We start from the raw sequence: 57,671 nt of genomic DNA, 5'->3' as shown, positions 1-57,671 counted from the left end.
CACTGTGGGATAGTCCAGGGTCACGCTGGTGCCGTCCTGCAGCAGGTCCACCAGCTGGAAGTCGGAAACAGCGATGACCTTATCGGCGCTGACGTAGCCCATGTCGTTCAGGTCTCCCACCGTCAGGCGGAAATGGTTTCTGTTGAGAGACACGTTGTTCTTTGAGGGACGTGAAATGGATACCAGCCTGATATTGCCGTCGGAATACACCGGGTAGCCGTCGGACTCCGGGATCCAGCCGCTGCCCAGGTTGTCGGCAGCCCAGCCGGAGCCCTTCATAGTGCTGGTGGTCACGCCGTCGCAGTTTGCCAGATTGCTGTCGTCCCCTCCAGCATAAGCGCCTACCATATCGGTGATGCCCGGGGCTGCATCCGTCTCGTAGAAGCAGTTTGTGAGGGCGGCGCGATAGAAACTTTCGGTGCAGAATGATCCCACCAGGCCTCCCGCAATACCCGTGCCGTTATTTGTGAGGCTTGCGCTGCCGCCGCCAAAGTAGCAGGACGTTATTGAAGTAGCGCCTGCATCATACACGTAGCCGAAAAGGCCGCCCATCATGCCGGAGCCGTTCTGGGCCAGGGCCACGCTGCAGTTCTTGATCCAGCAGTTGGATATGACGGAATCATAGTCCACATAGCTGGTCACGCCGCCTATGTAGCTGTCGTCGCTGGACAGGGAGCAGCCGTCGGCGTTGGCGATATTGATGGTACCGCACTCATTGTATCCGACTATAAAGCCGTATCTGCCGCCGGGGCCGCCGTTGGTGTTCTGTATGGTGACGTTATAAGCGTAGCAGCTCTCGATGGCGCCGTCATAGTCACCGCCGCCGTTGTTGCCGACGATACCGCCCACTTCGCCGACTCCGCTGCACACGAACTGCAGATTCTTCACCATACAGTTGGATATAGTGCCCTTGTTGAGGCCGGCTATGCCGCCGGCTTTGGTGTTGGAGCCGACTGTGATGACCACGGAATTCGGGCTGTCGGCATACACGATGCAGTTGTCGATGGTCCCCGACGCCAGGTTCTCGGCGGCTATGCCGCCCATATTCTGGGGGACGGTCACGTTGGCGGAGGTCCGGATGGACAGGCTCTCTATGGTCCCTCTGTTCTGACCCACAAAGCCGCAGTAATTGGAGCTCACTACTGCGCCCAGGTTCAGGCCCTCGATGACAGCGCCGTTGCCGTTGATGGTGCAGTTCTGAGCCAGGCTCTTGATGGGTTTCCAGCCGCTGAAAGAGGACATATCATAGGTCTTACCCACGATGTTCACGTTCTCTGTGATGTTGGTATTGCCCAGCGCCGCCAATTGAGCCTCGGTGCTGACGGTGATATCCGCCCGGGCCGAGCCTGCAAAGCACGCCAGTACAAGAGCTACCACAGCGATCAGGGAACACTTGATAGCAGTAAATGATTTCATATACCTCTCCTTTGAAAGATGATCTCTTATGCCTATAAAATCCTATAATACTACATGTTAGACGCTGTCACGGTCAAAAGGTTCCCGCGGGGCAGCGTTTTTCACCTGCGCTCCGGCGGCGCGCCGGCATATATCTGCAGCCGCGCCGCTCCTTTGCGCTCAGCCTTTTGTCTGCGCGGGCAAAAGCCTCGTTGCGTTTTGGGCAGACCCATGGGCTGTTTTCAGCGTTGCAGGGTCAGGACGCACAGCTCTCCTATCCTGGTGTATTTGTCCGCCAGACCCGGAGTGATCACCTCTATCTCCAGTCCCTTCAGGGTCTTCCCCACCGGGATGATCAGCACGCAGCGGTCGTTGCCCCTCACCTGATCCAGGAGGACTCTGTTCCCTGCGGCGTCAGAGCCCCACAGGTCCAGATCCCTGGTGTTGAAGACGTGGCCGTCGGGGCCTGTGTTGATCAGCACCACATATTGCACCTGCTCCTCTACGGGAAAAGTCAGGCTTATCCGGGTCCCGTCCTCGGGCTGTGAGGCGAAGATAGAGGCGGCCAGACCGTCGGTCAGCTGTTTTGCCCCCTGTCCGTCGGACACCTGACTGGTCACGGAGACCTCTGCCCTGCGGGCCGCCTCCCCGAGGCGCTTGCCCGTGAGGATGCCGAAGGAGCCGAAAAAGGCTTCCCCGCCCTGCTCCCGGGCCAGGTCCCACAGAGTGCCGCATCGGGAATAGGCCCCGATGATCCGGGTGTTGGGGCCCCTGACGGTCCCCTTGGGCAGAATGGTATTGAGCAGCATCAGGGACAGGCCGCCCTCTCCCTCCGCCAGTATGGTGTCGCCGTAGCCCCACAGGGAGGTGTTGACAAACACGGCGTCTCCTGCGAAGCTCTCTGCCAGGGTGATGCTGCGGGAGTCCTTGTTGACGTAGAGAGGATTGTCCGGGTCCAGAGGCTTGTATTCCGCGTTGCCGTAGAGGTGCATGCTGGGCACCGGAGCCGCCAGAGTGTTGACGAGCACCGCCCGGGCCCGGTCCTCCAGATTGATGCCGAACACGGTGCCGTCGGAGCCGTGGTTGACGAGGGTCCCCCTGAAGTTCTTTTTCAGGGTGAGCCCCTTCTGGCTGGAGTAGCTGAAGGTGGAGAGTATCTCCTCCCCGTCGCAGTCTCCGAACACGTAGCTCTCCGACTCCCGGCGCATGGCGTTGTTCACGTCGGGGGTACGGCCGGTAAGGGCCGGCCCCTCGGACAGGAGGCCGCTGTCATTGCGGTCCCAGTAGTGCACCACCAGCTGGCAGTTTGCCACATAGCCCCCCTTGGGAGCGTGGTCCACGAATATGCCTCTCCGGCGGCAGCAGCCCATGACTCCCGCTATCACGTGGCCGGAGGTGTCCCCGGCGGAAGCGAAGTCCAGCCCCTGCCAGGAGTTGCCCAGGGACACGTCCCGCACCTGACAGTTTTTGCCCAGAGCCCGCACGGTCCAGGGGAAGGGAGTCACCCTGTCATACCGGGCCTGGGGATACCAAAAGCTGACGCCTCTCAGGGAGGAGTCTGCCGACAGTCTCACAAAGGCCCCCTTCTCGGAGCCAAGGCCTGTCCTGACTATGATGCAGCTGCAGGGGACCATGGTGTGGGCCGGGCCCTCGCTGACGCCCCGGAGCTCCGCTCCGGAGGGCACCGTCAGGGGAGCCGTGACCACGTAGCGGCCGGCGGGCACGTAGGCGGTGCCTCCCGCCTTTCCCGCCGCCTTCAGAGCCTCCATAAAGGCCCGGGTGTCGTCGGTCTTCTCGTCCCCCTTGGCTCCGAAGTCCCGCACGCTGAACACCTGCCGCGAACGGGGCCGGAAAAAGGGCTTGGGAGCCGGCGGGAAGAATTCAGGAGGGACAAAGGCCCCGTTCCCCGGACGGGCGCTGCCGTCATAGACCAAGCCCGTCAGGGCGGCTATATTGGAGCCTTTTTCGGAAAAATGCACCCTGGTCCCCGGAATCTGAACGCCTCCTATGACGGCGCAGTCTCCTCCGGCAGAGAGCACGTCCCCGGTGAGCTCGCAGCCCATAAAGGACAGGGCGGCGCCGCTGCCCTCCTCCGTCTCCGTTCTGCCCAGCCGGCAGCCGTAAAACATGAGAGGCCCCTTGGCGGAGGTCACCCTCACTCCGGCTGCTCCCGGCCTGTCAAGGGAGGTGAATTCGCAGCCTGTGATGCACCAGCCGTAGAGAGCCACGTCCTCCGCCAGCAGCCCCACACGGCCTTCCCGGACCACGACTCCGTACAGGTTGCCGTTGGGGCAGCCAAACTCGTTGTTGATGAACCGGAGCCCCACTCCGTAGCCCTCTATGACCGCGTCATACATGGGCATCCAGTCAAAGCGTCCGGCCACCACCGCCTCGGCCTCTGCGTACATATATTCCCGCAGGGCCTCCTGCTGCCGGTCGGAGACCGGGGCGCCGGGCAGGCCGCTGTGTATCCAATAGTCCGGGCCAAAGAATATGTGCTCCAGCCGGGTGATATCCAGCACGTAGTGGAGATAGATGCCCTGCTTCAGGGGACAGCCGAAAAGACCGGAATAAAAGGCCACGTTGTAGCACATATGGTCGTCGGCTCCGTTGGACAGGGCCTTGTAGCTGTTGACAAAGTTCACGTTGCGCACCGTGTAGCCGCAGGAAGAGTTGTCCGTGGTGCTCACGGTCCAGGGATAAGGAGAGATGCTCTCCGGATCCTGCTCCGGATACCAGATATTCAGGTTCACCAGCCCCGTCACCTTTTCCATGGTGATAAAGGCGGGCCCTTCCTCCGAGCCCCGGCCTCCATAGACCGCAAACACGGTGCCCACCGCCTTGCCGCCGGTCTCCCGGGGGCTTTGCCAGTCGCCCCGCAGGGTGACCCCCTTCCTGAGGCGCAGACTGCCGTCAAAGCGGTAGGTGCCCTCGGGGCACCATATGACCCCGCCTCCGGCCTCGGCAGCCCGGTCGATGAGGCCCTGCAGGGCCCCGGTAGCGTCGGTCCTGCCGGAGACGTCCGCCTGCAGGATATACTCGCAGATGGCGTAGTCTTCGGTGTCATAGCGCTGCTCCATGGCCGCGGGCCCCGCCCACAGGCCGCCGGCGCACATCAAAAGTATGATGACTGCCAATAATCTCATGTTGTCTTCCCCCTTGCTTCCGGTGGTCTCTGCGGCCCGGGCTTTGAGCAGCCCCGCAGCCGGCCCGAACGGCGCGGCGCGCGCCGCCGGATAAATAATTATAGCATGTTCACCGGGCCTGCGGCAGGTCCGGCCGCTCCCGGGTAAGGAGATACACGTCTCCGATCCTGGTGTGCCTGTCATAGCTGTTGGGCTCCCGGATCCGCAGGACTATGCTCTGCCACTCTCCCCCGAGAGGCGTCACGGCCACGCAGCGGGTATTGTCCCGCCAGCCCCCTATGGGGACCTCCCGGCCCTCCGGGTCCACTCCATAGAGCTCCGCAGCCCGGGTCAGGTAGCCGTCGCCGTCGGGAGCCGCGTTGATGAGGACGGCGTATTCTATGGCCCGGGGCCTGTCAAAGTCAAACCTTATCCAGGTGCCTTCCTCCTGCTCCGAGGCGTAAAACTTCAGGGGAAAGCCGTCCGTCAGCTCCGCCGTCCCCTGCCCCTCCACGTATCGGGAAGAAGCGGTCACCCGGGCCTCCCGGGCGCAGTCCGTCAGACCCGTCTCCTCCAAAAAGCCCCAGCTGCCGAAAAAGGCGGCGTCACCCTGCCTGCCGGCGGCAGCCCAAAGGGCGCCCGCCTGGGAATAGGCCCCGTACACCCGGGCCTCCCGCAGCAGGGAGAGGCCCAGCAGCGAGTTGAACAGCTCCAGAGTGAGCCTGCCCGGCCCCTCCGCCCGTATTGCGTCGCCGAAGCCCCACACGGCCGTATTGACACAGCGGGCGCTGCCCTCAAAGTCCGGGCCGCAGGCTATGCTGCGGGACTCCCGGTTGACGTAGAGGGGATTGTCCGGGTCCAGGGGCCTGTATTCGGTCTTGCCCTGCACCGTGGGGACCGGGGCGGACAGGGTGTTGATGAGCAGGCTGCGGGAATCCCCCTCCGCATTGATGCCGGACACAGTGCCGTCGGAGCCGTGGTTGATGACCACGCCCCTGAAGCCCTCCTTCAGGGTGAGCCCCCTGCGGCTGAAGACGCTGAAGGTGGAGCGTATATATTCCCGGGAGCATTTGCCGAACACGTAGCTCTCCGACTCCCTGCGCATGGCGTTGTTCACGTCGTGCATATCCCCCAGGAGCCGGGGGCCCTCAAAGGGCAGATCTCCGTCGTTCCTGTCCCAGTAATGGACGGCCAGATGGCAGTTTTCCACCACTCCGCCCCGGGGGGCGTGGTCCACGAATACGCCCCGCCTGCGGCAGCAGCCCACCACTCCGGAGATAAGGTGTCCGGAGACGTCGCCGGCAGAAGCGAAGTCCAGCCCCTGCCAGGAGTTGCCCAGAGACACGTCCCGCACCTGACAGTTCTTGCCCAGAGCCCTCACGGTCCAGGGAAAGGGAGTCGCCCTGTCAAACCGGGCCCGGGGATACCAAAAGCCCACTCCCCTCAGGGAGGAGCCCTCTTCAAGGCTCACCAGAGCCCCCTCTTCGGAGCCCGGGGCTGTGCCGGCCAGGATGCAGCTGGCGGGCACCATGGTGTGGGGAGGCCCTTCGCCTATACCCCTCAGCTCCGCGCCGGAGGGCACGGTCAGGGGAGCGGTGATCAGGTAGCGTCCGGCGGGGACGTAGGCGGTGCCTCCCGCCTTCCCCGCCGCCTCAAGGGCGGCCGCAAAGGCCCGGGTGTCGTCGGTCTTCCCATCCCCCTTAGCTCCGAAGGCCCGGACGCTGAACACCCGGGAGGAACGGGGCCGGAAAAGAGGCGGTCTTTTGTAAGAGGCGGACACCGCGTCGGTCCTGTCCGCCTTTCCTGCGCGGGCTTCGCCGGTGTAACGGAGCCCGGGAGAAGCCGCCAGATTGTCCCGGCCGGGGGCAAAGGCCACACTTCTGCCCGCCTTTTGGGAGCAGTTTATGACCGCCGAGTCCCCCGAAGCGAGGGTCACGTCGCCGGTGAGGGAGCAATTCATCATGGACACGGCGGCCAGACAGCCCTCCTCCGCCTCCACCCTGCCCAGACGGCAGCTGTGGAACATAAAGGGGCCCCGGCCGCAGCCGGCAGAGAGCCTCACCCCGGCAGCGCCGGGCCTGTCAAGAGAGGTGAATTCGCAGTCCGTGATGCACCAGCCGTATATTGCCACGTTGTCCGCCAGCAGGCCCACCCGGCCGCCCCGGACCCGGACCCTGCACAGCTGACCGTTGGGGCACCCGAAGCCGTTCTGCACAAAATGGAGCCCCACTCCGTAACCCTCTATGTCGGCTTCGTATATGGGCAGCCAGTCAAAGAGCCCGGACACGAAGGCCTCGCCGTTGTCGTAGAGATATTGGCGGAGCGCCTTTTTGGCCCTGCCGGTCGCGGGGGCCCCGGGGAGGCCGCTCTGCTCCCAGTATCGGGGGCCGAAGGACAGGTATTCGAAGCGGGTGATGTCCAGACACAGATTGATCCACAGGCCGTATTTCAGGGGACAGCCGCACAGGTCCGAATAAAAGGCCACGTTGTAGCCCTCCCCGTCGTCCGCCCCGTTGGACAGGGCCTTGTAGCTGTTGACAAAGGTCACCCGGCGCACCGTGTAGCCGCAGGAGCCCCTGTCTGTGGCCGCCACGGTCCAGGGATATGGGGTAATATGCTCCGGATCCTGCTCCGGATACCACAGGCTCAGGTCCGTCAGCCCGGACACCTTTTCCATGGTGACAAAGGCGGGGCCCTCCTCCGAGCCCCGGCCGGCGTATATGGCAAACACGGTGCCCTGCACCCTGCCGCCGGTCTTCCGGGGGCTGGGCCGGTCGCCCCGTAGGGTGACCCCCTTCCTGAGCCTCAGGCTGCCCTCAAAGCGGTAGGTGCCCGCCGGGCACCATATGACCCCGCCTCCCGCCTCGGCGGCCCGGTCTATGAGGCCCTGAAGGGCGGCGGTGGCGTCGGTCCGGCCGGAGACGTCCGCCTGCAATACGTATTCGCATATGGCCCTGTCCTCTCCGGGCCAGCGCTGCTTCACTGCCTCAGGCTCCGCCCACAGAGGCGCAGCCCACAGCAATACGCAGAGTAAAAGGAGAGCTCTCACACACTACCTCACAACAGACAGATCCGCTACAAAGCCCTTCGGGCTCTATAGCGGATCCCATTTGCCAATAATTAAAACCTCTTGACAGACACCAGCTTGCTGAAGGTCCTGGGGACGAACAGCTCGTCGCAGCTGACTCCGTGCTTGGAGGCGTTGCAGTGGATATAGTAGCCGTTGCCCACGTATATCCCCGTATGATCTATGTAGGAGTTCTTGTATCTGAAATACAGCCTGTCTCCCACCACCATATGCTCTATGTCCTTGGGCACGTCGGTGCCCACGTTGGCCTGCTCTCTGGCGGTGCGGGGCAGAGTGATGCCCATGCGCTTGAAAATCTCCCGCACAAAGGCGGAGCAGTCCATGCCCGCGTTGATGGAGGTGCCTCCGAACACGTAGGGGGTCTTGCTGAAAGCCATGCTGTGGGTGATGATCTCGGAAAAGGGTATCTTGCCCGAGTCGTAGCCCATGATCTTCGAAGGCAGATAGGTGCGCTTCGCAAACACCTCTATGGGCACTCTCCTCACGGCGGCGTCCAGTATCCAGCCCGTGGTGCCGTCCTCCAGCAGGACTCCGGTGTAGCCGGCCTTCTGCGCCTGTATGATGACGGTCTCGTTGGCAGGCACCACCCCTCTGGAGACGGCCTTTTCGGAAGGGGTCTTGCGGATGGTGGCAAAGTCGGTGATTATCACCCCGTAATCCCCTATCTTTTCTTTTCCGTCGGAGGAATGGGCGCGGGAAGACACGGACGGAGTCTGTCTGGGCGCCTCTTTTTCCTCGCCCAGCAACACCGTGATCTCGGTCACCGGCTCGCAAAGGACCGGCGCCGCCGCCAGACACACAAGTATCAGGTATATGATTTTTCTGATCATCATGACCTCTGTTCTTTGCCCATACGGATGCATGCGCAACTATAGGTTATTTCTATTATAACATATAAAAAGCCCCGGTGCAACAAAAAAACCTGCCGGAGCAGGCTTTTTTCTCGCAAGCGGGTCACATGACCGCGTTCATCTCTTCCGACTGGGCCGCCGAAGCGTTTACCACCTCCGGGTCCTTGAAGGTGGGGACCACCTGTCTCAGGGCCTTTTTGGCCAGACGGTTGTCCTCGCCTGCCACCGCGTCCCGCAGGATCTGCAGCTTCGCCTCGATCTCCGGGTAGGGAAGAGGAGTGTCTCTCTCTATGAATATGAGAGAATTGTCGGTCTTGTCCATATCCTCGTTCTTGATCAGCAGCTCTTCATACAGCTTTTCGCCGGGCCGGAGGCCTGTCTCCACTATGTCCACGTCATAGTAGGGCTCCTTGCCGGAGAGCCTGATCATATTTTCCGCCATATCCAGTATCCTGACCGGCTTGCCCATATCCAGCACGAACAGCTCGCCGTTGTGAGCCATGGGGCCGGACTGCAGCACCAGCTGGCTGGCCTCGGGGATGGTCATAAAATATCTGATGATGCGCTTGTCCGTCAGGGTGATGGGGCCTCCCTTGGCTATCTGCCTCTTGAAGAGAGGTATCACCGAGCCGGCGCTGCCCAGCACGTTGCCGAAGCGGGTGCAGGAAAAGATGGTGCCCGTGTTCTCCAGGCTGCGGCTCTGGACTATCATCTCGCACATGCGCTTGGTGGCTCCCATGACGTTGGTGGGGTTCACCGCCTTGTCCGTGGAGATCATGATGAAGCGCCGGGCGCCGTATTTGACCGCCATATCCACAGTGTTGAGGGTGCCGAACACGTTGTTCTTGACAGCCTCGCAGCAGTTGTGCTCCATCAGGGGCACGTGCTTGTGGGCGGCGGCGTTGAGCACTATGTCGGGCCGGTGGGTCTCGAAGACCTTTTCCAGGCCGCTCCTGTCGCACACGGACAGTATCTCCAGCCGCAGGTCCAGAGCGTCGCCGTAGGCTATCTTCAGCTCCTGCTCTATGTCGTAGGCGCCGTTTTCATAGACGTCCAGTATCACCAGCCGCCTGGGATTCATGCCGGCTATCTGACGGCACAGCTCGCTGCCTATGGAGCCGCCGCCTCCGGTGACCAGTATCACCTTGTCCCTGTAGTAGGCCACCGTCTTTTCGTCGGACAGCTCTATGGGCTTGCGGAACAGCAGCTCCTCTATGTCAAACTCTCTGAGGGTCCTCTTGGTCTCGCCGGCCTGCCGCATGTTGGGATAGTCGTATATCTTCACCTTGCAGCCGGTCTTTTTGTAGTATTCGTAGAGCCTGCGCTTTTCGTCCGCCTCCATGGCGGGCAGGGCAAACACCACTTCCTGTATGTCCGTCTGATTGAGAAAGTCCAGAGTGGCCTCGTTTTCCCCCACGATGGAGATGCCGTAGAGCTGGCGGCCCACCTTCTCGGGGTCCTTGTCTATGAAGAGGCTGGGCTTGTAGTTGGCGTAGGGGTTGTTCAGGAGTTCGTTGGCCAGGCTGGCGCCTGTTCTGCCGGCGCCCACCACCGCTATCTTGATGGTATGTCTGGAGTTCTGCAGGCTGCTCGGCTGATTCACGTTCAGGCGGCCTATGATACGCAGCAGGGTGCGGAAGCGCTCCGCCTTGACGCTGTCGCTGGAGCTGGAATGGTAGGCGTACTGATAGGCCAGACGCATGACTATGCTGAAGATCAGGTTGAGGGAAATGATGGCTATGATGCCCGCGTAGGTGGCAGGCTTCTGATTGAAGTCCTGCAATATGTAGCCGGAGACCGCGTCGGTCATCAGCAGCAGCGCCAGGGCCGTCACGTCGCTGATGATCAGCCTGCCGTAGGACAGAGTGCTGCCGTAGCGCCAGACCTGCCTGTATATCTTCCAGGATATACGGCAGCCGAACACAAACACCGCCCCCGCCGACAAGAGCAGCAGGGTCTCCTTCACGCTGCATTTGTCGTGCCAGTACAAAAAGGTCACGGCAAAAAACAGATAGGCGAGAAAGTCATACACCATCAGCCTCACCACGTTGTTGTGGGAGGTCTTGGTTTTTGATAACGCTTGTGTAATATCCTTGTCTTCCATAGTATCGATCACACGTTCAGTGCTCAAAAAGGCATATCAGATCCCTGACGGAGTCCAGCACGTAGTCCGGCCGCAGGTCCGCATGCTCAATATCTTCGAGGGTGGCCTCGCCGGACAGCACGCACACCGTGTCCACTCCGGCGTTCACGCCGGCGGCTATATCCGTGTACAGCCTGTCCCCCACCACCAGAGTCTCCTCCGGCAGGGCGCCGTATTTTTCCATGGCGATGCGTATCATGTCCGGCCTGGGCTTGCCTATGTAATAAGGCTTGCGCCCGGTGGCGTTTTCCAGACCCACGCACATGCTGCCGCAGTCCGGCACGCTGCCGAATTCCACGGGACACACCAGGTCCGGATTGGTGGCGTAAAAGGGCGTGCCGAGAGCCAGCATCTTCACCGTGTTTACCAGCTTCTCAAAGGTCAGCTCCGTGTCAAAGCCCACCAGCACGGCCTCCGCTTCGGAGCAGGGCTCCGTCACTACCCGGATGCCCGCCTCCCTGAGCTGCCCGATCATGGAACGGGTGCCCTGGGCGTATATGAGGCCCCCGGGGTGCCTGTCCGCAAGGAGCAGCGCCGCCGCGTCCACGGAGGTAAAAAAATCCTCCTTCGAGGCTTCTATCCCCATGGAGGCCAGCCTGGCCACGTAGTCCGCGGGGCTCCGGGACGAATTGTTGGTGATAAATACGTATCTGCCCCGGGCCTTTATCCCCGAGAGGAACCCGCGGGTCCCGTCAAAGACCCTGTCTCCCAGATACAGAGTGCCGTCCATATCCAGCAGATACAGGGTTTTCCCCCGGAGCCGGGCGTAATCCCGGCCAAATACGTCTTTCATATCAGCCTTGTTCGCAGCATATACACTCTAACTATATCATAAGACGGCGATTCTGTCAAAAAAGTTTCCCGGACGCCTGCTCCGGGAGCGGGACCTCATTTGGTCCCGGCCCCGTACTTTTGCCTCACCGGCTCCAGATCCAGCCACCCGCCGATCCTGGCGTCCCATTCAGGAGGATCGAAGGGTTCCGAGCCTCCGGCGGGATAAAAGGTGATCTCTCCGAAATACACCCTGCCGTCCGCTTGGTAAAAGTCTATCCTGGCGTGGGGCAGGTCCCGGGACAGAGCCTCCGCCAGCTTCTTCATCTCCTCAAAGGCGGCGGGCTTTTCGGGAGGCTCCGGGGAATTGGGGTGGCCCCGGCGCATATCCAGCCGCCGGAAATCCATGTCAAAATAATCAAAGACGGGCCCCCGGTCCCTGTCCTGCCTTCCGGAAGCCAGCAGCATCATGCGGGGGACGCCTCCGAAACAGAAGAACTTGTAATCCTTCAGCTCTCCCGCAGCGGTATCCTCCAGATATTCCTCGCAAATGATACAGGGAACTATGTCCTTGTATGCCCATTCCCTGTCAAAGTAAAAGGGGTTGCGCTCCAGCCTCTCCGCCAGACGCCGGCAGGCCTTGGCAGCGTCAAAGGAGGCTTTGTTCCGACAGATCACCACCGAGTTGGAATCGTGACTGCACTTCAGCACGAACCTGTCCGGCAGGCTGTCAAAATCTATATCCCCGGGCCGGTCCCATTTGCCCAGCAGGGATATCAGGTATTCCGGGCCGATCCTGTCTGCCACGTATTCCCGTACCGCGTATTTGTCCGCCAGCACCGTATAGAGGGGATCCCTGTCATGGAGCTTCAGCCACTGGATCTTTTCGGAATAAGTCTGCGGGCTCTCCAGGTTCGGCCAATAGCCCATTTTGGCCCGAAACCTCAGGCGCAGGTAAGTCCTGTCATCCACAAAGTTCAGAAAGCCCCGGTTTCCCAGGGAACGCACCGCCCTCCAGGGGTCGCCCAGGAGTTTCGACAGCTTGTTCATCGTCACAGTCCTTCCGTCAAAAACTCTTCCCACTCGGCGCCTATCCTGTCCGGCGCGAACCTGTCGGTGATGAGGGCCGCGTTGGCCCCCAGGGTCCGGGCCAGCTCCGGGTCCGAGAGTATGCCGGTCACAGCCTCCGCCAGGGCCCGGGCGTCTCCCCGGGGAGTGATGAGCCCGTCCACGCCGTCCCTTATCAGGACCCGCGCCCCTCCCGGGGAGCAGTCGGTGACGGCGCAGGGCAGCCCCGCTGCCATGGCTTCTATGAGGGTGTTGGGGATGCCTTCGAAGTCCGAGGACATGACGAAGACCTTCCCTGCGGCCAGCGCCCGGGCCAGGTCGGGCTCAAAGCCCGCAAAGTCCACGCTGCCCTCTATGCCCAGCTTCTCCGCCAGACGCCTGATCCGGGGCATATCCGGTCCGTCGCCGTAGAGGGTGAGCCTTTCCTCCGGAAAGGTCTTCAGCACGAGGGCGAAGGCCCGGAGCAGCAGGTCCAGCCTTTTCTGCCGGTTGTCGAACCTGCCGGCCCACACCAGAGTCCCGGGCCGGTCCTCTTTGGCAGGGGCGGGAGGGACGCTGACAGGGTTGGGTATCACCCTGCTGCGGGGGAGAGCAAGGCCCCGGAAGCAGTCTCTGGCCCCCTCCGTCTGGAACACCACTCCGTCGGACAGGAGGGTAAGTCTTTTTCTGATGAAGGCGCTCAGGGGGCCTCCCCTGTCCGGGTCGGCCCTTTCGGAGCAATACACTCTGAGGCCGCAGAAGCCCTTGACCAGGAGCAGCAGGAGCCCGGCAGTGTCCATAAAGGTGAGGCACAGGTCGGGACGCGTCTCCCTCAGGACCTGCAGCAGCCGCTTCTCGGCTCTCCAGAGCCCCACAGTCTTCCGGACCAGAGGGTTCCCGCTCTGCCGTATATCCAGAGCCTTCAGCCGGACCTCCGGAGGCACCGGCAGGCTGTCGGGGCAGTCATACAGGGACACCAGTGTCACGTCATGACCCCTCCTGGTGAGATACTCGGCCAGCCACACCATGATCTTCGGAGCCCCGGACCGGGAAAGCCTGTGTATGATGAGAGCCGCTTTCATAGGTCTTCCGTGTGTCTCTTCTGCACTATCCTGGAGCCCGGAGGCCAGCTGCCCTTTACTATGCTGCCGGCGGCCACTATGCAGTTGTCGCCCAGAGTGGCGCCCTTCAGTATCACCGTGTTGGCGCCTATCCAGCAGCGCTTGCCGATGGTGACGGGGGCGCAGGCGTATTCCCTCTCGGAGACCCCCTCCTCCGTGTATTTGTGGTCGTGGTCGTATATCTGCACGTAGGGGGATATGAGAGTGCCCTCGCCCACGGTGATCCCGCAGCGGGCCGCCAGTATGCTGCCGGGGCCCACGTACACGTCCTTCTCCAGAGTCAGCCGGGCTCCCCGGCGGGCCTTCAGGGACGCTCTTTCCCTGATCCGCACGTTGCGGCCTATCTCCACCAGCGAGCCGGGGTCCAGCTCCAGGTCCGCGCCGCCGAAAATGGCTGCGCGCATATTCACGGTCCAGCCCTTTACGGGCAGGGCCGCGATGCCGAAAGCCCCGCCTCGCGCGCAGGCCAGGGCTCCCTTCAGATATCTGTTCATACGTCAGTCCGTAATACCGATTTTTTAGCTTGTTCCACTAAGATTTTACTATACGCGCAGCCGGGATGTCAAACCCGGAGAGGCCCCGGCTTTGTTGCAATAAATACTTTTTTGTAGTATAATATTTTGTGAGTTATCAACACATACACGGTCCGGCCGTTATTCGGAGCACGCCTTGAAAAAGATACTTCTGCTATCCAACGACTTCATGTCTCTCAACTTCCGCAAGGAGCTGGTGATGCGCTTGCTGAAGGAGGGGCACGAAGTGTATGTCTCCATGCTGGAGGCGGAAGAAAACCAGCCCTATGAAGAAATGGGCTGCCGGGTGATCCCCGCCCCCATAGACAGACGGGGCATCAACCCTCTCAAGGACTTCAGACTCTACAGGCATTACAGGCAGATCATCCGTCAGATACGGCCCGACATCATCTTCTCCTACACCATCAAGCCCAATATTTACGGCTCCCTCGCGTCCCGGTCCTTCGGCTGTCCCCAGATATGCAACATCACGGGCACCGGCGGCGTATTCCTCAAAAAAAGCCTTATCAGCGAGCTGTGCAAGGTGCTGTACCGGCTGTCGGTGAAGCGAGCCTACAAGGTGTTTTTTCAGAACGCCGACGACAAGGAGTTTTTTCTCGCCAACAGCCTCGTCAAGGACAACTATACCGTCATCCCCGGCTCGGGCTGCAACCTCAGGGAGCATTTTTACGTGAGGATGCCCAAGACCGAGCGCATCCGGTTTCTCTACATAGGCCGCATCCTGGCCCTGAAGGGCATAGACGAATACCTGAAGGCGGCCAAATCCATCAAGAGCAAGTATCCCAGGACCCAGTTCTACATAGCGGGCTATTTCGTGGAGCCCCAGTACCGTCAGATAGTGCAGGAATACGAGCAGGACGGCATAGTCAAGCACCTGGGCTTCAGCAACGACATAGACAGAGAGATCCGCAAAAGCCACTGCATAGTCCTCCCCTCCAAGGGAGGCGAGGGCATACCCAACGCCCTGCTGGAGGGCGCCGCCACGGGCAGGGCCTGCATAGGCTCCAACACCCCGGGCACCAGGAGCGTCATAGACGACAACGTCACCGGCTTTTTGTTCCAGCCGGAGAACCATCAGGATCTGGTGAACAAGATGGAGCGGTTCCTGAAGATGTCCTACGAAGAAAAGCTGCAGATGGGCATCAACGGCAGGCACAAGGTGGAGCAGGAGTTTGACCGGGAGCAGATAGTCAACATCTACATGAGCGAGCTGGAACGCATACCATGACTGTCTTCATGGCCACCGACTTCCGCATAGGGCGCTATGAGGGCAGATATTATTTCAGGAGCAAATACTATCACATAGTCAGGCGCTACTATGAGGCCTTCGGTCCCATAGTATTGTTTACCCGCATCCAGGAGGCCGGCTCCCTGCCTCCGGGCAGCGACGGCACGGATATGCTGGAAAACGTGGTGCCCATAGGCTCCCTGACGCAGGTGCTCGCCGGCCGCTATCGCCGGCAGATAAGGTCGGCCATGGCAGGCTGCAGCCTGGCAGTGTGCCGGTTCCCCTCGGTGCCCGCCTACGCCGCCGCAGCGGCTGCGGTAGGCGCGGGGATACCCGTGTTTGCGGAATGCATGGGCGACGCCTGGGACGCCAGCTGGAATCACGGCTTGTCCGGCAAGCTGCTGGCCCCCTACTATCATCTGTCCATGAAAAAATGGGTCCGCCGGGCAGACTACGCTCTCTACGTCACAGAGAGCACCCTCCAGAAACGATATCCCTGCCCCCGCAGGTCCGCGGCGGCGTCCAACGTCTCCCTTCCGGACAGAGACGGCCGGGACCTGCTCCGCAGCAGGCTGAGCCGCGCAGACCGCATGGACCCGTCCCGTCCCGTGCTCCTGTCCGCAGGAGCCCCGGACAACCCTTCCAAGGGCTATGACACGGTGATCCGGGCCCTGCCACTGCTGAAGGCGGCAGGCATAGACGCCCGCTACAGGATAGCCGGCCCCGGCAGCGGAGACCGTCTGACCGCTCTGGCCAAAAGCCTGGGAGCGGAGGACCGGTTGGAGCTGCTGGGAGAGCTGACCCCCGGGGAAATGGAGGCAGCCATGGAGGAGGCGGACATATATCTGCAGCCCAGTCTGCAGGAAGGTCTGCCCAGAGCGGTGATAGAGGCCATGGCCACGGGCTGCCCCTGCATAGGCAGCCGGGCCGGAGGGATCCCAGAGCTCATACCGGAAAAATATCTCATCGCAAAACGCGACCCCGCAGACCTGTGCCGGAAGGTGGTCCTGCTGTGCAGCAGGGACGAGCTGAAACGGGCAGCGGAAGACAGCTACGCCCGCTCGGCGCGCTACGCCCGCGGGATACCGGACCGGACGCGCAGCGCCTATTTTGATTACGTCAAGGCATCTCTTGACAGGAACGACCGATGATATACGTATTTTTACTGTGCTACATACCCATGCTGATCACCCAGCTGGCGGACTTCTGCATACCCGCAGGTCTGCTGCTGGGGGTCCTGTCCGTCTATTGTCTTTTCAGACAGAGGAGCCGGCTGCCCCTCAACGAAAAGATATTGGCGGGCGAGCTGATACTGCTGCCCCTTTTGTGCGGCCTGTATCTCCTGCTGGGCTTTTCCGACGACGGCTTCAGATACGTGGGCCAGACAGCCATCTTTTCCATAGGCGCCCTGTCCTCCCTGGCAGTGCTCTATTTCTTCCCCCGCAAGGAAAGACGGGATCTCTTCGTAGGCATATGCGTCATATTCCTGCTGAACCTGCTCTTCATGGCCTTTCTGGGCAAGAACGCTCTGGACGAGAATGACACCAACCTGGCCAACCATATCACCGGCGCTCCCTACTGCAACTCCATCATGATCTTTTCGGGCATTTGCTTTGCCCTGGGGCTCCAGGCCACCGGGCGCATGGCAAAGCTCCTGCTGTTCGGGGTGAGCCTGCTGTCCTTCGCGGTGATCACCGTCATACTCCAGAGGGCCATCAACGCCATTCTGTGCCTCTTCATGCTGCTGCTTCTGGCCATATTTTCCTCCAGATACCGCAAGCTCATACTGGCCGCTCTGGTACTCTTTGTTCTGGTATTCGTCCTGTCGGGAGCCGTGCCCGCCTGCATCAAGGCCGTCTGCTCCCTGTTCCCCGGGGACAGGCTCGCCAACCGCCTGAAGAGCATCGCGGACCTGATGACCACCGGTGAGATGAGCAGCCTCTCCAAATCCATATTGCTGAGATTTGCCTTCCTGCAGAACAGCATCAACACCTGGCTCACGGACTCCACCACCTTTATCATAGGCTACGGCTCCCATTCCAAAAACTACAGCGTCATCAGCGGCCACAGCGACATACTGGACACCTTTGCCAAATACGGTCTGGTGGGCGGCCTGCTGCTGGTGGACATCCTCCGCCGGAGCATCATAGTCATCCTGCGCAAGCACACCCGCATACAGAAGTACTACACGGGCATCATCATAGCCTTTGTGATACTCTGGGGCGTCCTGGGCGGCATCTTCCGGGCCTACACCGCCGTGATGCTGTTCGTAGCCCTGCCCATATCCGCCCAATACGCCCAGCTGCTGGCCGGATACCGGCCCAAGCCCTCGGGCATATACGCCTTTGCCCGCCGGCTCCTGACCAAAAACATGTTTTCCGTGGCCGAGAGAGACATACACCAGTCCTCCCGGCTGGTGGCCCGCAAACACCGCAGGGACAAAAAATGATAGTGGGCGTATGCGGCTTCGGCAACACGGGCTCCAGCGCCGTAAGCGACTATCTGAAGGAGTTTGAGGACCTCTGCGTGCTGGACAACCTGGAGTTCGGCATCATATGCGAGCCGGACGGTCTGGCGGATCTGGCGGAGCGGCTGCTCCGGCCGAAGATGCGCAATCTGGACTCGGCGGTGGCCCTCCTGAGATATGAGCGCAAATGCCGGGACTTTGCCGCAGCCTGCCGCATCCGGGGCGGCGACGGCGACCGCATACTCCGGTCCCTGAGCGCCTTTCTGGACTCGGTCACCCAGGCCCGTTGGTATTGGCGGGACAGGTCGGAGCCTCAGGCAGGCTTCGTGAACACCTTTCTGAAGCGGCGCCTCTTCGCCAGACGCATCATCCCCCTGGCAGAACGGCTCACGGGCAGGCCCTGGACCGGCTGGCCCCGGATAAGGGTGGGCATGTCCGTGATGCCCGACAACTTTTACGAAGCGGCCTGCGAGCACGTCCGGGATATGATCGAAGCCCTGGGGGGCAGCCCGGACCGGACCGTGGTGCTGGACCAGCCCTTCGGAGCCAACGATCCCCGGGCGGGCTTTCCCTTTTTCCGGGATCCCCGGGCCATAGTCTCCGACAGGGACCCCAGAGACCTCTACGTCTTTGCCCTGACAGCCCTCCGCCGCTCCAACAGCTACATGCCTCTGGAAAGCCCCGCAGACTTTATCACCTATTACAGAGCCCTGCGGCAGCATCAGCCCTATCTCACCGGCGAGGGGATACTGAGGGTGCGGTTTGAGGACATGGTATATGATTATGAGGCGACCACTGCCCGCATCAGGGACTTTCTGGGCCTAGGGGAGGACCCCCGCCCCGGCCTCTGGTTCGACCCGGCCAGGTCCGTCCACAACACCCGGGTCTTCACACGGTTCCCCCAATACGCCGACGCGGTCAGAGAGATAGAGGAGGCCCTGCCCGAGTATCTCTTTGACTTTGACAGCTATCCCCCGCCGGAAGGCCGGGGCCCCATGTTCACCGGCCGGACAGGCCGGGCCACCTGACTGCGCCATGGACATCCGAGAGGCTGTGGAATACTATTCCTCCCTGGCCGTGTTCGGCATCAGGCCGGGTCTTGCCCGCACTGCCCGGGCCCTGGAGCTGCTGGGGCTCCCCCGGGCCGGCAGGCTCATACACGTGGCCGGCACCAACGGCAAGGGCAGCGTCACAGCCTTTGCCGCCTCCATCCTCACCGAGGCCGGCTATCGAGCCGGCTCCTACACCTCCCCCTACGTATTCAGAGTCAACGAGCGCATAGGCATAGGCAGGGACTATATCTCCGACGAGGATTTTGGCCTCTGCGCAGACAAGGTGCGGGAGGTCAACGGCCGTTTGGCCGGGCTCGGCTATGAGTCCCTGACGGAATTCGAAGCCAAGACCGTGGCGGCCTTCGTCTATTTTGCCCTGCAGAAGACGGACGCAGTCGTCATAGAGTGCGGCATGGGAGGCAGGAGCGACGCCACCAACGTCATCACCCCCGACTGCAGCGTCATAGTGTCCGTGGGCCCGGACCATATGGAATGGCTGGGCAGCACCCTGCGGGAGATAGCCCGGGAAAAGGCCGGCATCATCAAGCCCGGGGTCCCCTGCGTCACAGGCGCCGACGGAGAAGCCCTGGAGGAGATCGACCGGCAGGCGGCCCTCGCAGGCTCCCGGGTCTATGCCCTTGGGCGGGACTTCACGGTCACAGGCTCCGGTCCCTGGGACCTGGAGTCGGAAGTCCTGACCCTCAGAGGCTATGCCCCCACCCTCCGGGGGACCTTTCAGCCGGTGAACGCGGCCATAGCCGCTCTGGCGGCGTCCCTCACCGCAAGCGTGACTGAGGACGCCCTGAGGCGGGGCATTGCCCGGGCCTTTCTGCCGGGCCGGTTTCAGCAGATCGGCTCCCGGCCCGGCGTCTATCTGGACGGAGCCCACAACGGACCCGCCGCCCGGGCTCTGGCCGCCACTCTCGCAGAGCTCCGGTATCCGAAGCTGGTGCTGGTCATCGGCATGCTCTCGAACCACGATCCGGACCCGGTGGTCCGGGCCCTGGCGCCCCTGTGCGCCGAAGCGGTAGTCACCCGTTCCTCCTCCCCCAGAGCCCTGCCGGCGGAGGAGCTGGCCCGGACGGTGGAGCGCTATCTGCCCTGCCGGCAGGTCCCGGAGGTCAACGCGGCCCTGGCCGAGGCCCGGGCTCTGGCGGGGCCGGAGGGAGCCGTGATAGTCACGGGCTCCTTTTACACCATAGGAGAAGTCAGAACATGAGCCACACACAGGACAACGGCGGCAGCCGCACGATATTTGATCAGACAATGGACGACCTGGCCGCAGCCATCAGGACTGCCAACGCCCGGGGAGAGAACCTGTTTGACTGTCCGAGCCACCGGATCATCATCCCCTCCAGGATCAACCGCACCTTCATAGACCTGGCGCTGGCCCGCCGGGGCCTGGCCGTTACGGGCGTGGGCTACGACACCCTGGACTGGTCGGTGCTCAGGCTGGCCAAGGCTCTGGAAGCCGAGAACATAGAGGACAATCTCACCCGGAGAGACGTGTTTGCCCATCTGCTGATGCTCCTCCGGCCGGACAGGATCGACAGGCTTTTCGAAGGCGTGGACGGCGCCGGCGAGGCAAAGCAGCTCCTGAAGGCTTATATGACCGGTGACGAGCAGGGCTCCGCCAGGTATTCTCTCGCCCACGTCCTCAGCGGCATATTCGTCAGATACGCCGAGGAAGCCCCGGGGCTCCTGTCGCAGTGGCAGGAGAGCAGCTTTCACAGCGACAACCCCATAGAGGTCATAGAGGCCTGCCTCTACCGGCAGCTGCTGGAGCTCGGCACCCTGCCCGCAGCCCTCACCTTCGGCAAGGAGCTGCCGGCAGAGGTCGCCGGATCCGAAGACCCGGTCCCGGACACCCACATACTGGGCTACGGCTATATACCCTCCACCGTGCTGGGGCAGCTGAACGCCCTGGGCCAGAAGGCCAGCATCACCCTCTATCACGAGGCTCTGCCGGAGCTGCACGAGGATACGTCCCGGCCCGATGACGACTGCGCTCTCCTGCAGGGCTGGAACAAGGTGATCGCCGGGGAGAAGGCCAACACAGAGGAATATATGAGCGGCGCAAAGCACCTGCATATAGTCAGCGTATCCGACGGCAGGTTCGGAGACGAGAGCGACCCGAAGCAGGTCATCTCCCGGAGCTTCGGGGTCACGGACGGGGATATCCGGGACAAGGTCAGGGTCATCCCCTGCCCCGGCCCTGAGAGAGAGGCGGAGGCCGTGTGGACCTGCGTGTGCAATGACCTGAAGGCGAAGGACAAGGACGGCCATCACCTGTATTCTCCCGAGGACATATGCGTCCTGGTCTGCGACCCCAACAAATACTATCCCCACATGGAGCGGGTGTTCGGCCGCAAGGAGAAGACCGAGGTAAAACCCGACGAAAATACTTGCGAGAAAACCGACGAAAAAACCAAAGCGAAGACCCTGTCCGTCCCCTTCAATCTCACCTGTGTCCGCCCGGGCCCCGGCAGCAGCTATCTGGAGGGAGTCAAGGCTCTCTTTGACCTGATGGGCTCCCGCATGGAGCGCTTTCGCATAGAGAAGCTCTTTACGAACCCCTGTTTTCTGAACCGGCAGGGTCTGGAATACGGGGACGTGACGGACTGGCTCGGCAGGATGGAGGCCAATGGAGTCTGGGAGTTCTTTGACGCAGCCCACAAGGGGGACGACGGCGACCTCCTGCACACCTGGAAGCACTCCGGCCGGCGCTACAGGCTGGCAAAGGCCACCCGGGAAAGCCGGGACGGTCTGACGCCTCCGGAGGATATCCTGCACACCGGGAGAGATGCGGCGCTGCTGTCCCTCGCCGAGCCTCTGTGGCAGGAGCTCTGCGCACTGGCGGCTCTTGACCGCGAGGACCGGAGCGCCATGAGAGACGAAAACAAGATCCGTGAGGCCATCGACCGGGTCTTTGAGGGCGTCCTGACCCTGCTCGAGCACTGGCTGGCGCCGGACAAAAAAGAAGCGGGCATGGCGCGCTACGTGGCCGACAGGCTGAACAAATTCCGGACCCAGTGCATCCAACGAAACTACGTGCCCTATCTCCGGGACCTGCGCTATTTTCTGGAGATCACCGCAGAGCCCATGCAGTTCGAGCACGGGCAGCCCTTCATCGGGGGAGTCATGACCGGACACATAAAAAATATCACCTTTCCCGATTTCAGGATCCTGTATCTCATGGGCTTCAACGAGGACAATTTTCCCGGGACGGAGGTCCCGTCCTCTCTGGACCTGACCGGCGGCAAGCGGGAGATAGTCACGCAGACGGACCTGAACCGCTTCGCCTTCCTGCGGGCGGTGCTCTGGGCAGCGGACAAGGTGTACATCACCTACGACTGCAAGGACCGGGTCAAGAACGCGGAGCGCTTCCCCTCCTCCTGCGTCACGGATCTGGAAAAGCTGCTGGGTATCAGTGAAGAGCAGCCCCTGTCCCTCTTTGCCAGGACCGACCTCGTGAAATATGGGAAAGACGCTCCCGAGCGGGAATGGACCGTCCCCTATCACGGAGAGGACCTGGAGGAGGCCCGGGCTCTGTCGGGCGTAGTTGCCAAAAAACCCGGAGTCAACACAGATACATATAGCAGCGCCATCAATGACACCGCCGGGCTGACCACAGGCCTGATCAGAGAATTTTTGCTGGACCCGGGGGACTTTTATCTCAGGCGCCTGCTGGGCCTCGGCGATTTTGACAGGGACCCGGACCACAGTGACTTTATCCCTCCCGCCACTCCCTCCAAGGCTAAATGGCAGTATCAGAGGCCCGCATATCTGGCCTATGCCACAGCCGGCGGCGACAAAGATGAGGCGGCAGGCTCCTATGACAGCGAATTCAGGCAGCAGGGCAAGGCTCCCGAGGGGCCCCTGGCCGACATAGAAAAGGCCCTGCTCCGGGAGGACAAGGCCTTCGAGCAGATAGCCAAATACGGCGGCAGCGCCCAAAAGGCGCCTCTGAAGCCGGAGCTCTTTTCGGAGCAGACCGGCAAGACCTATACCGTCACCGGCGAGACCCACGTATTTGAGTCCGAAGACATGATACGGGTCTTTATTCCCAAGAAGATCGAAGAGCTCCGGAACCGCATCGAAGCCTACGTGGCCGGCGCGGTATATCTGCTGAGCCGGGATGACTCTCTCCCGTTTCTACCCGTGCATATATGCGGCGCGGATAAGGAATACGCGCTGTGCGAGACTTGCGAGCAAACAGATCAGATAAAGCGCTGGCTTACCGGCGTATGCGACGCTGTGACCGAGCTCGACAGCTTTTATTCCGCCCCTGCGGAGATAATAATTGTAAAAGAAGTCAAAGCAAAGACAGACGAGCTGCCAGAACACCTTCGGAACAAATATTACGGCATCTTCCCCACACTGGAAAAGCCGGACGAAGACAAGGAGCTCGACAGGAAGGTAAACGAGCTGACGGCGCTGTTTGAGGAAAAATGCCGGGCGGATCTGAACAAAGACAAGAACCCCGATCACTACTGGCACTATCTGCTGAAGGAGCATCCGGACAGGCTGGTCATCCCCGGCGCAGAGGAGCTGAAGGCGGCAGCGGAGCGGCTCCGGCCCATATCGGAATTGAAGGAGTACAAATCCAAATAAAAAAAGCGGCTCATGAGAGCCGCCTTTTTTTGTCCGTTTATATGGTCCGGGCGAAGGCCCTGATCTCCTCCAGCTTCTCCGGGGACTTGTTTTCCCGGCCGTGGGCTGTGATGATCCCGCTGTTGCCTATGCCCAGATAGCTGAGCATGTCCTTGTACTGGCACACCGCTGCGTTGTAAACGCCGGGGGAGCCGGAGGACAGGAGCAGAGCCATGCGGCGGGTCTTTTCGGGCCGCATCAGGGCATACATCCTCTGCACCGCAGCCTGCAGCTGGGCGGTGGGAGCAAAGTAGTATATGGGGCTGGCCAGCACCACGAACTCGGCCTCTGCCAGCAGGGGATACACCTTTTGCATGTCGTCCTTCACGGCGCAGCGGCCCTCCCCTTCTCCGTGGCAGTATTCGCAGGCCCGGCAGCCGCCTATATCCATCCTGCCGGTCTGGAGCAGCTCCACCGTATGGCCGGCGGCCTCCGCGCCTTCCCGGAAGGCTTCGCACATGGCCGCGGTATTGCCCCCGGCCCGGGGGCTTCCGTTCAGAATAAGTACCTTCATTGTTCCTCCTTCAGCAGCTCTCCGGCGATGACCGCCGTCAGAGCTCTGTAGCACTGATGGGTGGCATACACGTCCCGCAGGGCCCTGTGGGAGGGCATGGCCTCCACCTCCAGCCTCTCGGAAAGGGCCTCCAGACTGTGAGACACCTTGCCGCCGCATCTGGCGGGGGTGAACACGCTGCGGCTCAGCTGCAGGGTGTCCACGTAGGGGTTCAGGAAATAGCGGCCGGTGACCTCCCTGGAATAGTAGCTCAGAAAGCCCAGGTCAAAGGTCACGTTGTGGCCCACCACCGGCAGGTCGCCCGCCAGCTCCAGAAACTCCGGCAGCACCGTCTCTATGGGCCCGGAAAACCTGACGATCTCCCGGGATATGCCCGTGAGAAATGTGATGGCGGGAGGGATGTCTCCCCGGGGCCTCACTGTCCGGCTGAACTCCCGGACCACCCGGAAGTCCTCCGTCAGCACGGCGGCGATCTCCAGTATCTCGGAGCCCCTGCGGGGTGAAAAGCCGGTGGTCTCCAGGTCCAGACACACGTAGGTGTCCGGCAGCATGTCCAGCCTTTCGCCTCTGGGCACCGGGGCTATTTTTTCAGCCATTCGGCCAGTTCTTTTTTCTTTTCCGGCGACAGCTCTCCGGCCAGCTCCTTGAGCATCTTCAGCTTTTCCTCATCTCCCGCTCTGCGGAAGTTGCTCTCAAAATTGTTCTCGGGAGGCACCGAATCCTTGCCGAGATAGCTGATGACTATCCTGTCCTTGTCGGCGTGAAAATAGTCTATGAGAGCCTCGGCTATGGCCACCGCCTTCACCGCGCTGATGTTGCCCTCAAAAAAGAGCCCGTTGTCCAGATCGATGGGCCAGTTCAGATAGGCCTTGTCCTCATAGCAAAAATACTCCTTGCCTCCCGGGATGGTGAACTTGCCCAGGTCCGTGTCCGGATACTCGGCTATGAGCTTGTTGGCCAGAGCCTTCACCAGCTTCATCCAGGTCTTGGACTTGGTAAAGGTGATCTCCTCGTCGTCGCCGTATTTGAGGGCGTAGGCCTTGGTGTAGGCCATGTTGGGCACGTTGTCCCAGCTGATCTTGAATATTTGTTCGTTCTGTTCCATATGCTGCTCCTTGACAGAGCCCCGAGGGCCTGCCGTCTGATTTATTCGCCCTGCCACTTCTTCCTGATCGCTTCGTAGGCTTCGTCGGGGATATCCACGTCACCGAAGGAGCAGGAGCAGGGAGGCTGGCCGGGCAGATGGGCCAGAGCCGGGTCCGCGCAGTAATAGTCGTTGCGGAACTGCTCTCTCTCCGCCTTGATCCTGAGATCGGGGCAATCCATGGGAGCGTTGCCGTTAAAGAGGGACTTCAGGCCCAGGGTCCCCAGCATGGTCATATCCACCGCCGTATAGACGTCGATGGCGTTCTCCTTGCCCTCTCTGTCCAGAATGCTGTCCAGAAAATACTGCATGGTCCAGTAGTCCGACCCGCCGTGGCCCTCGGTGGACCGGGATATATCGTTTTCCGTGTCGAACTCGGGCCTGTAGTAATTGCCTTCCTTCTTGTCGTGGATCCAGGTGTGGAGCATATCCACGGTGGCGCCAAAGCGGTCGGTCTCCATCTGGCCGTTGGTCCCGTACACGCAGTACCAGATGGATTCCTGCTGCCGTCTGTAGCCTCCCGTAAGGAATTTGCCGGTGCCGCCGTTCTCAAACTGCACGCACAGCATGCAGCCGTCTCCCTTCCGGGCCGTGTAGGTCTGATTGAGCCTGTTGGGGTTCTCGTAGGCAGTCACCTTCACCGGCCGCAGCCCCGTGATAGTCAGGATGGGTCCGGCTCCGTGGGTGCAGTAAAAGGTGGAGGGGGCCCAGTTGCGCCAGTGGTTCCTCTCGCCGTAGGTGATCTGGGGCCAGATGGGCTCGCAGTCGTGGACGTATTCGCCCTCCCCGTGGAGGAACTCGCCTATGTCCCCTCTGCGGTATATCTTGCGCATCTCCCAGGTGCCTCTGAAATAGGAGTAGTTTTCGGCGTAGGTGTACACCTTGCCGGACTCCTCCACCGCCTCGATGAGATCCACGGCCTCCGCCATGTTCTGCATGCACAGCACCTCGCTGGTCACGTGGCGGCCGGAGCGGAGGCATCGGGCGGCGTAGGGGGCGTGCTCCGTGGCGTAGTTGGCCATGACCACCGCGTCCATATCGTGCTCCAGGAACTGGTCAAAGTCCTCGTAGAGGGTCACCTTTTCCCCGTATTTCTCTGCCAGGGCCCTGCAGTTTTCCAGAGCGGGCCTGTATTTATCGCATATTGCCACCAGCTCCGCGTCGGGGTGCTGGCTCATGACTCCCACCATGGTAGAGCCCCGGCCGGCGCCGAAGACGCCGATCCTGATCTTTTTACTCATATATATATCTCCTTGCCAAGAATGATATTCTCTATATATTATAGCACAGAATACCAAAAAACGAGTCCCGGCAGCATTTTTTTATTATTTTACCGTCCCGCAGGCTGCCCCTCGGCGGGCCTGCCGTCCGGGCTCCCGGCTCAGTCCGTGGGCTGCTTGCCTTGCATCAGGTCGTTGAACCTGCTGTAAAAGAGATCGGTTTGCCGCCTATCGAAGAGAGACGTGACCTCGTTTTTGTATTCACAGTATCTCGTGGATCTCTGCAGAGGATCGGAGGCAGAGGCCAGATCCTTGCCCAGCTTCTCGTTGAGGCTGCGTATTTTGCGCTGCTGCTCCTCCGAGAGCCCCATGTCCCTGAAAAAGTGCCATCCGTGGGGACGGGGATACGCATAGAAATAGCCGCGGGCATACAGGGATCTGCTCTCCCCCGAGTCCTTCGCCCGGAGCTCCCGCTGCTCCGGAGTAAGGATATCCAGCAGAGCCTGCTCGTATTCCTTTCCTATGGCTTCGCTCCGGTCGTCATTGACGGCTTCCGTCAGAGGACCTGCGGACGCGGGGGCGTCGATCCGTGACATATAGAGCCTCAGCTGCCTCTTGTATTCCGCCTCATACAGGGCAAAATACCGCTTGTTCAGCTCTTCGACCTTTTTCTTCTGGGCCGCGGAAAGGGTGATCTTTACGGCAGGGGTGGCGGGCGCATCCGGCGCCAGCCTGCCGGGAAAATCTGCGGCGAAGTCTCTGTGGGCGGCCTCGGTGGCATCGGGTATCTTTTTGGCAGGGTCGGGACCTGCCGGGGCAGCTCCCGGCTGCGGCGCCGGACCCTTCACGGGGGCTCCGGCCGCCCGGAGATCATCCCAGTCCGCCTTCACCTTCGGGCCGACAGACTTGCGGAAGCCGAGGGGAGACCCCCGGAACATGTTCTCATACTGCTCCTTTTGGGAGTCGTCCAGGAAAGACTTGAGCCTGGTCTTGTATTCTTGCGCCGACTTCAGTCTTTCCAGAGGAGACCGGCTTTTTTTGAGGGAATCGCCATACTCCGCGCTCAGCCGCTCTATCCGGTCCTTCTGCCGGTCGGTCAGTCCGAAGGATCTGAAAAAATAGATGTCGTGGGGCTTGGGATACATGCCTGAATGGTGGTTCAGGTCATAGCCCAGCGTGTCGGCTTCGACGGTGACTCTGCAGCGGGCCGTCTGCGTGGGTGTGAGAAACGACCGGAACTCCTTTTCGTATCCCGCTCCGAGAGCCTCGCTTTTGCCGTCGCTCTCCAGCTTCACGTATTCCTTCAGGGGGTGAGGCCCGGTGATCCGGGTCATATATACCCCCAGCTCCCTTTTGTATTCCGCTTCAAACAGCCTGAAATAGCGCTTGTTGAGGCTCTCCAGCTTTTTTCTCTGCTTCGGCGTCAGCCCCAGATCCAACGCGTAGTCGCTGTCAGGATATATCTTGCAGGGAAAGGCGTCGGCCATACTGCCGAGCGCATTGTCCGGACCGTACTTCACCCTGTGTGAGGGACCCCCGGACTTGAGGGTCTTGCGGTCTGCGGGGGAGACTGTCTGCCGGGGAAGCTGAGACGCGCCGAACGGCCGGTAGGCCTTTGCCGCGGACGAGACCGGCCCCGGCGGGACCGCGCTCTCTGTCTGTTTGCGGGCGGCATAGTCGCCATAGGCAGAGCCGGCGCGAAAGCAGACGATGCAAAACAGCGCCGCTGCCAATATCAGCAACAGTGTCTTTTTCATATCAGCCTCCACCCCTGCCGGCGCGCCCGTATAGCCGAACAAGCCTCCCGGGAGGCTTGTTGACGCCCTTCGGAAGCCCGGGCAGGCAGAAAGCGGCAGGCATATTGCCTGCCGCAGCAACAAACACAGCGTAGGTTATCCATATGTTCGTCTTCGTATGGTCCTCCAAAGCCCTGTCCGGGCCGGGATCAGCGGACGGAATACTTCTTGTTGGTGGAAGGCGTGTCCTTCATCCTCTCGGGAAAAGGATCGCCCTTGCCGGGATTTATGACCCCGGGAAAGCCCAGATACATCTCGTCCAGCCTTTCCTGCTGCTTCTTGTTCAGCATGCTCCTTACAGACCTGTCATACTCGCTCATGACCTTTTGCCGGTCGCTTCTCCCGGTCTGCTTCCGGAGCTTGTCCGAGAATATCTTGTTCAGATTTTCCAGCTGCCGTCTCTGAGCGGTGGTCAGGTCCAGATCCCGCAGGAAGGAGGACTCGTAGAGATAGTCGTATCTGTCGTCGAACAATCTGTAGTCGTCATACCAGTCCCCGGTATACTGTCTTTTCAGCTGCTCGTATCTGGTCCTCTGTCTGCCGGTCAGCAGAGCCTTGAAGGCATTCTCGTAGCCGGAGGACATATGGTACATGCGGTCATCCCGGCCTGCGCCGCGGACCGGGGCAAAGCCGCCGTGATCCCTGTAGTCCTGCCTGTATCTGTAGCTGTAGTTGGAGTTCAGCTCTCTCAGCTTTTTCTTCTGAGCCGAGGTAAGGCCCAGCTCTCTGGCTATCAGGCCGTCGGGAGAGATCATGCCCAGGAAATAGGAGCCCGTAGTCAGGCCTCTGCCCTGAAAGCCGGCCACGGAGGGATAGCCCCCCTCGCTGCCGGGGGCCAGGATCGGGAAGTCGCTCCCGGAGGACCCGGAGGGTCTGGCGCTCTTTTTCACCACGTCTGCTCCGAAGGAGGCGGTGACGGCCAGGATCAGTATCAGCATCAAAACCGTTTTTTTCATCTTGTTCACCAGCATACTGTATTATTAGAGCGGCGCTCTTACATTTATACTACAATTTTTGCCTCCGAAAAGTTCCGCCGGGCTCCGCGGCGGCGGCAGTCTCTTTCCCGGCCGCATATTATTGCAGCGACCGTGTTGCAAACGGCCGGGGTTTTGTAGTATAATTATAATGAATAACTATACCCGGGAGGGATAGCTTGGGCTATATTTCTCTATTCAGAAAATACAGATCGGAAAGCTTTGGAGATTTGGTGGGACAGGAGCATATCGTCCGCACCATATCCAACTTTATAGCCACAGGCAAGATCCCCCAGGCCTATCTGTTCTGCGGCACCAGAGGCACCGGCAAGACTACCGTGGCCAGGATACTGGCCAAGGCCCTGAACTGTGAGAAGGGCCCCACTGCGGAGCCCTGCTGTCAGTGTCCGGCCTGCGTCTCCATCAGGAACGGCAACGCCGTGGACGTGTATGAGATGGACGCCGCCAGCAACAGAGGCGTGGACGACGTGGAAGCCATAGTGGACAGCGTTAAATACAGGCCCGCGGAGCTCCGCTACAAGGTGTTTATCATAGACGAGGCCCACCAGCTCTCCGCCACGGCAAAGGACGCCTTTCTCAAGACTCTGGAAGAGCCTCCCTCCTACGCGGTGTTCATACTGGCCACCACCGAGGCCCACAAGATACCGGTCACCATCAGGAGCCGGTGTCAGCAGTTTGACTTCCGCCGGGGCACTGTCGAATCCATCGGCAGCCGGGTGGCCCACGTGGCAGAATGCGAGCACGTGACCATGACCCCGGAGGCGGTGAGCCTGATAGCCAGAGCCGCCAACGGCTCCTACAGGGATTCCCTGAGCATACTGGAGCAGGTCATCTCCTTTTCCGGCGCGAACATCACCGACAAGGACGTGACGGGGGTCCTGGGACTCATAGAGGACGACATACTTTTTGACATATCCCGGGCCGTCAGGGACAGGGATGCGGCCGCTGCCTTCGAATATTCGGGGCGGCTCCTCTCTGCCGGCAAGGACATCAGGGACGCCATCCCCCTGATAGCCGGGTTTTTCAGAGACCTGCTGACAGTCCGCATAGGCGCCGACAAGACCAGAGGCAGCCGGTGGGAAGAGCAGGCGGCCCGGTTCGAGGTGCAGGAAATAGTGAGAGTGATGGACGTATTCCTGTCCGCCGAGCAGAGCCTGCGCTACACCACGGACGCCAGACTGGTATTTGAGCTGGCATTTTTGAAGGCCTGCGCCGGAGCGGCGAGCCCTGCGGCGGCGCCGGAGGTCCTGCCGGTCCGGCAGCAGCCCCGCGCAGAACAGCCCCGAGCGGAGCAGCCGAAGCAGGAGACCCGGCCTCAGCCCGCCGAGCAGCCTGCCTCCGCCCCGGCTGAAAAGCCGGTGCGGGTGCTCCAGACGAAGCCTGCCGCAGACAAAAAGGAGCGTCAGGCCGCCGGCAGGTCCATCAGCATAGACAACCTGCGCAGCTTCTGGAAGCGCTACCTGAACTACGTGCGGGAAAAATACCGCAAGGAGCAGCTGGTCAAGGGAGCCGAAAAGGCCGTCCTCAGGGATTATCGCGACGGCACTCTCTTTGTCAGCTTTGCCCACACGGACGGCTTTATCTGCAAGCTGTGCATCGAGGAAAAAAAGACTCTGGAGCAGGCTCTGGAGGAATGCTATCAGTTCCACATCAACATGGAGTTTGAGACAGAGCCCGCGCCCCGGGAAGCAGCTCCCCGGGAGGCAGACGACGCCCGGGTAGTCCCCCCTACCCCGGAGGGGCTGGAGACGGCCCCGGCTCCGGAGGAGCCTCCGGCAGACAGGGAGGCGGTGACGGTGGACAATCCCAGACTTACGGCGGAGGAGCCGGACAACCCTCTGGCCGACCCGAGATATGACGATCATCCCCAGCTGGCAGAGGCCAAAAAGCTCTGGCCCGAGGCGGAGATCGATACGATATACAAATAACAAGGAGACCACATTGGCAAAAGGAAGAAACAATTACGGCGGCTTCGGCGGCGGTATGAACATGCAGAACATGATGAAGCAGGCTCAGAAGATGCTGGCCGAGCAGGAAAAGATCCAGGAAGAGCTGAATCAGAAGATCTACGAGGCCTCCAGCGGCGGCGGCATGGTCACCGCCAAGGTCACCGGCGCCTGCGCCCTGACTGAGCTGACCATCAAGCCCGAGTGCGTGGATCCCCAGGATGTGGAGATGCTCCAGGACATGATCATATCCGCCGTCAACGAGGCGGTCAAGCAGGCCAAGGCAGCCGAGGAAGCTCAGGTATCCCAGCTCACCGGAGGACTGAATATACCCGGACTGAAGTTCTGAATGGAGGTCCCCATTCTTCTGGGACTGGGCAGCAACCTGGGGGACAGAGAGGCCAACATAGCCCGGGCCTGCAGCCTGCTGAGCCCGGGGGTCACCGTCCTCAGGCAGTCCGCCCTGAGGGAGACCGAGCCCTACGGCTACAGGGAGCAGCCCCTTTTTCTGAACGGCGCCCTGTACGGGACCACCTCTCTCACTCCTTCGGAGCTGCTCAGGTGGGTGAAAGAAACGGAGAAAATATGCGGAAGGCGTGAAACATTTAAATGGGGGCCGAGGGTCATAGATATAGACATCATATTTTATGACAACATCATCTACGACAGCCCGGACCTGGTCATACCCCACAGGGATCTGCGACAGAGACCCTTTGTGATCGAGCCGGCTCTCGAGATCATTCCGGAGACAGAGCGCCTGCATTGGAGAAGCTATATTACAGGAACAGCTTAAGTATGGACATAGACAAGAACTTTTACGAGATACTTGATATCGAAGAGACTGCTTCAAAGGACACCGTGAAGAAGCAGTATCACAAGCTCGTGCGCCAATATCATCCGGATATAGCCAAAAATCTGCACGACGCAAACGAAAAGTTTATTGCCTTAAACGAGGCCTACAGGACTCTCAAGGACGACGTCCTCAGGGAGGCCTACGACTTCGGTCTGGCTCAGGCCAGAGAATACGCCCGGCAGCCCCATCCCGCAGAAGAGCAGCAGCCGGAAGAAACGATCGTGATCGAGACTCCCGAGATGCGGCGGCAAAAGGAGCTGCAGTTCTCCAACCTCATAGAGACTGCCCGGGGCCTCATCAAGCAATCCAAGCCCAACGAGGCCGACCAGGTGCTGGAAAAGGCTCTGGAGCTGAAGCAGAACTCAGCCGAGCTGTGGGAGCTGAAGGGCGACATACACAGGTCCATGCGCTCCTTCGACGTAGCCATGGCGTCCTACTCCAAGGCTGCCCAGCTGGCAGGCAACAATCCCGCCATCCGCGAAAAGCTCATGGACACGGTGGCGGAAAGGAGCGGCAAGCCACGCAAGGCCACCAGCTCCACCACCAGCGCCAAAAAGAGCGGAGGCTTCTTCGGCAAGATATTCAAATAGACATGCTTTTTTTCCACTACGATACGGTGGATTCCACCATGGACCAAGCCGCGGGGCTGCTGCCAAGTGTCAGCAGTCCTTTTTGTGTGACTGCCCGGACCCAGACCCGGGGCCGGGGCAAGCCGGGCCGCAAGTGGCATGACACGGCGGCGGAATCCCTGCTCATCACCTTTGCCTTCCCCTGCCTCAGGCCCGCCGGCGAATACAGCTTTGCGGCGGGGCTGGCAGTCCGCAGGACCCTCCTGGGGGTCTGCGGTCTGGACACCCGTCTCAAATGGGTCAACGACCTGTATGCAGGCGGCCGGAAGCTCTGCGGCATCCTGTGCGAAAAGGCTTCCTGCGGCGGCGCGGCCTATATGACCATAGGCATAGGGATCAACGTCCGGTCCTCAGCCTTCCCCCCGGGCCTTCGGGCCACCTCCGTGCTGCTGGAGACCGGCAGGCTCATAGAGCCTCAGGTCCTCACCCTGCCCCTGTCCCGGGAGCTGGAGCGCTGTCTGGAGCTGCCCTTTGACGAGATCATAGGAGAGTGGAGCAGCCATATGCTCCTCCTGAACGAGCGGGCCTCCGTAGCCTGCGGGAGCAGCTCCGTCACCGGCGTCATCAGAGGCGTTGACAGGGAGGGCAGGCTCCTGGTGGAGACAGGCTCCGGGCTGCAGCGCCTCTCCTCCGGCACCTTCCTCTGACACAAAAAAAAACAGACCCTTGCGGGTCTGCTTTTTTTGTTTGTTCTTATCTGTCTGCAGACTTGGGGAAGCTCATCTTGGCTCCGCTGTTTCTCCAGCCGCCCACTATGGTGCCCAGCACGGTAGGCTGATTGACGTCGCCGTTGTCTGCCACGGACGGGTCGGGATAGATCACACCGTCCATCTCCTCCACGGTCCTGTTCCAGAGGGCGATCTGGTCTGCCAGCTCCAGGAACCATATGGCTCTGGGGGACTTTTCTATGTTGGGCAGATAGTCGTCCACGTTGTAGGACCGGATGTTGGTGTTGCTCCAGACCAGTCTGGGAGCCCACCACTCCTGGTTGTTCTCGTTGCCGTCATAGACGTCCTGGAAATCCACCTCGAACACCTCGCCCGTATATTTGCCCTTAGCCAGATATACGTTGCCGTCATAGGGGTTCTTGTAGCGGTAGTTCAGGTCGCCGCTGAAGCCGTTGGTCACCAGCCAGTTGCCGTTGCCCAGGACCTTCAGATCCATAGGCACCAGAGGAGCCTTCAGAGGCAGCCAGTTGTTCCTGTAGGTGGTGTTGCTGCCCTGGGAGTAGCCGGAGGCAAAGCCGGCTCTCTTGTAATAGTCCGCCGAGAAGGCCTTTACGCGGCCGGGGAAGGTCACCAGCGAGTACTCGGCTACCTGAGAGCCTCTGGTCAGCTTGTCGGCCTCGGGACTGTTCATACCGAAGTAGCTGGCAGTCACGAACCTTCTGCCCTTCCACTGATAGGTGCCGTCGGAGTTCTGTATGGGACTGTTGGACCCGTCTCTCGCCACCACGTATTCCACTATGCCGCTGTCGTCCAGCACCGCTATGCCTATGTGGGACATATCGGCCGACTCGGAGCCCTGGTTGAAGTGATAGCCCGTGATGACGGCCTTCTTCAGACCGCTGATGGACTGGAGCAGCTTGTTGCTGACGCTGTCGGCCAGCATATCTCCGAAGGTGCCGGGCACGCCCAGCTTGTCGGTCTTCTTGCCTATGGAGTCGATGGCCTTGCCGTATCTGTTCACTGTGTCTGTGTTGTCCAGCAGATCATAGGAATAGATGAGCACCGAGCCGCCCTTGCTCTTCTTCAGGCCGCTGCGCTCGGCAGCGTTGAAGTTGGCGATGCCTGCCACCACCAGCCGGACGTCCTTGCCGGCCACGGGGTCTCTGATCACGTCGGAGACCTGCACGGAGGTGAACTTGAACTTCTTGTCGGTAAAGCTGTCGTAGCAGATCCAGTTCAGATAGGGCATGATCTCGCCCTTATCGGTGACGAAGCAGTCCTCCAGATGGCCGTTGTTGTCCACCAGAGTCATATCCACTATGCGCTTGTTGCCGGAGTCGGCCACAGTGATGTGGTATCTGTATATGAAGTCGCCCAGCTTTTCGGTCCACACCTGGAAGTCGCTTATGTTGCTGAGATCCGAGCTCTGGCCCGAAGGCATCAGACCGTACTGGTCCACGAACCTGTTGAAATACCAGCTGTATTCCATGCCGTCGTAGGAGCTGGTCTTGACTATGCCGGCCTTGTCAAAGAACATCACTGCCTTTCTGCCGGCGTCGGCTACCACGATGCAGCTCTTGTTGTAGAAGTTGTCGTCCACGTGGTAGGAGGCCTTCACCGGATTGTTCAGGGTGAAGCCGCTGCGCACCCAGCTGTTGCCGTCCCGGATCATCATCTCGGGATTGGTCAGCCTCCAGGCGGCGTCGCCGTTGCCGTCTATCTCCAGCACCTTGTTGTTGTCCACCACCAGGGTGCGGCTGTTTTCAAACAGGGCGATACCCGGGGTCCCGCTGACCTGAGCGGGGGCAGCTATCAGGTTGCTGCCTATGGACGGAACGCCCATGGCCACGTTGCTGTTGCCTGTCAGATAGAGAGAGTCGGGCAGGCCCGACGACTTGATGTCTGTCACTTTGCTGCCGGAGAGAATATTGGCCTTGGGCGAAATGGTATATACGCTGTTGCTCACGAAGCTGGAGTTCTCGTCCTGGGTCTCGGCAAAGACCATCACGTTGTCCCCGGACACCACCGGGCAGATGGCGGCCTTGGTGTTGCCGGGCAGGATGCTGTACCAGCACAGGGTCTGCCATTCGCTCATATCCACGTAGAGCTTCTTGGTCTTATTGCTGTCACCGTCCCACACGCTGAGGCTGTTGGAGGTGTTGTTCTCGTTGTAATCGTCCGGTATGAAGGGATAGGTGTCGTTCTTGATGGGCAGGAATTTGGCGTCCACGCTGACGAACACGGGCAGGGCGGCCGTCACGCCGCCGCAGGGCAGCCACTTGGGATCGGAGTTTTCGCCCACGGTGTGCCGCAGGGTGTTGTTCTTGGTGATGGTGATGATGCCCTGTTCTTCATCCAGACCCAGCTGCAGGCCGGCGTTGCGCACGTTGAACCGGATGGCGTCGGGTCCGTAATCCTTGAACACGGGATCGGGCTGATATATCATCACGTCATAGGTCTTGTCCCGCACCCAGGCGTCGGACTCATTCTTTTTGTTGCTGTAGAGGCGTACGGGGTTGCCGTCTTCGTCCACGATCTTCAGCTTGTATGTAGGGTCGTTCTTGACGCAGATGACAGCCGTCCTGTTGATGCCGTCAACGGTGGCAGTGGCTGTAAAATAGACTCTGTCGCCCACTGCGACGGGATCGGAAAGGCTGGTGATATCCGGCAGGTTCGTGGTCCCGTAAGGAAACTCCCAGTCGATCTCCGACTTGAGAGAGCCGGTGTAGGTGGAGGTGCCCTCGGGCAGCTTCATGCCGTCATAACCGCCGTGTACCAGATAGGACCACTGCATGGCTCTGGTGTTGGCCACGGTCCCGTTGGTGATAATGGAATTGTTGTAGATCTTGGCTATGTATCTGTTCTTTTTGGAGCCGGTCTCGTCCACGTCATAGGTCTTCAGTTTGATGACAAAGCCGTCGCCCGCATTGGCCAGCACGTTGTTCTCTATGTAGAAATGACGCGTTCCCGTGCCGCCTCCCACCGGAGCATTATCGTATTTGGGCACGTAGGTCAGGATGAACTTCATGTCGCTGAGGCGCACGTACTTCAGCCTGGACTCGCCCCTCACCAGGTCGCTGTCATCGGACATGGCAAGATAGGAGGAATCGTCTTCGCTGTTGGTCACCCTCTTGGACTTCAGCATCAGACTCTTGTTGTCCTCCACTGTATAGTCCGAGCCCTCTGTCAGGGTGAACTGCTCCACCGGCAGCTCGTCGTCGATGTTGTATTCGCAGACCACGTCCAGCATGTATTCGCCGCCCTCGGTCTTGTAATAGCTCATCTTGTTGCTGGCAAAGGAGGGATACACCGTCAGATCCGGCTTCAGCACGTCTGTGGAGGGCTGATTGGCCGGCTGATTGGAGCACACCTCGTTTTCCACAAACACGGGCACCGAGGAGATGCTGGGCTGGTCGGAGTCGGAGCTGATCTTTCTGGTAGCCATGACCACGTGGGTCACGTAGGCTCCGTTGCTCTCCGTGCAGGAATACAGCAGGGGCTGAGCCAGCAGCATCCTGTCGTTGGCGTTGACTGTGACCTTGGTCACCCAGCTGTGCTGAGCCTCACCGGAGGAGAGATCCTTGGTGTAGATGCAGTGCAGCCTGGCGTAATTGTCGGCATAATAGACCCAGTTGTCTCTGACCAGAGGAGCATAGTCCGTGTTGGCAAAGTCGTCGGTATCATCGGGATGGTCCGTGTCCTCAGGCTCGTAGATCTTCAGCCATCTGCCTGTGCCCACGTTCATGCCGCCCATGGTATAGGTGATACCGTCGTAGAGATAGACCACGCCGTCCTCGTCATAGACCACCACGTCATTCTCGCCCAGCACTGCAGGCTTGGACAGCTTTTTGTCCCGATCGGGGCACTGGCCGTTGGTGAGCTTTTCACCCTCTATATACACTGCGTAGTTGCCGGGCATGTCGGTGGTATAGATGACCCGGTTGGCGTCTATGATGGGCTTGGCCTTGCCGGCGAAGCCGCCGGTATAGGTCACGCTGCTGCCCAAAAGCCCCGTGAGGGCGCCGCTGCGGAGAGTGGTGTTGCCCAGGGCATAATACAGCATGTTGAAGGCAGCCTTCTTGTAGTCGTCGGAAGCGGAGAGATCCACGATCTTTCCCGTCAGGGAATCAAAGCTGAAGACCACCTTGCCCTCGCCCACCTTCACCACGCTGTAGGAAGGAGCGTCGTTGTTGAAGGTGATGGCGGAAAAATTGTGCTCCAGACCCAGAGTGCCTGTCTGCTGCAGGCTGCCCTCGGACAGGTCGGTGATCTTGTCCAGATCCAGCACGAAGGGATAGTCCAGTATGGGGCTGGTGCTGCTGATACCGGAGCGTCCGGAGGCCTTGCCAAAGGACAGCTTGACTATGGGAGTGATATCTATGGGCACGCTCTTGGAGGGCTTGTCCGTGTCATACCACAACACGCCGCCCCTGGCTACCCAGTCCTTGACTGTCTTGTTCATGGACAGGAGCTGATACACGTCGCCGGCGGCATAGGGCACCAGCAGCACGTCCAGCTGCGAGAGGGCCCTGGCTGTCACGCAGTCGGCAGGCAGCAGCCAGTACACGGGATTGTTTCTCTGGTCGTTGTAGAAATTGGTCGGATTTATATTAGTATTCCCTGCGTAGTCGGCAAACTGAGCATACTCGGGCATGGCATTGGGATTGTAGAACTCAAACTCAATGTTGGCTCTGGCGTCTATGCCGATGGTATCCCTTGACAGATTCAGGCTCTGGAAGGTCAGCAGAGTATCGAGCCAACCCGAAGATATGGTCCTGGCGGTGCCGCTTCTGTTGACGATGACACCGTTGCCGTTGGCATCCGCAAGCTCCAGCACGGCTGCTCTTACCTTGACCGTGGCATTGTAATGCTGGGCCTCGGCAAACAGCATGGTGCAGCACACTGCGAATAAGGCAGCTGTTAACAGGATTTTTATGGTATTTCTCATAGTTAAAACTCCGCTCGGGGCATAATAATATAACTATCTTTGTCTGTACTTCAATGGCTCTATGATATTAAAAGGCTGCGCTGCAGCCTCTTAATTTATGGTCGGCCCTTATACACCAGGGTCTCCGATACTGGCAGCTTGGGCGACACGGGCAGCACTCTGCCGTATCTGTCGGTCCGGATGGGCTGCATGTCCACCACCGGGTAAGCCAGGTGATCGTCATACAGTATGTTGAGGCCCTGTCCGTCGTGATAGCTGTCGTGGTCCTCCAGCGAGGGGTCAAAGGTCTTGCCCCACTTTTCCATCCAGGCTCTCTGGTCGCTCTTGTCGGCCATCACGTTCTCGGAGATGGCGCCGTCTATGGTCACTCTGATATCCATGGGGTCGCCCAGCATCCACAGCTTGTCATTGTCAAAGTTGGGATCGGGGTTGAACCAGTAGCCCGGGATGATGAAGAAGGACCCGTTCTGAGCATAGGTCAGAGCCTCTATCCTCACGTCCATGGGGTTCACGGATATGTTGCCCAGCACATAGTTGCCCACGGACTCCCGGTCCAGGAATATGCGCATATACTGTATGTCGCCAAAGGTGGGACGGGCGCCGTCGTAGATGTCACTGTCAAACAGCTTGAAGTATTCCTCGGCGTATCTCCAGCCGGAGCCGTTGGCCAGGGTATCCCAGGCGTTGCCGCCGTCCATTCTCAGCTTGTTGCGATAGGCGTTGTCTCTGTAATATGGATTCTGGTTGAGCTCGCTGCCCCAGTTGAGAGATCTCCAGTTGCGGACGTTCTGATTATAGACGTCCATATAGGCGTCCACGAAGCCGTTCTTGGAAGAATGGCGCAGCATCACGTTGTAGCCGTTGGCCAGCACGGCGCCGTAGAGGTCGGTCTCGCTCTCGTAGGGGCCGAACATGTAGCTCCAGCTGAAGCTGCGGCCATAATCCATGGGAGACAGCTCCATATGGTAGGGAGGCTCGTTGCTGCCGTCTGCGTCGGAGGCCGTGTCGTCGGGACCCAGAGCCATCTGAGGAGCCAGGAACTGAGTGGTATTCACCACCACGTTGTTCCGGGCCAGCAGGCTGAGGGAGCATCTGTGGTCCACAGGCGAAGAGTCCTGGCCCAGCATATCCACTGCCCTGTCCAGCTCTGTGTCGGCAGTCCTGTATTTGAGCAGGTTGCCCTCGATGTAGATGTTCTCGTTGGATACCACCGTCAGCTGCACGTTCTCGGGCAGCATACCCTTGATGCGGATATTGCCCTCGGCATACAGCACGCCGTTGCCCTTTATCCGGCTCTGGCCGGGGTCGGCCCACCGGGGCAGTCCGTTGCCGTCAAAGCTGCGGTCCTCTCCCTCCACGGGATAGGGCACGTTGATGGTGGCGCCCCATTCGGGATGGGGGTAGCCCTCGGCGTCGCACCAGACTCTGTTCTTGTTGCGGGAGTCAAAATCGGTGCGGGTAATGGTGATGCCCGTACTGATGTCGGGATGCAGCACCACCACCACTCCGGGCGGGATATAGTAGGGACCCTGCCAGTTCCTGCTGAACAGGTTGCCCGGATTCAGCCAGTCGGCTCTCAGCGAATAGCCGCCGAAGAGGGTCTCCGATTCCTTCTGCACGTCGGAGGTATTGTTGATATATATACCCGAGCCCCAGCCGAACTCGCCGGAATTCCTGCCGGTGTCGGCCAGATACTTGCCCGAATTCTTGGTCAGGGCCCTGTATCTCAGGTTGGCCTTGGTCACGTCGCTGACGTCCAGTATGGGAGCGGCGATCCTGGTCACGCCGTCGCCGGTCCTGGCGCCGCCTCTCTTGACAAAGAGGTCCTTGCTGACGTTGTCGTCCATGAGATCGGAGCGCGTGTCGTCGCAGGAGAACAGAGTGACGAACTCCAGGTCGGGATTGGAGAGCTCGCCGGTGATCTCCAGATAGTCTCTGGGGGATACCACGCTGCTGCCGTTCACGTCCAGCTCCTGTCCTCTGAGGAACACGTTGCAGTTGGCGTCGAACTCGGCGTCGCCCTGGATCCTCATGGGAGCGCCTCTGAAGGAGTAGCGGGTCTGAGCCCGGCCAAAGGTCTCATGGAGAAAATCGGTGCCTATATTGAACACTGTCTTGCGGTTGTCCTTGTTGGTGACGAACCTCAGATAGTCGGTGATGCCTATGGGCTTGTAGGCCACCAGATAATGCTGCTTGGTGGGATTGCCGTAGGGCTTCATGGTAGTGGGATCGTTTTCGTCCACTACGCCCAGCTTGCCTATGGATTCTATCCTGATGAACTTGGACTCTGCGTCGAAGAAGTTGGCAAAATAGACTCCGTCCTCGCCGGGGGTGACGCTGTCATAGGACACCCTCACCAGGAATCTGCCGTCGCCGGAGTTGACTCTGGTGTAGCCGCCGTTGGGGCCTGCGTAGGTGATGCCGTCGGCAGTCTGCAGCTCCGTGGGCCAATAGGCTATCAGGTTGTCATAATCGGGGTCCGATTCCGCCAGCTCCCTCAGGTTGGCCACACAGTCGGCTTCGTCGGGCATGGGATTGGCCGGATCGGGCATCCAGTCTTCGACCATGGATATGTTGTCGGGTACAGGCCGCCAGTCGGCTCCGTCCGGGCTGTGGATCAGCATGTTGTTGCAGTAATCTATGCCCGAGTTGGCCATCACTTCGATGGTGGAGATCTTCAGCGAATTCTGGGACTGCCTCAGATTGGATGACACCATGGCGATGAACAGAGCCAGCAGTGTTGATAGCAGGGTCAATACTATCAAGGCAAGTATCAGAGTAAAACCCTTGGAATTATTGGTACGCATCATAGTCCTGCCCCTATCTTAACGCATTGCCTACCACGACCTTTTCGTTTACCGAAGAGGACTTGGGCGGGAAGCTGTTGCTGTAGTGCATCCTCATATCCATGACCACGTCGATAACCTCGTTGGTGCTGTAGGAAATAGTAACCTTGTCGGAAGGCTTGTTGAACTGGATCCTGTAATTGACCGTGGGTATGTCAATATAGAGCTCGGGAAACACGTTGGCGTTATGGGCGAGCAAGGGCTTCCAGTAAACTATACCCTTTTCATAATCCATCTTGTACTGGTTGTAGGTCAGCTGACCCAGGGAATAAGGCGCCCGCTGATAAAACACGCTGTCCACCCCGTGGGCTTCCAGATCGTTGTAGGTCACGTAGCCGTTCTCCACTATGTCGCCGGTGTTGTTGCGGTAATAGGCGTTGTAATAGCTCACCTGTTCGCTGCCGGGAACCACGGAAGCGTTGGGATATTCCAGAAACTTGTAGCCGTAAACGTCTATGTCGGGATAGTAGAACAGCCGGGTCTGATCCAGGTTGTCCTGCAGCTCCGGATTGGGCTTGGGAACCAGGCCGAACTCTATCTTGCCGTTCTCGGCGTTGAAGGTGAAGGCCATGGGCATATCCTCGCCCTGCATATCCGTCAGGGACACGCTGCGGGAAGCGCCGTACATATAGTCGTTCACGTCGAACACGCTGCTGAGAGCGCTGGTGGGATCCGACGGCGAGGCATACTCCTTGAGGATGCCGTTGGAGCCGTTGGGAGCCACCTCCAGGAGCCACTTCTTCACGGGCTGCATGTTGGCGTCGGAGCGGGTCACCTCCACCCTCAGGGTCTTGCCCAGCAGGGCGTATTTGGTGCTGTAGGAGGCAGGGGCAAAGCCCTGTCCGTCAAAGACAGCCTCGTTGCCGGTGTCGGCTCTGGGAGCCTCGCCGGCTATGGCTGCGGGCACAAAGGCCACGGTAGCCTTGACTCTGAAGGGGTGGCCGTCCACGTAATCTCTGTCCTTGTCGGCGGCGCCCAGGTCCATGGCCTCCGCCAGGCCCACGGTGTCGGCCCGCTCGGCCCATACGTCGGCCACGTCGGGATGATAGAACACGTTGGCGTCGGAGATCCTCCTGGCCATCACCTTGTCCCACTGCTCGGGAGCGGCTTCTCTGTCCTCGGGCAGAGAGTATTCCTCGGGGAACAGGCTGTCGTCATAGGGATCGAATTCCACCCGGTAGAGGATCAGGCTGTTGTCCATGCCCTCTGCCTCGTTCCAGTTGGACTCGGGTCTCCAGCCCTCGTTGTCGGCCACTGTCCAGTCCAGAGGATCGGCCAGCAGGTCGCCGGCAGTCATGATGCTCCTATTGGCATCCTCGTCCTTGTTGTATTTGAGGCCCAGGAAGTATCTGACCACCAGATTGCCCTTTTCGATGGGAGTCTTGGGGACTACCTTTACGAACTGGCTGGTGTGGCAGGAAGGACATTCGTTGATAGCCATTTCCAGCCCGTCGTCGGCGTATCTGTCGCCTCTTGGAAAGCTCCTGCTGGCAGAGGGATCGTGATCCGGATTGGAGCAGTAGAACTCGGTCTTGGGCATGATCAGATTGATCACGGCATTGTCCAGGACCACAGGCTTGTCGACAAAGTTGCCGTCGGAGTCCACCAAATGGTTGACGGGCAGCAGCATGGGAGTCTCGCCGGAGTCATAGACGTATATAGCCTCTGAGATATCCTTTCTCACCTTGTCCATGGCATCCCGGGCAGACTTCTGGGCGTTCACACTGGCTCCGGTAAGACGGTTGTTTTCCAGAGTCTTGTAGATAGGTACCAGGAGCAGCGCCATAAGAATGATAGAAAGAGCCAATACTACCAAAAGCTCCATGAGAGTGAAGCCTTGCCGGCTCACTGGCGCTCTGTTAATGATCATGCTTTTCATATTTTACTGTCCGATGATTGAAAAATTGATGTCTCTCGCTCTGAACTTACCGTTGTTTCTCCAGTAAGCGCCTACGTTGATCCCCGAGCCTCTGATGTTGGAGATGGACTCGGCGTCATTCTTCAGCTCGATGTAGCAGCTGCTTTGGTTGTCCTCGGGGAACTCGGATATCTTCTGCAGCTCGCCGTACACGGCGTTGCCGTCCGTGTCCACATAGTCCACCAGTACGTCCAGACCGGCGTACACCTGAGGGAAATACACCCTGCCGGGAGAGTTGGCCGCTATGCCGTATTCGTCCCAGTTGAGGTCCACGTTCAGGTTGTAGTTCTTCTCGCCCTTGCCGTTGTCCATGAAGCTGTCGGGCAGCTTGACGAACTTCACCAGCCAGTCGTTGTCCGTGCGGTAATACACTCTCACGGCCCTGTTGGACATATCCACGTCCGAATACACGGGTCTGGAGGAGCCGTCGGCCCAGCTGATCAGATCCACCGTGGAGGACCGGAAGTTGATGACTCCGTTGCCAAAGTCGATGGATATATCCGAAGCGTCCTCGTCGGCCGGGAACACTCTGAGACCGGTGGCCATGTCGATGATGAGCACCGACTGAGGCAGCACCAGCTCGTCCACCGTGGATATCTTGTGGCCCAGCTGCAGGTTCACGTTGCCCGTGGCGTCAAAGGCGCCTCTGATGAGGCCTTCAAAGGTGGGCTCGTCGGGGTTGTCCGTGCCGGCGCCGTCGGTGATGTCGGTGGGACTGCCCACGCCCAGGATGCCTCCCGTGTGCAGCTTCAGCTTCACCGAGCCGTCATAATCGTGACTGGCAGGGAACTGGAAGTCCTGCGCGATGATGCGGGAGTCATATATCATGTAGTCTATGGTGGCGGTCAGAGCCGTCTTGCGGCCGTCCGCCTCAAACTTCAGGTCGTGGCCGAGAGGGTTGAATACTACGGTGCCCACGATGGGGTCGGCCATGACGAACTGGTAGGGATCTCTGCCAAAGCTGCCGTCCGTCACCTCTTCGAAGATCCTCTTGACCTTCAGGGTGTCCGCCAGGAATACGTAGCCGTTGCCCACGTCCATCAGGTTGGTGGTGTTCAGCTCGGCGTTGTTCTCGTCGTAGTCATAAAACAGGGTGCTCCATCTGCCGTCGTAGTCGGACTTGACCCGGATGCCGCCTTCCTTGCGGAACACCTGGCCCGTGGTCTGGTTGCGCACCATGTAGGATACGTAATACTTTCTGTCGTAGTCCAGCTTCCGGGTATAGTCCATGGTGGTATAGACGGAAGAGGGCAAAAATGCAAAATACAGCCTGCTGTCATATTCGCTGAAGTAGCAGCCGAATTCTGCATCGGTCCATATCTGATTGACCGGATACTGGGAGGTGGCCGAGTCGTCTATGAGAGTCATCTCGGGACCTGCTATCCTGAAGCGGACCAGCTTGCCGGCAGCGTCTCTCTCGGTGTCTATGGGGCTGAAGAGCAGCGTGTATTTGCCGCCGTAGAGGTTGCCGTTGGCGGTGGTCACGTAGTCCCCGCCGGGTATCTCGGTCTTTTCGCCCACTACCTTTCTGCTGCGGAGCAGGCTGCCTCTCTGATAATTGCCCTGGCCGTCGGCCTTGTAGTTGCCGTCTTCGTCGGTCTCAAAGGTGTTCTTCTCGGTGAGATAAGGGTTGAGGGCGGAGATCTTCACGGTGCCGTTGCCCTGCTGGATCCTGCCGTCCGGATCTCCGAGATCGTCGCACGGAACTATGGCAAATGGCAAATTGCCGGCTCTGGACTGCAGATCCGAGATACTTGTCTGGATAAGCCCCTTGGCTGTATTGATATTCCGGGCATTTTCCAGAATATTGAAGCCTTGAGGATACATTCCGTACAGAACAAACAAACCGCCTGTCAGGACAAATATCGTGACAAGGATCTCGATCAGCGTAGAACCGCGTCTGCCATGCACAGCTGTTATTCTTTTCATAGCTTTCATTCTTCTATCCTGCATTCTAATACGGAACTCTATTCTTTGATGGGCTTTACTTTCCAGGTGTTGCCTGCCACTATGGATACGTCGTTAAACAGATCTACGTGACCGTCCAGGAACAGCACCAGCGACTTGCCGGAGGCGGAGCCGTCCTGAGCGTAAGGGTAATCGGCATGATTCATGCACCAGCAGACCACGGTGCTTGAAGGAGGGTTCTTCCATTTGAGCTGCCTGGCATAATCGGTGCCGGCGGCGTCCTTGTCATTGGTCCAGGACAGGGCGTACTGCTTCACGGGGTTGCTGCCTGCGTTGTAGCAGACCACGTTGTCGGTGCCTACGTTGTCATAGGAGGAGGCGTCGTTGATATACACCTCGTAGGACGAATAGGCGTACACGTCCCTGTCGGCGAGCTTAACAACTTCATACTTGTCCTCAAAACGGACGTCGGAGGGGCAATGAAAAGCTTCGGTGTTGGCCAGATAGTCATTGGCGAACAGGTTGGTCTTGGAGCCTGTGATGCCCTTGGGATTGCCGTCGCCGTCATACTCCACGTCGGGAGCCAGTCCGGCCGGATAGCGGCCGTTGTCGGCGTGATACATGGAGAGAGCCACCCCTATCTCCTTCATATTGGAGGTGCAGGCGGTGCGATCCGTCTGCTCGGACACGCTCTTCATGATCGGGAAAATGATAGCGGACAATATAGCAATTATGGCTATGACCGTAAGCAGCTCGATGAGAGTAAAGCCTTCATGCATGAATTTGTTTCTCGTATTCATAGATTCAACCCTTGCAAAAATTAATGTATTCGCATACATTTATTAGTCTGTCTAAATCCGTTCAATGTTCCCGCGTTCTGGTATTTTCTGTATCATGCAAACAGGCCCAGCCACAGTTTCCAGAGGAGGGTCAGCTTGTCTGCAAAGAAGAGTACTATCATGGCTCCGGCGGCCATAAAGGGCCCGAAGGGGATCATGGTGCCCTCTCCCTGCAGGTCGCCCTTTCTCCTGCGGACGGCTATCACTATAAGGCCGATGAAGGTGCCCAGAAATATGGCCGCGAGAAAGCTGATAAAGCCCTTCCGGGCCCCCAGCACCGCGCCTATGCCGGCTGCCAGAAACACGTCGCCCATGCCCATGGCGCCTTCGTAGCCCTCTCTCTTTTTGGGATCTCTGGGCCTGAAGGCGTGGTAGCCTATCACCGTCAGCAGCCAGAAGGCGCCGCCGCACAGCACTATGCCCATGACCGAGGGCATCATGCGAAAGCTCACGTCCGTAAAGGGGATGCTGTAGAGGGTCAGGGCGGAGCCGCCGCCCACTGCGTAGCCGGAGGCCTCGGCTATCCGGGCTATATCCCGGGCCACGCCGAAGATGCAGAGGGCTATGTTCACCGAGTCGGGTATGATGTAGGTCTCCAGGTCGGTGAAGAAGGCCACTATGAGCCCCGCGGCAAAGAGGCAGTAGCACACAGTGTCTATGCTGTAGCCGAACCGGAGGAAGATGCACACGAATATGAGCCCGGTGAGCAGCTCCCGGGAAAAGTAGGTCCAGCTGATGGGGGCGCCGCAATATCTGCATTTGCGGCCCAAAAGCAGGAAGCTGAAGAGAGGAAACAGGTCCGCCGCCCCCAGCCTGTGCTTGCATTTGGGACAATGGGAAGGGGGAAAATTGACGGACATACCGAGAGGCAGCCTGTATATGCACACGTTGAGAAAGCTGCCTATGGTGATCCCGAAGAGAAAGGCAAATACTATGCCTATGGTCAATAGCTGAATGTTCACGCTGACACCTCTGTTACCGGACGGCTCCCCGCGGTCCGGACATAAAAAAGTCTATCAGTGCGACGCACTGATAGACCCAAAAGTTTCAATTATATCTCTGTACCTATTCGGCAGCGCCGTCACCGGACAGGGTCTGGGTGATGTTGATGATAGGCATAAAGACCGATATGACGATAAAGCCGACTATTCCGCCCAGGAATATGATCAGCAAAGGCTCCAGAGCCGAGGTCAGGGAGGCCACCATGTTGTCCACCTCGTCCTCGTAGAAGTCTGCCACCTTCAGGAGCATGGGGTCCAGAGCGCCGGACTCCTGTCCGATGGCGATCATGTGGACCACCATGGGAGGAAACAGCTTGCTGCGCTCCAGAGGAGGAGCGATGCCCTCACCTTCGCGGATGGCTTCTCTGGCGTCAAAGATGGCGTCGGAGATGATCTCGTTGGACACGGTGCCGGCCACGGTCTCCATGGCTTGCAGAATGGGCACGCCGGAGGAGAGGAGGGTAGCCAGGGTTCTGGCAAAACGGCTGATAGCCACCTTCAGGGTCAGATCGCCGAACACGGGCACCTTCAGCTTGCCCCAGTCGATACACCTGTTGCCCAGTTTGGTGGAGGCGATCCACTTCCACAGACCCACGGCGCAGGCCACGATGCCTATGAGCAGATACCACTTCTGCAGCAGGAAGTCGGAAAAGTCCTTCAGGAACTGGGTGGTGGGAGGGAGCTCCTTGACGCCCAGGTCCTCAAACATGCTCAAAAACTGAGGGATGACAAAGGTCATCAGCACCAGCACGATGGTGATGGCCGCCACCATAACTACCGTAGGATAGGTCATAGCGGACTTGATCTTGTTCTTGAGCTTCACGTCGGACTCCAGGAACTCCGACAGTCTGTGCAGGGACTCTTCCAGGTTACCGCCGACCTCGCCGGCCTTGATCAGACCGACGAACAGTCTGTCGAATATGGCGGGATACTTTGACAGAGCCTTGTAGAGCTGATTACCAGCCTCCACGTCCAGCTTCACGTCCTCCAGCACTATCTTCAGCTTGGGGTTGGACACCTGCTGACTGAGAACGTTCAGGCTGCGGACCAGGGACACGCCGGCGTCGATCATAACGGAGAACTGTCTGCACATGATGGACAGGTCCTTGGCCTTGACGCCGCCGTACACCTTGCGGGCGCCGGTGGTGGTCTTGGTTTGCTTTATCTCGAGAACGGTAAAGCCCTGTTCGGAAAGACGGGTGCGGAGAATATCTTCACTGTCGGCTTCGGCTGTGCCTTCCAGGATCTTTTCTTCTTCGTCCTTGATGGTATACGAAAAACTGGGCATGTGTACTGCCTCCTATGGTTATTTTTTCACTTGACCCGACGATACCATGGCCTTGAACTCTTCTGGGCTCATGGCCTTGCCCACGGCGTCGTCATAGGTGACCATTCCGGACTGATACAGCTCCTTCAGGTGCTGGTCCATGGTCTGCATGCCGATACCGCCGCTGGTCTGGATGGTACTGGTCAGCTGATGGCTCTTGGATTCACGGATAAGGTTGCGCACGGCGGGAGTCCCCAGCAGGATCTCCATGGCGGCTATACGGCCCTTGCCGGAGGCTCTGGGCAGCAGCTGCTGGCACAGGATAGCCTGCAGGGAGTTGGACAGCATGAGCCTGATCTGCTCCTGCTGCTCCGCAGGGAAGGAGTCCACGATCCTGTCCACGGTGGAAGACGCGGAATTGGTGTGGAGGGTGGCAAAGACCAGGTGGCCTGTCTCGGCGGCCCGGATAGCATTCTGCATGGTATCCAGGTCTCTCATTTCACCCACCAGGATGACGTCCGGGTCTTCACGCATGGCGGCTCTCAGAGCGTTGGCAAAGGCCTTGGTGTCCGTGCCCACTTCTCTCTGATTGACGATGCTCTTGATGTGATTGTGGACAAATTCCACAGGGTCCTCGATGGTGATGATATGCTGCTCCTGCTCCAGATTGATCTTGTGGACCATGGCAGCCAGGGTGGTGGACTTGCCGGAGCCGGTAGGACCGGTCACCAGTATGAGGCCTCTGGGCTTTTCGCACAGATCCCCCAGCACCTTGGGAAGACCCATCTCCTCGATGGTAGGGGTCTTCATGGGGATGATACGGAAGGCGCCGGCCAGATTGCCTCTGTCCTTATATATGTTCACCCTGAAACGGGCCAGGTTCTGGACGTAGTAAGACATATCCAGCTCCCAGGACTCTTCGAACTTCTGTATCTGCTCGTCGTTCAGGATGTCGTATATGACCCTCTGGAGGATCATGGGCTTGAAGACTTCATAGTTCAGCTTCCTGAGACCGCCGTCCTTGCGGATCATGGGCGGGAGCCCCACCGCCAGGTGAAGGTCGGAGGAGCCCAGGCTGGCCATTTCGTTCAGCAGATCGTCCAGATGGACGTCGTTCAGGGACTTGACGTCCTGAGGAGCGAAGGTAGTAGGTTTGTCTGCCATATAGTCTCCCCTATCAATAACCGGCCGTAAAGACGACTCTCATGACCTCGTCGGGAGTGGTGATGCCCTCGAGGACCTTGATCAGTCCGTCTTCTCTCAGCTCGTTCATGCCGTTGGCCTTGGCGGCTTCTCTCAGGTTGGTCACGGGGGCCTTGCGGACTATGAGCTCGCGGACTTCGTCGTTGACGGTGAGCATCTCGTGGATGCCGCAGCGTCCCTTGTAGCCGGTGTTCTTGCACTTTTCGCAGCCGGTGCCCTTGTAGAGGGTGATCATCTCGTTGTCGTCAAACTCCTTCAGGCCAAAGCGCCTCAGGTCGGAGGCGGGCACCTGATAGGAGGTCTTGCAGTTGGGACATATCCTTCTGGCAAGACGCTGGGCGACTATACCTATCATAGTAGCGGCGATCAGGTATTCCTCAATACCCATATCGGCAAGTCTGGTGATAGCGGAAGGAGCGTCGTTGGTGTGGAGGGTGCTCAGCACAAGGTGTCCGGTAAGTGCGGACTCGATGGCGATGCTGGCGGTTTCCAGGTCTCTCATTTCACCGACCATGATGATATCGGGGTCCTGTCTCAGGAAGGAGCGCAGGGCCGTAGCGAAGGTCAGGCCGGCTTTTCTGTTCACGTGGACCTGGGCGATACCGGGCAGCTGGTATTCTACAGGGTCCTCTACGGTGAGGATATTCTTTTCGATGGTGTTCAGCTTGTGCAGGATCGAATACAGCGTGGTGGTTTTGCCCGAACCTGTAGGTCCGGTCAGCAGCACGCAGCCGTTAGGCTGGCTGATGAGCTCTTCCACTTCGGACTGGAGCTCGTGGGTAAAGCCCAGCTTGTTGAGACCCAGGAGGACGGAGCTCTTGTCCAGGATTCTCATAACGATCTTTTCGCCGTGGACGGTGGGAAGGCAGCTGACACGAAGGTCATAGTCTTTCTTGTCCAGCATGATACCGATACGGCCGTCCTGAGGAGCTCTCTTTTCGGCGATATTCATATCCGACATGATCTTGAAGCGGGACGTAAGAGGCTTGTCAACGTACTTGGGCAGAGGCATGACCTCGTGGAGCACGCCGTCGATCCTGTATCTGACGCGGACGTTGTCTCTCTGGGGCTCTATGTGGATATCCGATGCGCCGTCCTCGATGGCCAGCTTGATGATGGAATAGGCCAAGCGGACGATGGGAGCGGTGTTCTGATCCTCGCCCTCTTCCTCGTCGTCGTCGACGTCCGCGTTCTGCATATCCACCAGATTCTGTCTGATCTCGGAGGACAGGGTGTTCTCCGGCTTGGCGGTGATATCCGTGTTGTCCACGTTGGAGGGCACGATGCCCTGATCTGTCTTGTAATACTGGTCTATGGCAGCCAGGATCTCGTCTTCGCTGCCCAGGCATATCTTGATGTTCTGAACGCCGGTGGCCAGGCGTATATCGTTCAGCGCCGTGTTGTCGCCGGGATTGCAGATGCAGACAAACAGCTTGTCGTGCTTCTTGCCCAGAGCGATCGCCTTGTATTTTCTCGCAACGTGCTCGGGTATGAGGGTCGCGCACTTGGGATCTATGGTCTTGGCGGATTTCTCAAAGTCAAAGAACAGATAGTTGAAGGACTCGGCCTTTGCTTCTATGACCTGCTTCTCGGTCACAAAGCCCAGCTCCACGGCTATCTTGCCCAGATCGCCCGGGGCGTTCTTCTGAGCGACTCTGACCTGCTCCAGCTGCTGCTGGGTCATATATCCTTTCGTTACGAGGATCTCTCCTACATCTTTTCTTGCTAATGCCATGTTGTGCTCCTGTTTCAAAACAGTATAGTATTCATCAAGCTAAGTTTTATTCACTGTATAGATTTATTATATCACATATGCCGGCCCTTATGCAAACCTGAAGGAAAAATCTATGAAAAATCCGAAAAAATCTTGGTTTTTCCTCAAAAAGGGGCCTGCATATACTTTTTCAGCAGCCGCTCGGCCGGCCGGGATATGAGACGGGTGCCCGCAAATTCCACGGCGCTGATGGGTCTGACGAGCACGAGATACATTCCTGCCAGCCTGCCTCCCAGCATATCCGTAAACAGCTGGTCTCCCACCACCGCTATCTCCCGGGGCTCCAGCTCCAGGCTGCGGGCGGCCCGCAAAAAGCTGCTTTTGTTTGGCTTGGCGGCGGGATGTATCCACCCGGCGCCTATGCCGGCGCATATGGCCTTCATGCGCCCGGGCTTCGTGGTGTTGGACAGCACGAATATTTTGATGCCCTCCCGCCGGAGACCCTCGGCCCAACGCAGGTTTTCCTCCGGGACCCGGTCGCTCTTCCAGGGCAGCAGGGTGTTGTCCAGATCCAGTATGATCGCCTTTATCCCCCGCTCTTCCAGCAGGCCGGGCGTCAGGTCGGACACCCGCTCCGCCCACATATCGGGCCTGAGCCACTGCGCAAAGGCTTTGAGAGGACCCTTCATTTGACCCGGGCCTTTTCCTTCTTGTGCTCGGCGAAGGAGCGGGTAAAGACGTGGGACCCGTCCTTGCGGGCCACGTAGTAGAGATAATCGGTCCGGGCAGGCTCAAAGGCGGCCCTGATGCACTCCAGCCCCGGGTTGCAGATGGGGCCCGCCGGCAGCCCGTCTATCCGGTAGGTGTTGTATTCGGTCTTCTTTTTCGTGTCGCTCAGGGTGGTCTTTTCTTTGTTGTTCGTGCTCCTGCCGGGCACGTAGCTCACGGTGGCGTCTATCTGGAGACGCATGCCCTTTTCCAGCCTGTTGTATATGACCGACGCGATGATGGGCCTTTCCGACGGGACTTTGGCCTCCCTCTCTATGAGGGACGCCACGGTCACTATCTTGTAGAGGGCCTCATAGAAGTCGGACTCGTGAAAATACTTTTCTCCAGCCGCGGCTATCTCCTCCCGGTAGTTCAGGATGACCTTGCGCTCGAAGTTGGAGGTCATCTGCCTGATGAGCCCCATCTCGTCCTCTTCCGCTATGGGATAGGTGTCCGGGAACAGATAGCCCTCCATGGAATCCGAAGGGATAAAGGACACGGAGCCCACGGGCACGTTCAGGGTGAGATAGCAGAACCTGTCCCCCGTCTTTTCCTTGAGCAGGTTGTATCTGTTCTGGATCTGGGCGATGGTAAAGCCCTCGGGCACCGTGATCACCGAGCTGTCCCGGGTGCTCCTCACCAGCTCCGCCGATATGCCCGCCACGGGCAGCCGCCGGTAAAACCTGTGGGTCCCGGGCTTGACATCGTCCGCGAGGCCCTTCAGCCTCATATAGAGCTTCAGAGCCGTATCGCTGCGTATGATGCCCGCCGACTTCAGCTGCGAGGCAGCCTGAGACAGAGTGGACCCCTTGGGAATGGTGATAAACACCACCTCATCGGACAGCGAGGGAGGGAGACACTGATACCACAGGTATCCGACCACGGCCACCAGGATGACCATCACGGTCCGCACGTGCTTTTGACCCCACATTATAGTTCTTCACACCTTATATAGCTTTCCAGTATCAGCACCGCTGCCGACCGGTCTATCACCTGCCGCCTCTTCTGCCTGCTCCTGCCCATGGCCTTCAGCTCTTCCTCGGCGTCCGCCGAGCTAAAGTCCTCGTTCCAGTACTGGCAGGGCGGAAAATCGCTGCGGCGCATGAGCCTGTCGGCCAGCTCGCTGTTTTTCACTGCCTGCTCCGAATCCGGCCCCGACGGCAGGCCTATGATCACCTTGTCTATGCGGTTTTCCCGGACGATGGCCTCTATCTGCCTCACGTCGGCCTTGATGCTCCTGGTCCTCTCGAGCACGGAGTGAGGCGACACTATCCCCAGAGGATTGAGGCACACGGCGACGCCCACCCGGGCGTCTCCTATATCCAGAGCCAGCAGTCTTTTCATAGGCCGGAGGTATTTATTTCAGCTGCTCTCCGAAGGCTTCTCTGGCCTTGGCAAAGGCTTCCTCCAGTTTGGAGGTATCCTTGCCGCCGCCCTGGGCAAAATCGGGCTTGCCGCCGCCCTTGCCGCCGGTGGCTGTGGCAGCCACCCTGATGAGCTTGCCGCAGTGGATGCCTCTGGCCACCAGGTCGTCGGTGGCCTTGGCCACAAATACTATCTTGCCCTCGGTGTAGCCGCCTATCAGGACGCAGCCGCTCTTCATACGCTCTATGACGGAGTCGGCCATCATCTTCACGGCGGAGACGTCCTGGGTCTCTATGTAGGCGCCCAGATATCTGGTATCTCCCACCACCTCGGTCCTGACTATGAGATCCTGTATCTTGCCTATGACAGCCTTTTCCTTGGTGGCCTCCAGCTGGTCGGTGAGCTCTTTGTTGGCGTCGGAGAGCCTCCTGACCGAGTTGACCACGTCCTGGAGCTGGCTGTTGGTGACGGAGGCTATTTCCTGCAGCCTGGCGTCGGCTTCCCTGAGATAATCCAGCACGTAGCGGCCTGTGACAGCCTCCACTCTGCGCACTCCGGCGCCCACGGAGCTCTCGGACACTATCTTGAAGAGGCCGATCTGAGCGGAATGCTTGACGTGGGTCCCGCCGCAGAACTCCTTGGACATGCCGAATATATCCACCACTCTGACCGTGTCGCCGTATTTCTCTCCGAAGAGAGCCTTGGCTCCCAGCTCTCTGGCCTTGGAAATGGAGGTCTCCACCGTGGACACCTTCATGTCGGACAGGATGGCCTCGTTCACTATGTTTTCGATCTTGATGAGCTCGGCGGGAGTGGGAGCGGCAAAATGGGAGTAGTCAAAGCGCAGCCGCGAATCGGACACGTAGGAGCCCGCCTGCACTGCGTGCTCGCCGAACACGGACTGTATGGCCGAATGGAGGATATGGGTGGCCGAGTGGTTGCGCTCTATGTCCATCCTGAATCTGGCGGACACGGACAGGCTCACCTTGCTGCCCAGAGGGATGGCTCCCTTGGTGATCCTGCAGTAGTGGAGAAAATAGCCGGAGTCTCTCTTGGTGTCATAGACCTCCACGGAAGCGGTGTCCGTCTTCATGACACCCTTGTCGCCCACCTGTCCGCCCATCTCGCCGTAGAAGGGAGTCTTGGCGCAGACTATGAGGACCTCGTCGCCGGCCACAGCCTCCTCCACGCACACGCCGTCCCTGACGATGCCTGTGACGATGGAGTCGTCATGGAGGGTGTCATAGCCCGTAAACACGGTCTTGCCCACGCCCTGGCCTTCCAGGTCCCGGATGTATTTTTCGGTCTGGGCTCCCATGACCTCGGAGAAGTTGCCGCTGTCCTTGCCTCTGGTCTTCTGCTCGTTCATGGCTTCGTCAAAGCCGTCCGTATCCACCCGTATGCCTTCCTCCCGGCACACGTCGATGGTGATCTCCAGAGGGAAGCCGTAGGTGTCGTAGAGGCTGAAGGCAGTCTGGCCGCTGATGACGTCGCCGCCCTGAGCCTTCACGTCCCGAAGGGCGTCCTCCAGCTTCTGCATGCCGGACTCCAGGGTAGAGCGGAATTTTTCTTCCTCGGCGCTCATGACGCTCTCTGCGAAGGAGGAGCGCTCCACCAGCTCGGGATACACGGAGCCCATCTTGTCCACCACGCAGGATATCATGCCTGTCATAAAGTTTTCGTTGAGGCCCAGCCTGCGGCCCTTGAGGACGGCGTTGCGTATGAGCCGGCGGAGCACGTAGCCCCGTCCCGCATTGGAGGGCATGACGCCGTCGGACATGGCAAACACGGCGCTCCTGATGTGGTCGCTGATGACCCGGAAGCACCTGTCGTCCTGAGGATCGCCGTTCTTGTATTTTCTGCCGCACAGGAGCTCGATCTGCCTGATGATGGGCACGAAGAGGTCCGTGTCATAGTTGGAGGTAAAGCCGTTCAGCACGGCGGTGGCCCGTTCCAGGCCCATGCCCGTGTCTATGTTTCTGAAGGGCAGCGGCACCAGCTCGCCGCCGTCCTGCCGGTCAAACTGGGTGAACACCAGATTCCAGATCTCCACAAAGCGGTTGGAATCGTGGGCTATGGACCAGGCGGGGTCCTCGGGTCTGCCCTGCTCCGGGTTGACGTCCAGATATATTTCGTTGCAGGGGCCGCACACGCCGTTGGGGCCCTTGGCCGGAGCGTCGGCAGGCCAGTAGTTGGTGTGGGCGCCGGCCCTGACTATCTTGTCGGCGGGAAAGCCTATGCCCTTGTGCCACATGTCATAGGCTTCGTTGTCATCCTTATACACGGTGGTCCACAGGCGGTCCGGATCCACGTTGAGCACCTCGGTCAGGAACTCCCAGGCCCAGCTGATGGCTTCTCTCTTGAAATAATCGCCGAAGCTGAAATTGCCCAGCATCTCAAAAAAGGTGTGATGTACGGCGTCGCCCACCTCTTCGATATCGTCGGTGCGCATGCACTTCTGGGAAGTGGTCACCCTTCCGCAGGGAGGCTTTTTTTCGCCCATGAAATAGGGCTTGAACTGCACCATGCCCGCCGAAGTAAACAGCAGGGAGGAATCATCCGGCACCAGGCTGTCGCTGGGCAGGATAAGGCTGCCCTTGCTCTCAAAGAACTTCAGATAGGCGGAACGCACGTCATTGCTTGTCAACATATTCTTACTCCGGTTGTTCTGTAAACTCTGTCCTATATAAGAAGATATACATATACTATTATATCACAAATCCAAAAAGTATTCATCAGGGCCTGCCGGCGCCGCGGCGCTCCAGGATATGCAGGTTCACCGGCGCGTCCTCGTGATCCTGATCGATGGTCACGGCCCGCTCCAGAATGCTCCTGGCCTCCTCCTCCCGCCCCATGGAGGCGTAGCAGACGGCCAGATTGTTGAGGGAGTCCACGTCCCAGGGCCTGAGCTGGGCCACCCGCAGAAAACAGTCCGCCGCCTCCGGCAGGTCGCCGGCGTCCAGATACATGCTGCCCAGATTGTACACGGCGTTGGAGCAAAAGGGGTCCAGAGCCTGGGCGGTCTCGTAGCACTCTATGGCCTTGTCCCTGTCCCCCATATACTGGTGGACGTTGCCCTTCTCCAGATGGGCCTCCGGGTCGGAGGGGTCCAGCCGGAGACAGCTGTCAAAGTCCTCCAGGGCCGAGGGGAAATCGGCCATCTGACTGTAGCAGCAGCCCCGGAGAAAATAGACCTCCGGGTCCTCCCTGTCATACTGCAATATCCTGCCCAGGAGCCCCACGGCCGTATGGGTGCAGCCGCTCAGGTACAGAGCCCGGGCCTTGCGGAGCATGGCCTCGCTGTCTAAGAAAAGCATAGCATACCTGCAGATAAAAAATATGCATTCCCTGACGGAATGCAATATAAAAGCTGGTCGGGAAGACAGGATTTGAACCTGCGGCCCCTTGAACCCCATTCAAGTGCGCTACCAAACTGCGCTACTTCCCGATTGGTCCTGCATATATTATGATACCACTACAGGAAAAAATAATCAAGCCTTTTGCGAAAAAATCGCCAAAACGCCCCCGGAGCCTATCCCGCCGGGGTCTTGGCCTGCTTGCTGTAGAGTATATCCAGCACGCCGATGGCCAGCATGGCCTCCACCACCGGGCAGGCCCTCAGCACGGCGCAGGGGTCGTAGCTCAGGTCCGCGTCCGGGTCTCCCGGGTCCGGCAGCGACGGCGCAAAGGCAGCCCTGCAGATCAGGGGCATGCCGTTGGATATGCCTCCCTCCACTCCGCCGGACAGATTGGAGGCGGCGCCCCCTATCTCGTGGGCGTCCATTTCCGCCAGGCCGAAGCCGCCGCCGAAGTCCACTCCCTTGACGGAGGGGATGGCAAACAGCAGATGGCTCAGCACGCTCTCGGTGTTGTCAAAAAAGGGCTCCCCAAGACCGGCGGGAAGACCTATGACTGCGGCCTCTATGACGCCTCCCAGACTGGTCCTGCGCCGGGCCGCATCCGCCACGGCTTCCTCCATGGCCTCTCTCACGTAGGGATCCAGGAGAGGTATCCTCTCGGTGGTCAGGCACTGGAGCATGCCGGGATTGATGTCTGTCTTGTCAAAGGACTCTCCCCTGACCTTGCCCACGGACAGCACGTGAGCGCCTATGCCTATGCCCCGGGTCTTGAGTATCTGCTTGCACAGGGCACCGGCAAACACTATGCCCGCGGCGGCTCTGGCGGACAGATGTCCTCCGGACACCAGGCCGTTGAAGCCCTTGTATATGTCGTGTTCCCGGGGTATGCCGCCCTCCGGGTCGGGAGCGCAGTCCTCCCGGGTCCTCAGGGCCGCGCAGAAGGGGGTGCCGCAGGTGACGCCGTCCTCGAGGCCGGACAGCACCATGGGGACGTCGGTCTCGTCGGCGGGGCTGGTCAGGGGGTTGCCTCCCTTTCGGCGCTTCAGCTCCAGGTCGATGGCGTTAAAGTCTATCCTGACGCCCGGCTGAAGACCGTCGATCACCACGCCCACGGCGCGCCCTTTCGCCTCTCCGAAAAGGGTGATCTTCAGATTTTTACCGTAATTTGAGCTCAATGGATATGCCTCCGCTGCACAGTCACAGCGCAGGGCCCGCAGCACGCGGCCCCGCGCAGCCTACATTTATAATACATATTTTGGCAGGCGTTTGTTTCACGCGCGGGGCCGCGGCCGGGGA

Annotated in this window: 41 protein-coding genes and 1 tRNA gene (1 of these 42 only partly in view); 11 read left to right on the top strand and 31 right to left on the bottom strand. The window is 59.5% G+C overall.

Annotation, left to right across the window (positions count from 1 at the left end):
• The 9 genes from IK083_04390 to IK083_04350 form a co-directional block, all read right to left on the bottom strand.
• Nucleotides 1–1,416, bottom strand: the 5' portion of a protein-coding gene (locus tag IK083_04390; GenBank protein MBR4748796.1) for a hypothetical protein. The gene continues 1,311 nt to the left of window position 1, outside the view; 1,416 of the gene's 2,727 nt are visible here — the first part of the coding sequence; it begins with the start codon at nt 1,414–1,416; the stop codon falls past the left edge of the window.
• 221 nt (nt 1,417–1,637) lie between these two features.
• A complete protein-coding gene (locus IK083_04385) occupies nt 1,638–4,541 on the bottom strand; it encodes a hypothetical protein (GenBank protein MBR4748795.1) in 2,904 nt (967 codons plus the stop codon).
• A 109-nt stretch (nt 4,542–4,650) separates the two neighbouring features.
• Nucleotides 4,651–7,569: a hypothetical protein gene (locus IK083_04380; protein ID MBR4748794.1), complete on the bottom strand. Its 2,919-nt coding sequence runs from the start codon at nt 7,567–7,569 to the stop codon at nt 4,651–4,653.
• A 71-nt stretch (nt 7,570–7,640) separates the two neighbouring features.
• Nucleotides 7,641–8,441, bottom strand: coding sequence for a C40 family peptidase (locus IK083_04375; GenBank protein ID MBR4748793.1), 801 nt, complete (start codon nt 8,439–8,441; stop codon nt 7,641–7,643).
• Between the two features lie 121 nt (nt 8,442–8,562).
• Nucleotides 8,563–10,161: a polysaccharide biosynthesis protein gene (locus tag IK083_04370; protein MBR4748792.1), complete on the bottom strand. Its 1,599-nt coding sequence runs from the start codon at nt 10,159–10,161 to the stop codon at nt 8,563–8,565.
• Between the two features lie 418 nt (nt 10,162–10,579).
• Nucleotides 10,580–11,395: an HAD-IIA family hydrolase gene (locus tag IK083_04365; GenBank protein MBR4748791.1), complete on the bottom strand. Its 816-nt coding sequence runs from the start codon at nt 11,393–11,395 to the stop codon at nt 10,580–10,582.
• Nucleotides 11,396–11,490: 95 nt separating this feature from the next.
• On the bottom strand, nt 11,491–12,423 hold the full coding sequence (locus IK083_04360) for a glycosyl transferase (protein ID MBR4748790.1): 933 nt from the start codon (nt 12,421–12,423) through the stop codon (nt 11,491–11,493).
• A 2-nt stretch (nt 12,424–12,425) separates the two neighbouring features.
• Complete coding sequence (locus IK083_04355) at nt 12,426–13,502, bottom strand: glycosyltransferase (GenBank protein ID MBR4748789.1); 1,077 nt, start codon at nt 13,500–13,502, stop codon at nt 12,426–12,428.
• Nucleotides 13,499–14,035 carry an acyltransferase gene (locus tag IK083_04350; GenBank protein ID MBR4748788.1) on the bottom strand — a complete coding sequence of 179 codons (537 nt, stop codon included), beginning with the start codon at nt 14,033–14,035 and terminating at the stop codon, nt 13,499–13,501. The genes IK083_04355 and IK083_04350 overlap by 4 nt, the downstream gene beginning before the upstream one ends.
• 208 nt (nt 14,036–14,243) lie before the next feature.
• Between IK083_04350 and IK083_04345 the strand changes: the two genes are divergently transcribed.
• Genes IK083_04345 through IK083_04320 form a run of 6 tightly spaced genes read left to right on the top strand, consistent with a single transcriptional unit; the run spans nt 14,244 to nt 23,435 of the window.
• Complete coding sequence (locus IK083_04345) at nt 14,244–15,302, top strand: glycosyltransferase family 4 protein (protein ID MBR4748787.1); 1,059 nt, start codon at nt 14,244–14,246, stop codon at nt 15,300–15,302.
• Nucleotides 15,299–16,453: a glycosyltransferase gene (locus tag IK083_04340; GenBank protein ID MBR4748786.1), complete on the top strand. Its 1,155-nt coding sequence runs from the start codon at nt 15,299–15,301 to the stop codon at nt 16,451–16,453. The genes IK083_04345 and IK083_04340 overlap by 4 nt, the downstream gene beginning before the upstream one ends.
• Nucleotides 16,450–17,751 carry a hypothetical protein gene (locus tag IK083_04335; GenBank protein MBR4748785.1) on the top strand — a complete coding sequence of 434 codons (1,302 nt, stop codon included), beginning with the start codon at nt 16,450–16,452 and terminating at the stop codon, nt 17,749–17,751. The genes IK083_04340 and IK083_04335 overlap by 4 nt, the downstream gene beginning before the upstream one ends.
• Entirely contained in the window at nt 17,748–18,797 is a 1,050-nt protein-coding gene (locus IK083_04330) for a hypothetical protein (protein MBR4748784.1), read from the top strand. The genes IK083_04335 and IK083_04330 overlap by 4 nt, the downstream gene beginning before the upstream one ends.
• 7 nt (nt 18,798–18,804) lie before the next feature.
• Nucleotides 18,805–20,040 carry a bifunctional folylpolyglutamate synthase/dihydrofolate synthase gene (locus tag IK083_04325; protein MBR4748783.1) on the top strand — a complete coding sequence of 412 codons (1,236 nt, stop codon included), beginning with the start codon at nt 18,805–18,807 and terminating at the stop codon, nt 20,038–20,040.
• Nucleotides 20,037–23,435: an exodeoxyribonuclease V subunit gamma gene (locus tag IK083_04320; GenBank protein ID MBR4748782.1), complete on the top strand. Its 3,399-nt coding sequence runs from the start codon at nt 20,037–20,039 to the stop codon at nt 23,433–23,435. The genes IK083_04325 and IK083_04320 overlap by 4 nt, the downstream gene beginning before the upstream one ends.
• Nucleotides 23,436–23,472: 37 nt before the next feature.
• Here IK083_04320 and IK083_04315 read toward each other — a convergent pair whose 3' ends face one another.
• From IK083_04315 to IK083_04290, 6 genes are all read right to left on the bottom strand, one after another.
• Nucleotides 23,473–23,988, bottom strand: a complete 516-nt coding sequence (locus IK083_04315; protein ID MBR4748781.1) for an NAD(P)H-dependent oxidoreductase — start codon at nt 23,986–23,988, stop codon at nt 23,473–23,475.
• A complete protein-coding gene (locus tag IK083_04310; GenBank protein ID MBR4748780.1) occupies nt 23,985–24,584 on the bottom strand; it encodes a 3'-5' exonuclease in 600 nt (199 codons plus the stop codon). The genes IK083_04315 and IK083_04310 overlap by 4 nt, the downstream gene beginning before the upstream one ends.
• Nucleotides 24,569–25,093 carry a hypothetical protein gene (locus IK083_04305; GenBank protein MBR4748779.1) on the bottom strand — a complete coding sequence of 175 codons (525 nt, stop codon included), beginning with the start codon at nt 25,091–25,093 and terminating at the stop codon, nt 24,569–24,571. Before IK083_04305 ends, IK083_04310 begins: the two co-directional genes overlap by 16 nt.
• 41 nt (nt 25,094–25,134) lie before the next feature.
• Nucleotides 25,135–26,373: a Gfo/Idh/MocA family oxidoreductase gene (locus IK083_04300; protein ID MBR4748778.1), complete on the bottom strand. Its 1,239-nt coding sequence runs from the start codon at nt 26,371–26,373 to the stop codon at nt 25,135–25,137.
• Between the two features lie 140 nt (nt 26,374–26,513).
• Nucleotides 26,514–28,109, bottom strand: a complete 1,596-nt coding sequence (locus IK083_04295; GenBank protein MBR4748777.1) for a hypothetical protein — start codon at nt 28,107–28,109, stop codon at nt 26,514–26,516.
• Nucleotides 28,110–28,297: 188 nt separating this feature from the next.
• Nucleotides 28,298–29,104 carry a hypothetical protein gene (locus IK083_04290; GenBank protein ID MBR4748776.1) on the bottom strand — a complete coding sequence of 269 codons (807 nt, stop codon included), beginning with the start codon at nt 29,102–29,104 and terminating at the stop codon, nt 28,298–28,300.
• Between the two features lie 197 nt (nt 29,105–29,301).
• On the opposite strand from IK083_04290, the gene dnaX reads away from it, so the two are divergent.
• From dnaX to IK083_04265, 5 genes are read left to right on the top strand one after another with little or no spacing between them, the layout of a single operon-like run.
• Complete coding sequence (dnaX, locus tag IK083_04285) at nt 29,302–31,071, top strand: DNA polymerase III subunit gamma/tau (GenBank protein MBR4748775.1); 1,770 nt, start codon at nt 29,302–29,304, stop codon at nt 31,069–31,071.
• Nucleotides 31,072–31,084: 13 nt separating this feature from the next.
• Entirely contained in the window at nt 31,085–31,438 is a 354-nt protein-coding gene (locus IK083_04280; protein MBR4748774.1) for a YbaB/EbfC family nucleoid-associated protein, read from the top strand.
• Nucleotides 31,439–31,882 (top strand): 2-amino-4-hydroxy-6-hydroxymethyldihydropteridine diphosphokinase, encoded by a 444-nt coding sequence (gene folK, locus IK083_04275; GenBank protein ID MBR4748773.1) that lies wholly within the window; start codon nt 31,439–31,441, stop codon nt 31,880–31,882. It begins immediately after the preceding gene.
• A gap of 2 nt (nt 31,883–31,884) precedes the next feature.
• Complete coding sequence (locus tag IK083_04270) at nt 31,885–32,532, top strand: DnaJ domain-containing protein (protein MBR4748772.1); 648 nt, start codon at nt 31,885–31,887, stop codon at nt 32,530–32,532.
• A 2-nt stretch (nt 32,533–32,534) separates the two neighbouring features.
• On the top strand, nt 32,535–33,218 hold the full coding sequence (locus tag IK083_04265) for a biotin--[acetyl-CoA-carboxylase] ligase (protein MBR4748771.1): 684 nt from the start codon (nt 32,535–32,537) through the stop codon (nt 33,216–33,218).
• A 46-nt stretch (nt 33,219–33,264) separates the two neighbouring features.
• Here IK083_04265 and IK083_04260 read toward each other — a convergent pair whose 3' ends face one another.
• The 16 genes from IK083_04260 to IK083_04185 all read right to left on the bottom strand — a co-directional run bounded on the left by IK083_04260 (nt 33,265) and on the right by IK083_04185 (nt 57,550).
• Complete coding sequence (locus tag IK083_04260) at nt 33,265–38,187, bottom strand: hypothetical protein (GenBank protein MBR4748770.1); 4,923 nt, start codon at nt 38,185–38,187, stop codon at nt 33,265–33,267.
• 95 nt (nt 38,188–38,282) lie between these two features.
• Entirely contained in the window at nt 38,283–40,997 is a 2,715-nt protein-coding gene (locus IK083_04255) for a hypothetical protein (protein MBR4748769.1), read from the bottom strand.
• Nucleotides 40,998–41,007: 10 nt separating this feature from the next.
• Nucleotides 41,008–42,912, bottom strand: a complete 1,905-nt coding sequence (locus IK083_04250) for a prepilin-type N-terminal cleavage/methylation domain-containing protein (GenBank protein ID MBR4748768.1) — start codon at nt 42,910–42,912, stop codon at nt 41,008–41,010.
• Nucleotides 42,913–42,915: 3 nt separating this feature from the next.
• Entirely contained in the window at nt 42,916–44,880 is a 1,965-nt protein-coding gene (locus IK083_04245) for a hypothetical protein (GenBank protein MBR4748767.1), read from the bottom strand.
• A gap of 38 nt (nt 44,881–44,918) precedes the next feature.
• The gene (locus IK083_04240) at nt 44,919–45,659 is read right to left on the bottom strand and encodes a DUF1559 domain-containing protein (GenBank protein ID MBR4748766.1); all 741 of its coding nucleotides are present in this window, start codon (nt 45,657–45,659) and stop codon (nt 44,919–44,921) included.
• A gap of 92 nt (nt 45,660–45,751) precedes the next feature.
• Complete coding sequence (locus IK083_04235; protein ID MBR4748765.1) at nt 45,752–46,660, bottom strand: prepilin peptidase; 909 nt, start codon at nt 46,658–46,660, stop codon at nt 45,752–45,754.
• Nucleotides 46,661–46,763: 103 nt separating this feature from the next.
• Nucleotides 46,764–47,987 carry a type II secretion system F family protein gene (locus tag IK083_04230; GenBank protein ID MBR4748764.1) on the bottom strand — a complete coding sequence of 408 codons (1,224 nt, stop codon included), beginning with the start codon at nt 47,985–47,987 and terminating at the stop codon, nt 46,764–46,766.
• 18 nt (nt 47,988–48,005) lie between these two features.
• Nucleotides 48,006–49,130, bottom strand: coding sequence for a type IV pilus twitching motility protein PilT (locus IK083_04225; GenBank protein ID MBR4748763.1), 1,125 nt, complete (start codon nt 49,128–49,130; stop codon nt 48,006–48,008).
• A 13-nt stretch (nt 49,131–49,143) separates the two neighbouring features.
• A complete protein-coding gene (tadA, locus tag IK083_04220) occupies nt 49,144–50,904 on the bottom strand; it encodes a Flp pilus assembly complex ATPase component TadA (GenBank protein ID MBR4748762.1) in 1,761 nt (586 codons plus the stop codon).
• Between the two features lie 143 nt (nt 50,905–51,047).
• Nucleotides 51,048–51,572 carry a YqeG family HAD IIIA-type phosphatase gene (locus tag IK083_04215; protein ID MBR4748761.1) on the bottom strand — a complete coding sequence of 175 codons (525 nt, stop codon included), beginning with the start codon at nt 51,570–51,572 and terminating at the stop codon, nt 51,048–51,050.
• Entirely contained in the window at nt 51,569–52,582 is a 1,014-nt protein-coding gene (gene mltG, locus IK083_04210; GenBank protein MBR4748760.1) for an endolytic transglycosylase MltG, read from the bottom strand. Before mltG ends, IK083_04215 begins: the two co-directional genes overlap by 4 nt.
• A complete protein-coding gene (gene ruvX, locus IK083_04205; protein MBR4748759.1) occupies nt 52,582–52,995 on the bottom strand; it encodes a Holliday junction resolvase RuvX in 414 nt (137 codons plus the stop codon). Before ruvX ends, mltG begins: the two co-directional genes overlap by 1 nt.
• 13 nt (nt 52,996–53,008) lie before the next feature.
• The gene (gene alaS, locus IK083_04200) at nt 53,009–55,666 is read right to left on the bottom strand and encodes an alanine--tRNA ligase (GenBank protein MBR4748758.1); all 2,658 of its coding nucleotides are present in this window, start codon (nt 55,664–55,666) and stop codon (nt 53,009–53,011) included.
• 85 nt (nt 55,667–55,751) lie between these two features.
• Nucleotides 55,752–56,333 carry a tetratricopeptide repeat protein gene (locus IK083_04195; GenBank protein ID MBR4748757.1) on the bottom strand — a complete coding sequence of 194 codons (582 nt, stop codon included), beginning with the start codon at nt 56,331–56,333 and terminating at the stop codon, nt 55,752–55,754.
• 54 nt (nt 56,334–56,387) lie between these two features.
• Nucleotides 56,388–56,464, bottom strand: a tRNA-Pro gene (locus IK083_04190).
• An 84-nt stretch (nt 56,465–56,548) separates the two neighbouring features.
• On the bottom strand, nt 56,549–57,550 hold the full coding sequence (locus IK083_04185; protein ID MBR4748756.1) for a chorismate synthase: 1,002 nt from the start codon (nt 57,548–57,550) through the stop codon (nt 56,549–56,551).
• Between the last annotated feature and the right edge of the window lie 121 nt (nt 57,551–57,671).

Source organism: Abditibacteriota bacterium, from assembly GCA_017552965.1.
Classification (GTDB): domain Bacteria; phylum Armatimonadota; class UBA5829; order UBA5829; family UBA5829; genus RGIG7931.
This window is presented reverse-complemented; position numbering and strand designations above follow the sequence as displayed.

Excerpts from the sequence above, each read along its gene's own strand:
- IK083_04385 (MBR4748795.1), bottom strand. The coding sequence starts at position 4,541 with ATGAGATTATTGGCAGTCATCATACTTTTGATGTGCGCCGGCGGCCTG.
- IK083_04375 (MBR4748793.1), bottom strand. The coding sequence starts at position 8,441 with ATGATGATCAGAAAAATCATATACCTGATACTTGTGTGTCTGGCGGCG.
- IK083_04370 (MBR4748792.1), bottom strand. The coding sequence starts at position 10,161 with ATGCGTCTGGCCTATCAGTACGCCTACCATTCCAGCTCCAGCGACAGC.
- IK083_04365 (MBR4748791.1), bottom strand. The coding sequence starts at position 11,395 with ATGAAAGACGTATTTGGCCGGGATTACGCCCGGCTCCGGGGGAAAACC.
- IK083_04360 (MBR4748790.1), bottom strand. The coding sequence starts at position 12,423 with ATGAACAAGCTGTCGAAACTCCTGGGCGACCCCTGGAGGGCGGTGCGT.
- IK083_04355 (MBR4748789.1), bottom strand. The coding sequence starts at position 13,502 with ATGAAAGCGGCTCTCATCATACACAGGCTTTCCCGGTCCGGGGCTCCG.
- IK083_04350 (MBR4748788.1), bottom strand. The coding sequence starts at position 14,035 with ATGAACAGATATCTGAAGGGAGCCCTGGCCTGCGCGCGAGGCGGGGCT.
- IK083_04345 (MBR4748787.1), top strand. The coding sequence starts at position 14,244 with ATGTCTCTCAACTTCCGCAAGGAGCTGGTGATGCGCTTGCTGAAGGAG.
- IK083_04340 (MBR4748786.1), top strand. The coding sequence starts at position 15,299 with ATGACTGTCTTCATGGCCACCGACTTCCGCATAGGGCGCTATGAGGGC.
- IK083_04335 (MBR4748785.1), top strand. The coding sequence starts at position 16,450 with ATGATATACGTATTTTTACTGTGCTACATACCCATGCTGATCACCCAG.
- IK083_04330 (MBR4748784.1), top strand. The coding sequence starts at position 17,748 with ATGATAGTGGGCGTATGCGGCTTCGGCAACACGGGCTCCAGCGCCGTA.
- IK083_04325 (MBR4748783.1), top strand. The coding sequence starts at position 18,805 with ATGGACATCCGAGAGGCTGTGGAATACTATTCCTCCCTGGCCGTGTTC.
- IK083_04320 (MBR4748782.1), top strand. The coding sequence starts at position 20,037 with ATGAGCCACACACAGGACAACGGCGGCAGCCGCACGATATTTGATCAG.
- IK083_04315 (MBR4748781.1), bottom strand. The coding sequence starts at position 23,988 with ATGAAGGTACTTATTCTGAACGGAAGCCCCCGGGCCGGGGGCAATACC.
- IK083_04310 (MBR4748780.1), bottom strand. The coding sequence starts at position 24,584 with ATGGCTGAAAAAATAGCCCCGGTGCCCAGAGGCGAAAGGCTGGACATG.
- IK083_04305 (MBR4748779.1), bottom strand. The coding sequence starts at position 25,093 with ATGGAACAGAACGAACAAATATTCAAGATCAGCTGGGACAACGTGCCC.
- IK083_04300 (MBR4748778.1), bottom strand. The coding sequence starts at position 26,373 with ATGAGTAAAAAGATCAGGATCGGCGTCTTCGGCGCCGGCCGGGGCTCT.
- IK083_04295 (MBR4748777.1), bottom strand. The coding sequence starts at position 28,109 with ATGAAAAAGACACTGTTGCTGATATTGGCAGCGGCGCTGTTTTGCATC.
- IK083_04290 (MBR4748776.1), bottom strand. The coding sequence starts at position 29,104 with ATGAAAAAAACGGTTTTGATGCTGATACTGATCCTGGCCGTCACCGCC.
- folK (MBR4748773.1), top strand. The coding sequence starts at position 31,439 with ATGGAGGTCCCCATTCTTCTGGGACTGGGCAGCAACCTGGGGGACAGA.
- IK083_04270 (MBR4748772.1), top strand. The coding sequence starts at position 31,885 with ATGGACATAGACAAGAACTTTTACGAGATACTTGATATCGAAGAGACT.
- IK083_04265 (MBR4748771.1), top strand. The coding sequence starts at position 32,535 with ATGCTTTTTTTCCACTACGATACGGTGGATTCCACCATGGACCAAGCC.
- IK083_04260 (MBR4748770.1), bottom strand. The coding sequence starts at position 38,187 with ATGAGAAATACCATAAAAATCCTGTTAACAGCTGCCTTATTCGCAGTG.
- IK083_04255 (MBR4748769.1), bottom strand. The coding sequence starts at position 40,997 with ATGATGCGTACCAATAATTCCAAGGGTTTTACTCTGATACTTGCCTTG.
- IK083_04250 (MBR4748768.1), bottom strand. The coding sequence starts at position 42,912 with ATGAAAAGCATGATCATTAACAGAGCGCCAGTGAGCCGGCAAGGCTTC.
- IK083_04245 (MBR4748767.1), bottom strand. The coding sequence starts at position 44,880 with ATGAAAAGAATAACAGCTGTGCATGGCAGACGCGGTTCTACGCTGATC.
- IK083_04240 (MBR4748766.1), bottom strand. The coding sequence starts at position 45,659 with ATGAATACGAGAAACAAATTCATGCATGAAGGCTTTACTCTCATCGAG.
- IK083_04230 (MBR4748764.1), bottom strand. The coding sequence starts at position 47,987 with ATGCCCAGTTTTTCGTATACCATCAAGGACGAAGAAGAAAAGATCCTG.
- IK083_04225 (MBR4748763.1), bottom strand. The coding sequence starts at position 49,130 with ATGGCAGACAAACCTACTACCTTCGCTCCTCAGGACGTCAAGTCCCTG.
- tadA (MBR4748762.1), bottom strand. The coding sequence starts at position 50,904 with ATGGCATTAGCAAGAAAAGATGTAGGAGAGATCCTCGTAACGAAAGGA.
- IK083_04215 (MBR4748761.1), bottom strand. The coding sequence starts at position 51,572 with ATGAAGGGTCCTCTCAAAGCCTTTGCGCAGTGGCTCAGGCCCGATATG.
- mltG (MBR4748760.1), bottom strand. The coding sequence starts at position 52,582 with ATGTGGGGTCAAAAGCACGTGCGGACCGTGATGGTCATCCTGGTGGCC.
- ruvX (MBR4748759.1), bottom strand. The coding sequence starts at position 52,995 with ATGAAAAGACTGCTGGCTCTGGATATAGGAGACGCCCGGGTGGGCGTC.
- alaS (MBR4748758.1), bottom strand. The coding sequence starts at position 55,666 with ATGTTGACAAGCAATGACGTGCGTTCCGCCTATCTGAAGTTCTTTGAG.
- IK083_04195 (MBR4748757.1), bottom strand. The coding sequence starts at position 56,333 with ATGCTTTTCTTAGACAGCGAGGCCATGCTCCGCAAGGCCCGGGCTCTG.